Genomic DNA, 57671 nt, shown 5'->3' on the forward strand with positions numbered 1-57671 from the left:
CAAAATTTTTTAACTCCCACAACTTTTATTTCTAAAAGTTTCTGATTGTTTTTCCCGTATCTCCTAAAGTGATTTTATTAATCTTTATGCTTATCCAAAAGCTCTTCTGCGCTTACCTACTCACCTCTCGTTTTCAGTGGGGCAAAGATAGATACTTTATTATATATAATCCTAATTTACTTAACTTAAATTTCATATTCCCGTAATATTTTATCTTAACTCACTGATTAGGTACGAGAAGAATTTTTTAATAAAAAGAGCAAGCACAAGACAATCATATAATAGTCATGAAAAACAAAATACTAATATATATAGCATACATGTCCACATTTGAAAATTATTTTATACCTTCGCAGTATGAATTCTAACAACAGAGCATATTATTACAGAATTATTAACTCAATTATGGGATAAGGAATTCTTATGTATATATAATTCAAACCTCGTCCTAGACGAGGTTTTTTGATTTTAAATTAGAAGAAAATGAAAATAGGTATTATTGGCGTAGGATTAATAGGCGGTTCGATAGCTTTAAAATTAAAACAGAAAGGCCTTGCAACTTATATTTATGGAATTGATAACAATGAACAACACCTTAATGAGGGTATAGAGCTTCAAATCATCAACGAGAAGGCAAACTTAGAGGAAGGAATCAAAAATTCTGACCTTATTATTATTGCAATTCCTGTAGATGCAGCCAGAAAACTCCTTCCAAAGGTTTTGGACTTGGTTTCAGATGATCAAACTGTAATGGATTGTGGTTCTACAAAGTCAGGAATTGTAGAAATAGTTAAAAGTCATCCTAAAAGATCCAGATATGTTGCTTTTCACCCGATGTGGGGAACGGAAAACAATGGCCCAAAGTCTGCTGTAGCGGAGAGCTTTTCAGGAAAGGCCGGAGTTATTTGTAATAAAGAGGAATCTGCAGAAGATGCTTTTACATTGGTCGAGAAGATTGTTTATACTCTGGACATGCATCCTATATATATGAATGCCCAAGATCATGATATTCATACGGCTTATATTTCCCACATCTCTCATATCACATCTTATGCCTTAGCGAATACAGTTCTGGAAAAGGAACGTGAAGAGGAAACGATTTTCCAACTTGCGAGTTCCGGATTTTCGAGTACAGTACGTTTAGCAAAATCACATCCTGAAATGTGGGTTCCTATCTTTAAACAAAATAAGGAAAATGTTCTGGATGTTTTAAATGAACATATCTCACAATTAAGAAAATTCAAATCGGCTTTAGAAAAAGAAAATTACGAATATTTAGGAGAACTGATCTCCAATGCCAATAAAATAAGAGAAATACTTGATAAATAATAACTTATATTAATCACCACCTTTATAAAAACTTCCTTAACCGGAAGTTTTTTTATTTCAAATATTCAATCAATTTTTAATTTTATTAAAAAAGTATTTAACTTTATTTAAATTAATATTACATTTGTAAAAACATATTCAATGAAACTCCCCATTATTTGTCCTAGTTGCGATCATACCTTAAATGTAAGTCAGATGAAATGTCCCAACTGTACTACAGAAGTCAATGGAGACTATGAGCTTCCGGTTATATTAAAGCTGAATCGTGATGAACAGGAATTTATCCTCAATTTTTTCTTATCCAGCGGAAGTATTAAAGAAATGGCAAAACAAGCCGATCTCTCCTATCCTACTATGAGAAACAAAATGGATGATCTTATTCAAAAAATCAACTTATTAAAAAACTAAAGCAAAAAACTCATCAACATGAATTGGAAAACAGTTTTCAACCCATTTTCAAAATATAGCGAGAATCAGCTTCTTATTGCAGGAATAGTATCTCTGGGAATCACATTGGTATTATGTAATGTATTCAATTTACAGGTGGACAGTATTTTTCATTACCGGTATGCAGATGAAAAAGACTCATTTATTAAAAGTATTGGTTACAGCTTATTAAGCTATATCATTGCAATCATTATTTTTTTTATTCTCGGAAAAATATATAATAAAAGGACCAGACTTATTGATATTGTCAATACCATTTTAATTTCTCAAATTCCGGGAATTTTTATCATTCTGATCAGCGAGCTTCCTATTATTAAAAACAGTATGGAGTCTATAAGAGTAATGGCAGAAAAAAATCCGGCAAATATTTCTCCCGCAGATCTTGTTGTTATCTGTATTTTCAGCTTTTCAGCTCTTTTACTAATTGCTTACGGAATGACCCTTATCTATAATGGTTTCAAAACAGCGACCAATCTTAAGAACTGGAAACAGATCGTGATTTTTGCATTCTTAATTATCGTTACCACTATCACTTGTCAATTTATATTTTAAAAGCTATGAAAACTAAAATTTTATTTATTGTCTTTCTACTAAGTATTCAACAAATTTTCTCACAACAAATAGCCGGTTCATGGGAAGGAGATTTAGATATTGAAGGAAATAAACTTCCTTTTATTGTTCATATAGAAAAAGATAAAAATTCTTATAAAGCTTTACTTGACAGTCCCGCACAAGGAGCTGAAGGTATTCCTGCCGAAAAGGTATCATTTAGCAACAATGAATTGTTTATAGAAATTACAAGCGCAAATGCATCCTATAAAGGAAAGCTTGAAAACAATACCATATCAGGTAATTTCATTCAAAACGGGAAAAGCTTTCCTTTAGTTTTAAAACCTTTTGATAAAAAGAATAATAAAGATGAAAATCTCGAGATCCTTAAATTATCAGCTAACATTCAGGAAAGTTTGAATAAAATTGATGATTTCATCTCTTATCTAGAGAAAAACAATGCCGAAGCAGGTGAAATTTCGATTTTTAAAGGAGGAAAAGAGATCTACAAAAGAAATTTTGGAGAAACTGCTTTTTCCCAAGAGGATAAAGTAACTTTTCAGATCGGTTCTATCACAAAATCGATGACCGCCATGATGTTGTTTAAGCTTATTGAGAAAAAGCAATTGGATCTTAATGACAAACTTTCAAAGTTTTATTCTAAAATTCCAAATGCTGAAAAAATAACGATTTCACAACTGCTTCATCATTCTTCAGGACTGGGAGATTATGTTACGGGCAAGAATACCATGAAGTGGCTTACAGATAAAGTTTCTGAAGAACAGATCATGAATCACATTATTGAGCAGGGTTCTTTATTTGAGCCGGGAACTAAAGTTCAATATTCCAATTCCGGATATTATTTATTGACAAAAATCTTAGAAAAGGTCAGTAAAAAATCTTACGCAGACAATTTAAAGGAAACATTTGTACAGCCTCTACAATTAAAAAACTTTTATACGGTGAGCCAAAAGCCAACAAACGTTTTCAGTTCTTACAGCTATGCCAATGCATGGGAACCTGTGAAAGATTTTGATTTCAACAATGTAGTAGGTGTAGGTGATATTGCCACTACTCCAACGAATTTAAATATCATTATTAATGCTCTTTTTGCAGGAAAAATTATTTCCAAAGAAAGCCTTTCTGCCATGATGCCTAAAGAGGACAGATTTGGAATGGGACTCGCTTTAACATCTTTTTATTCAAAGATGTTTGTAGGACACAGCGGCGGAACGTATGGAACCAATTCATTAATGATCTATAACGGTGAGGATGATATTTCCATTTCTTATTCTTTGAACGCCGACAGAATAGGAGCCAATAATTTCACAATTGATATTTTAAGTATACTTTATAATAAAGAGTTCAGTCTGCCTAATTTTTCAACTACAAAAATTTCAGAAACTGAGTTAGAGAAATACGTTGGTGATTATTCATCTAAAGATATTCCACTTGGTATTAAAATTTTCATTAAAAACGGAGGATTATTCGGACAGGGAACAGGGCAACCTGAGTTTCCACTAGAATATGTAGAAAAAGATCAGTTTAAATTTGACAATGCCGGTCTAAAGATGACTTTCTTTCCTGAAAAAACAGAAATGCAACTGGAGCAAGGCGGCGGAAAGTTTTTATTTAACAAGAAATAATAAATAAAAAACCTCAGATTTTATATCTGAGGTTTTTTGTATCTAAATTAGAGTTACTTAACATTCCGGAACATTCACCGCAATCGCCAATCCCCCTTCCGAAGTTTCTTTAAAACGGTCACTCATAGCCAATGCTGTTTCCCACATGGTCTGAATTACCTCATCTAAAGTTACTTTTGCTTTTGTCGGATCACTTTCTAAGGCAATATTTGCTGCTGTAATCGCTTTTATCGCTCCCATTGTATTTCTTTCAATACATGGAATCTGAACCAATCCTTTGATCGGATCACATGTAAGTCCTAAGTGATGCTCCATCGCGATTTCCGCTGCCATTAAAACCTGCCCAACATTTCCACCAAGAATTTCCGTTAAACCTGCAGCCGCCATTGCTGATGAAACCCCGATTTCCGCCTGGCAACCACCCATCGCCGCAGAAATTGTCGCATTTTTCTTGAATAAAGTTCCTATTTCACCGGCTACCAATAAAAATCTTACGATATCCTCTTCACTTATAGAGTTTGTGAAAGCCTGAGAATACATTAAAACTGCCGGAATTACTCCACTTGCACCATTGGTAGGAGCCGTAATGATTCTTCCAAAGCTTGCATTTTCTTCATTTACCGCCAATGCAAAACAAGCAATCCATTTATTAATATTGGTGAAGTTTTCTTCGGCATCCACTACCTGCTGAAACCACTCATCCTTATTTTTATAAATTCTATCTCCTAATAATTTTCTATTAAGTCCGGCCGCTCTTCTTGTCACATTTAATCCCCCCGGAAGAACTCCTTCTTTATTTACTCCTTTATAAATACATTCTTTGATCTGCTGCCAGATATAAAGGGCTTCCTGTCTTGTTTCTTCCTGAGTTCTCCAGCTTTCTTCATTCATCAGGATTAGGTCTGAAATCCTGCTAAGCCCTAATTTTTCACAATATTTTACAATATCCGAAGATTTATGACAAGGATACAAAGTGCGGACACAGTGTTTTTGAATCGATTTTTTCTCCTGGCTCATGATAAATCCCCCCCCTACAGAGTAAAAATCCTGAACAAGCTCAGTTCCGTCTTCAAAAATTGCCTTAAAGATCATTCCGTTCGGATGATAGTCAAGCGACTTTTGCATATTTAAGACCAAATGATGACCGTAGATAAAAGGAATTTCCTTTTCACCTCCCAGATTGAGAATTTGATTATTTTTTACTTTTTCAATTTTTTCATCAATTTTGGTAGTATCGATTGTCTTAAAGTCTTCACCACTTAATCCCAACATTCCGGCAATATCTGTTCCATGCCCGATTCCCGTTTTTGCCAGTGAACCGAAAAACTCAACAAACACTTCCTTCACCTCATCTATTGATCTTTCTCTCTTTATAATTCTAATAAATGCAGAAGCTGCATTCCAAGGTCCCATTGTATGTGAACTAGAAGGGCCAATCCCTACTTTAATAATCTCAAAAACCGATATTGATTCCATATAGAAAATTCATCATTTTTCCTAAACACAAAGATACACGATAAATTGAAAAGCAAAAGCCGAAGATGAAATTTCACCTTCGGCTCAAAATTAAAACTATATGAACTCAAATATTATTGATGTGAATTATCTATAATGAATTGGCTCGCAGGTGAATTCTTAAATTGACTGCAAAACGAATTGACAATTCACAATTAACTTTAACACAGGCTTTCTTCATGTTGAGACATATCCAGTCCCATATTTTCCGACTCCTCAGAGACCCTTAGAGTGATGATACTGTCTGTAATCTTATACAAAAGCAGTGAGCCAAAAAATGCAAACAATGAAACAAGAACCAACGCAATCATATGATGGGCAAATACTTTAATTCCCCCATGAAGAAGACTTGCATTCTCACCATGAGCAAAGATTGCTGTTAAGATCATTCCCATAATTCCTCCCACTCCATGACAGGCGAAAACATCCAGCGTGTCATCTATTTTCTTCAATGCTTTCCAGTTAACCATTATATTAGAAACAATTGCCGAAATGAAACCGATGAAAAGACTTTCCGAAATAGAAACAAACCCACAAGCCGGAGTGATCGCAACCAAACCTACTACTGCACCGATACACGCTCCTAAAGCAGAAACTTTTCTTTTATTGATTCTGTCAAAAAAGATCCAGGTCATCATTGCAGAAGCTGAAGCAATCGTTGTAGTTCCAAAAGCTGTAGCAGCAGTTGCATTGGCACTCAAGGCAGAACCGGCATTAAAACCAAACCATCCGAACCAAAGCATTCCTGTTCCCAACATTACGTATGAGATATTGGATGGTTCATGGTGAGGATTTTTTCGGTTTCCAACAACAATGGCTCCCGCCAAAGCCGCAAAACCGGCACTCATATGAACCACTGTCCCTCCGGCAAAATCTTTTACTCCGAAATATTTATTCAAAAGTCCATCCGGATGCCACACCATATGACATAAAGGAGTATATATGAACAGGCTAAACAAAACCATGAACAACAGATAAGAAATAAATCTTACTCTTTCAGCAAACGATCCTGTGATCAAAGCTGGTGTAATGACTGCAAATTTCATTTGAAACAAAGCAAAAAGAATAAAGGGAATTGTAGAAGCCATTGCTTTATGCGGCAATACTCCTACTCTGCTGAAAAAGGGATAGCTTAAAGGATTACCGATTATTCCGTAATGTTCTCCATTAATCGTAAAGCCAATAGAATCTCCAAAAGAAAGTGAAAAACCAACTACTACCCATAAAATTGAGATCACTCCCAAAGCAATAAAGCTTTGCAGCATGGTAGAAATCACATTTTTCTTCCCAACCATTCCGCCGTAGAAGAATGATAAGCCAGGCGTCATTAATAAAACCAAACCTGCAGCTGCCAGAATCCAGGCCACATCTGCTCCAACAATTTTACTTTCATCTAGAAATTCTCCGGTATTCGGAAAATCAACAATGGGACTCCAAAACAGCCCCCCGACTGCGACTAGAGAAATGATAGTAAAAGACACTATCCATTTAAGCCCTACTTTCATAAAATTTTTAATTACCCCATCAAAAGTAGTAATAAATTTTCAAAAACAAATAATAAAAACAAAAACACCCTATTTTAAATAGGGTGTTTTTTGAAATAAAATATATTTTTAAATTAATTCATCTTGTAAAATACGGGAGACCTCCTTAAATTTTGTAGCAGGAAAAAGATGAGTCCCCCCTTTGATAATGTAATCGGGTTTTGAGTTTTTAATAGGAAAGACAATATCTCTATCACCCAGTATCTGTACGACCTTCGATGTTTCTTCAAATTTCCATTCGGAGATCTTTTCAACCGACCATTTTAAATAATAAGGATCTTTCACCCTGAAATATTGTAAAACCTTTGGGTTTTTAGGATCGAAAAACTTTCGAAGCACAGAATAAGCTCTTGTTGTTCTTTCATTGAATAGGCTTTCCGGCAGAATTTTAGGAATTCTTGTAATTTCTCCGGCTCTTATTAATCTGGATTTTTCTTTATCGGATTTTATGCTTCCCAAAATCACCACTTTTTCAGCAGGCTTCAGTTTATTAATCTCCTGCACCATAATTCCTCCAAAAGAATATCCTAAAAGGTAGAATGGCTGTGAATCATCAATCTTTTCGGCCATTCTCTTTATATATGCGGCAAAGCTTTCATTTTTCTCAGGAATCAGCCAGTCTATAAAGACAATTTCATGTTGTTTAGGAAATTCTAATTTTTCCAATACTTTAAAATCGGCTCCCAACCCGCTTATTATATAAATTTTCATACTACTAAAATAAAAAATATGGGCAACTTCTGAAAGCTGCCCATATTTAAATATTGTTAAAAAAATTATTTCTTTTTTACCGGAACTCTGTTTTCGTTATCCAGTTTTTCTGTAGAAATCTTGAACTGAATATCCATTTCATTTTTAATAAAGTAATCTTTCAATGAAGACTGGTAGAATACTTTGAAATCTCTTCTGTTCAATGAGAACTTAGCAGATTCAATGATTACTGTAAACTGAGTGATGTATACATTTGCAGGGAAAGAAATCGTCTTTCTAACACCTTTCAATGTAAAGTCTCCATATACTGTTGAATTGTATGTTCCGTTTGCTAATGGTAAAATTTTAGTTAAATGAAACTTTGCAGTCGGGAATTTTTTAACCTCAAAAAAGTTTGTGCTTTTTAAGTCGTTTGTAAGCTTAATCTGATCTTCTTCAGAAACATCTCCTGCCATTAAGCTTCTCATGTCAATAATAAACTCACCATCTATCAAAACCGTTTTATCAAAATTGAATTTTCCGCTTTTTAATTTTACAGTTCCAGAGTGTGATGTTTCCTGAGTTTTTACAACCTTATAACCCCACCATCTGATTTCAGATGAAGTCACTTTTATCACTTTATCTCCTTTCTTTTGAGCAAAAACAAATGACATGCAAACACACATCATAGCCAACAATAGTAATCTTTTCATTCTTTTTTATTTACAATTCAACAAAAATAAAAAAAAGTGTAGAACTTCTACACTTTTAACAATCTTTTTTTGTTTAAATTATTTAGCAGTCACTTTTACTGTCATGTCGATATCATCTTTCACAAAAACATCCTGCATTGTAGACTTGTAAGCAACATCAAATTTTTGTCTGTCAAAAGAGAATTTATTAGACTCAATAGTTACCGCTCCGTTAGCAACTGCAATTTTAGCAGGGAAAGAAACAGGATTTGTTTTACCTTTTACTGTAAGATTTCCTGTTACTAAGCTATTGTATACTTTATCATTGTTTTTCTTTACAGAAGTGATTTTGAAAGTTCCTGTAGGGTATTTTTCAACTTCGAAGAAATCTCCGTTTTTCAAATGCCCATTAAGTTTCTGTTGATATTCTCCTGAAAGATCAGTTGAATTAATAGAAGTCATGTCCAAAACAAAAGTACCTCCTACAACCTGGTTTCCTTTTAAAACTACGTTACCAGACTTCACCTTGATAGTTCCGTCATGAGAACTTGCTTCAGATTTTGCTACTTTATACCCCCACCAGTGTACATCAGATGCTACTACTTTTTTTGTTTGCCCGAAAGCTAATCCACCAGCTAAAACCGCTAATAAAAATATTTTTTTCATTGAATTAAGTTATTACTTGTTATTTACTGATGCAAAAATAGCTAACTTACTCAATAGATTTCATTGATGTACATCAATAAAATTAATTATTTTCATGAATAATATCATCAAAAAAAATCTCCGAATTTCTTCGGAGATCTTATTTATTCTTGATAATAAGCCGTATAGAGCGCCGCTCCGTTTAATGGCGTATTATTGTTCTTTATCAGGTAGATCGGAATGTTTTTCAGCATTTCTTCCATCTTATCACTGATTTTATATTTTTCGTAGAAGTTTTCCTTATTGATATAAGCTCTTATAGACTGAGGAATTTCTCCTGCAATCAGCAATCCTCCTGTTGCTTTAAGCTTAAGTGCAAGATTATTGGCTTCTCTCGCTAAAAATTCCAGAAAAGTATCTAATGCTATTTTACAGATAAGAACATCCTCTTCCATAGCAGCCTTAAATAATTCCTCAACAAAGTCACCTTTTGTAAGCTTCTCTCCTAGCCATTCCGGTTCTGGATGTCTTTTTACGTCTCTCAAAAATCTGTAGATATTGAATAGTCCTGTTTTTGAAAGTACATTTTCCCAACTTACAATTCCATAAATATTATTCAAGAATTGATAGAATTCCACTTCTACGTTGGTACGCGGAGAGAATTCGGAGTGACCTCCTTCCGAAGCAAAAGGTCTTAAATATTTTCCATCAAAGAAATATCCGGCTTCACCCAGTCCGTTTCCGGGTGCAATAATTGCTACATTCCCTTTTTCCAGATGGCCACTTGTATAAATAGGATCCAAATCATTATCTTCTAAAAGTGCCATACCGTATGCAGAAGCTTCAAGATCATTCAGCATATCAGCTCTTTCGAAACCGAATTTTGTGATAAATTCCTGCTGATCAAAACTCCAGCCTAATCGTATAGGATTACTTTTCCCATTCATTACAGGGCCCGGAATTGCTATTCCCAATCGTTTTACGTTTTCTAGCTGATTATCCTGAATAAATTTTTCTAAAATCTCTGAAAAAGAAGAAAATGATTTCGTAGGATAATGAGTCTGAATTTTTATATTAAGTCCCTCGTTACCGGAAACAAAATAACCTAATGTTGTCACATCTTCACTAAGGCTTGCTCCAATAATCGAAACATTGTCATTATTACCATTCTTTACTCCTGGTAGATAAAGCGGAAATTTTGGATTTAAGTTCATAATCTCAAATTTTATCAAATATAATAATACTTTTTGTAAATTCTATAAGGAAATAAAAAACCTTTTCACAAAACTGAAAAGGTTTGGTTAATAATTGTTTATAATAAAATATTATTATTTTCCTAAAGGAATATTATAAGAGAATCCTACTCCGATGTTCCCCACATTATAGTCCTGTCCGGCTAAATCTCCCTTACTTCCTGCAAATACTTTCTGATATTGCACAAAGAAATTCCAGCTTTGGTTGTGGTATCCGATTTCCGGTTTGATATAAAATCCGCCGTCTGGCCTGTCTACTGTAGAATTAGAAGCAACTTTATCATCACCTACCAGGAATCCGTATCCTAAGTCAGTTCCAAAGTAAAATCCTGTTTGTTTCGGATAAATTCTGATTAATGCTCCCACAGGAATTACCCCAACATCATTATTATTATATCCGTTATTATCTTTTCCAAAATAGTGAGTATATCCCGTTGCGATACCTAAACCAAATCCAGGTGTAATAAGATTCTGGTAAGCAACATCTACACCAGCTGACGCAGAAACATTATCGGAAGGAACTGCTAAACCAGCATTCGCTCCTACTTTAATCATATTATTCATTTTTGAGTCCTGCGCACTTAATACACCCGCTGTTAAAATTCCAGCAAATAAAATTGCTTGTTTAAACATTTTCATAACTCTTGATTTTTTAAATTTTACTAACCAGAAAGATGTAAAAATCGTGCCAAGCAAGGAAAAGCCAGTCTTTTTAACATTAATTAAAATCACAAAATAATGATTTTCAATTAATTATATTTCATTAAATTTAAATAGCTGTTTAACCATTTAAAAAAAAGAAGTACTTTATAAAATCAATTTTGCAGATCTGTCATTTTTACGAAAACAGAAGTCTGCTTCATTATCTATAGACTCGTCATTCCATTATATTGCATTAAGAATGATAATCCATTCGGTAATCTTTAAAAGCAATATTAAGAATTATTAACCCGTTATTATTTTAACCTTTTTTCAACAAATCCATCCAAAAGCAAAATACCGATATGACTCTCCCATCGCTCATCAATAACAAACACCTTCTCTGGCGTGCAGGTTTCGGAGCAGGAATCAGCCAGTTTGAGGATCTTCACAAAAAAGATATCAAAAGCTTAATCCATGATCTGTTTACAGAAGAAACCTTTCTTTTCATCAATTATGATACCCCTGATATTGTTGAAGGCGGTGATTATATGATGAACGATAAAGCTCCAGCCGAAAAGAAAAAGGAAATGCAGCGGGTTTACCGCGAACAAAACGAGGAGCTGAACCTGAATTTTCTTGACAAGATGGTGAATAGCAAAGAGCAAATGAGAGAAAAAATGGCATTTTTCTGGCACGGACATTTTGCTTCAAGAGTGGTCAACCCAAAATTCAACAGGCAAATTCTGAATGTTATTCGAAAAAATGCGCTGGGAAATTTCAAAGATCTTTTATTTGAAGTCAGCCAGGCTCCTGCTATGCTGAATTTTTTAAATAATCAGCAAAATAAAAAGGATCATCCTAATGAAAACTTTGCGCGGGAAGTGATGGAACTTTTCACGATGGGAAGAGGAAACTATACGGAAAAAGATATCAGAGAGGGAGCAAGAGCATTTACAGGATGGGGATTTGACAAGGAAGGGAATTTTGTGGAGAGAAAAAAACTTCATGATGAAGGCACAAAAACATTTCTGGGTAAAACCGGGAACTTTACAGGAACTGATGCTTTAAATATCATTCTCGAACAAAAAGCAACTTCCAAATTTATCACTACTAAAATTTATAAGTTTTTCGTGAATGAAAATGTAGATGAAACCATTGTTAATAAACTAAGCGAAAGCTTCTATCAATCTAACTACGACATCAAAAAACTAATGACAGATATTTTCTCAAGCTCATGGTTTTATGATAAGAAAAATATCGGCAACAGGATAAAATCTCCCATTGAGCTGATGGCCGGAATGATGCGAACACTTCCTATGAATATTCAAAATCCGGAGAACCTCATCGTTTATCAGAAATTACTGGGACAAATGCTGCTGTATCCACCTAATGTTGCAGGCTGGCCGAACGGAAAATCGTGGATTGACAGTTCTACACTGATGCTGAGACTTCAGATTCCTCAGATCTGGTCAGGATTAAGACCACTCGATTATCGTCCCAAAGAAGATGATGACCTGGATATGGGATTGAAAAACAATACAAACACCTTAGCAAAAAGCTTTAAAAACCCGAATATCACAATTGACTGGGCCCGTGTGGAAAAGATATTTAATGGAAAAAATGTTGAGAATTATTTAATTCAAAACAATACATCATTAGATATGAGCTCCGTGAAAAATTTCTCTGACAGTACTGTGAAAATGAATGTCATTAATCTTATGTCAACACCAGAATATCAGTTAATGTAGTTTTTAGGAAGCAGGTAGCGGATTTTAGCTTATAGTTAAAATTGATTGAATCACCTGCAACCTATCATCTTTACCCTAAAACTTAGTTGTATGTTAATTAAAAGAAGAGAATTCCTAAAAATAAGTTCATTAGCTACCGCATCTTTATTGATGCCGAACTTCCTGAAAGCAATGACATTCGATGAAGCACTGGAACCGAACGATAAGATATTGGTCGTGCTTCAGTTTACAGGTGGAAATGACGGTCTGAATACCATAATTCCTACCCGAAACGATATTTATTTCAAAGAAAGAAATACAATTGCCATTCAAAATTCATTACAGTTAACCGATGAAGCCGGTATCAACCCTGCACTTTCCTATTTTAAAGAATTATATGACAACGGTGAGCTTTCTGTGATGAATAATGTAGGTTATCCCAATCCAGACAAATCCCATTTCCGAAGTATGGATATATGGCATTCCGCAAGCAGAAGCGATCAATATCTTGAAACCGGATGGCTGGGAAGATTCCTGGATGAAGAATGTTATCGCTGTGAACATCCGACACAGGCATTAGAAGTTGATGACATGTTAAGCCTGGCCCTAAAAGGTGAAAATAACAAAGCATTTGCCTTTAAAGATCCGAAAAGATTATATCAAACCAGCCAGGAAAAATATTTCAAATCATTATATGACCACCATCATGATGACGAGACGGTTTCTTATTTGTATCAGACTTTAGGTTCAACCATCAATAATGCCGGTTATATTTTTGAAAAGAGTAAAGCTAAAAAAACGGAACAGCCCTATCCGAATTCTCAACTCGGAAAAGACTTCAAAACCGTTTCTTCACTGATAAAATCTGATATTAATACAAGAGTATATTATCTTTCAATCGGAAGTTTTGATACCCACGTCAATCAGAATGAAAGACAACAAAAATTATTCGAAGACATTAATGAAGCGGTAAAATCTTTTGTTGCGGATATGAAAAGTAACGGACTTTTCGACAATATTCTATTGATGACTTTCTCAGAATTTGGTCGCCGCGTTGCCCAAAATGCGAGTAACGGAACTGATCACGGAACGGCCAACCAGATGTTTTTCATCAGTGGAGGGCTGAAAAAGAAAGGCCTTTTGAACACACTTCCTGATTTAACGAATTTAAATGAAGGGGATTTAATTTATTCTGAAGATTTCAGAAAAGTATATGCTACGATTCTTAAAAACTGGCTGAAGGCAGATTCTTCTAAGGTATTAGGCTGGAAGAATGGAGTGTATGATTTTATCTGATTTTTGAAATGCAACATATCATATAAAAACAAAAAGAGACTGTTACAAAATCAACAGTCTCTTTTCTATAATATTAAATCTAACTACTTCTAATTTTATGCAGGAAGTTTCTTAGGCTCTGCTTCCTGTGATTTTTTATTCAGTTTCTCGGAAATTTTCTTTACTATAAACTCAATTACCAAAGGTGCTACAACCGCGAGAACAGCTTTAAATATTCTTGATTTCATACTATTTATTTTTTTATGTTTTTTAAGAGATACAATTTTTAAGCCATAAATTAAAAAACACTCAGTCTTCATCATCAATGATGAAATTTTCATAGTTTTTATGAGCCGCCATGAATTTCTCCTGCAATCTCAGTCTTAATTTTCTCGGTTTGTGAACCACCAAAGATTCCCCGAACCCCAATAAAAGTCTTTCCAATTCATAATTGAGCTGAACACAGATTTTGAAAATGGTTCCTTCATTCGTTTCACTTACAATTTCCTGGCTGGCATGAAAGGGCTTTGTTTTAACATAAGGTGCGTTGGCAGCATCTACAAAGAACACAACATTTCTAGGAACCATAGTGGGAGAAACTGTGACACCTACAATATCTTTAAAATACTCATCTCCATCCAGGTTTTTATCAATATATTCGATTTCTTCTTCAATCTGAATGCTTTCCATTCTGTCTAATGCCAGATTATAAGCATAGTCTTTATTAAAACAGATCAGAAACCAACGGTTATTAAACTCTTTTAATAATTGCGGATGTACAATATAAGAATCCGATTCTCTGGCTTTAAAGCTTTTATAGGTAATTTTTAAAACTTTTTTATTTAAAATTGCATCATACAGAATATCAATATGTTCCAAACCTTTTAGCTGCTCATTTTTATCCAGGTGGATAATTGATTTCTGACTGGTTGAATGAATAGAGTCTTCCAGTTTTTGGATCACCCCGTTCATTTCCTTAAACATCGAAAAATCCTTGAACTGCTTTAAAATCTGCACCGCATTGTTCATTGCTTTCAGGTCGCTTTCATTTACAGAAATGTTATGGATGCTGTATTCAGGATCGCTGTATCTGTAATATTTTCTTTCATAGACTTCAATTGGCGCTTCATACCCGAACTTTTCACTTCTCATATTCTGCAAATCCAACTGCACCGTACGTTTGCTTACGAAAGATTCTTTTCCTTCAAACTCAAATAATGCTTCGGAACACTCGTCGATCAGATCTTCAAGAGTATATTTTTTATACTTATTCTTTAAGCATTTATCCAGTGTTTTGTATCGGATGAGAGCATTTTTATTGGATGACATTTTGCTGAGTTTTAAATTAACGAGCAGTTAAAAATATGTAAAATGAAATTTTTCGGACATTTACTCCGAGCCTTCTCCTGTAATTATTTCATGAAAATGATCTGTTGAATACATCCTGCCTTCATATGTAAATCTTTTAGAAAACGGATGTACTTCGACTGTATAATATGGTGAGCCCTTAGGATAAATTCTAAACTCTATTTTCAAAATCCCTTCATCGACCTCCTCAATATGATCAAGATTAAAATATGAAATTACGGGAATAATTTGTTCACCTGTTATTGCATTTTCCAATCCGAAACCGTTCACCCATAATGACATTCTTAATTCATTCAGTTCTGTAATGAGCTTGAAATTTCCATTACAAAATATTTTCTCTTGTCTGTATTCCATTTTTGAACTGGAGCTTACTTTGAAATAATTTTATATAAAATTTCTATTTCCTTTGCAAAGCTTCGCCTTCAAAAGCAATTCCGTCCCAGCCAAATTCCATAAAGTTTCTGATATTCTGATGATCCGTGCCTTCAGGATTTTTCAGCACATCTTCTCTGTAAAATTCTCCGAAAAGATTCAGGGTATCTTCTTTTGATAAATTATTCAGTTTTGCATAACTGAACACTTTACACGAACCATTGTTCTGATTCTCTTCATTCACTGTATTTCCATTGGTAAATTTCGTTGGTGTAAAGTTGTAATGATCGTCAATATGAGCGATTACCTCTTTAAATTGGATAGTTTCTGGTGCATTCTTTAATTGTTCTGTCATGATATTTTTTTATGTATTTTCTGTATTTCAGCATCAAGGTTTTGCCAACAGTTCTGGCTCCATATTCTTACGTATTCTAAACCTGTATTCCGTACGATCTTTTCTTTATGCACATCTTCCAGATAACCGAGGTTTCCAGAATATTTTTCTTTACTCATTGCTTCGACAATAATAGACTTCCCATCTTCTTTTTCAATGAGAATATCAAATTCATAGCCTCCGAAATGATGGTTCTTCAGTACATTCAAATGAGGAAAGTCTTTCTGTAATCGGTTATAAATTACATCAACCAGGGTATTCGAACTATTATTCTTCTCCGAATGACTGGTATATCCAAACTGATCCAGTGTATTCAGAATTTCTACTCTTTGATTTTCATTGTTATCGCTAACCGCCTTACAATATGCCAGATACGCATACAAAACAGCTTTTCTGTTATTTGAGCCTTCCTGTTCCAGAGCTTCTTTATAATTTGAGAAAACATCTTCGGGAATCGAGTTACAGACATAAATTTTTTCCTTCGCACGGGTAATAATTACGTTAAGCAGTTTATACCCTTTTGTATGATTGATCGGACCGAAACTCTGGATAAATTTTCCGCTGGATTTTCTTCCATAAGTGGTTGAAATAATGATAATATCTCTTTCATCTCCCTGAATATTTTCAAGGTTTTTAATGAACAATCCGGCAGCTTCCAGTCCCTGGATTTTTTCCTTAAAGACTTCATTTCCGGGAATGCTGGTTTCCTGAACAATTTTTCTTTTAATATAATTTCGCTGCGAAATATTGAAGGTTGCAATTCCCACCGAAGGATAATTCCCATCTTTCAAAGGCTGAATATTCTGTAAGATTTCCAACACTTTATCCGCTTCTTCCTTATTCGTATGTTCATCAAAAATTCCGTCTACCTGAAAAAATTCAACCGGTAACGTTTCAGATTTTGTAGGAAGAGGCTTCAAACGTGAATTGTAGAACGCATGATTGGAAAAATCGATCAGATAAGGATGTTTAGAACGGTAATGGAAATCCAGATGATTTTTTTCAAACTGACTTTCTGTGGCAAAATCCAATAAAGATTCGATATTTAATAAGGAATTTTTATAGGTGATCACCTCATTTTCAGATTCAATATCGTCTTCATCTTCAATTGTTCCGTCAAAAACTTTGCTGAAATAATTGGAAGGAGGCATTTGATGCTCATCTCCTGCAATAATGATATTTCTTCCTTTCAACATGGCCGGAAGATTGTCTTCCAGTTTCAGCTGACTGGCTTCATCGAACACCACATGATCAAAGTAAAAGTTCTTCCCCTGAAAAAGATTGCTGCATGCATCAGGAGTCGTAAGAATGATCGGAAAAAAGCTGGTAAAAAGATCAATATCTTTCTGAACAATCTGTCTTAATGTTAATCTTTTATGATTTACACTACTTCTCTTGTTATAAAGATTGGCAACCGTAATGTCTTTATTTGTTTGTTCAAACTTCTTCACTGCATTTTGCTGAGCATCATTCCAGAAATACTGAATAAAATTCTGCTGGGAAGATCTGTACTGTGTTATGTTTTTCGTAATTTCCTCGTAATTCTTTTCGTTAAAATTAAGTTTTGAATCAGAATATTTATTTAACAATAACGGAAAATAGGCAGCATAGAAAGAAGCTTTCCAATTGTTAACCGAATAAAGCTTCTCCAATATCTTTTTCTGAAAAACACTTAAAGGCTGGTAAAAGTAAAACCAGTTATATTCAGTTAACAAAGGATTTTCAGGATGATTTCTATATGTTCCGTATCGGTCTAAAACAGAAATCAGATACTGATCAAAGTTTTGATAGGTATTTCCAAAGTTCAGATCTTTCACCCACTGATCATTAGAAATATTTTTCTTCAACTGCTGAATTCGCTGGGAAATCATCTCCGTTTCTCTTCCCGAAATCACAGGATCGAAAATATTTAGGAAATCAATGGTATTGAACTGTTGTTCCAGTTGAGAAGAAAATTCAGACTGAAGGTTTTGTATTTTCTGGCGGTAATTCAGAATTTCGTTTCTATTGTTCCAAAGATTTTCGGACAGCTCGATCGAAGGGAAAAATTCGTTTAAACTTATCTGTTTAACAGCCGAACTAATTTCCAGTAATCTTTTCTGATTGTTGATTTTCTTTTTCTTTGCGGAAGAAAACAATGCCATGAACTTATAGAAAAATCCGTTTGTAATTTCCGGGTGAAATTCTTCTGAATTTTGATTGAGAATAGAAGTGATCACTTCCGCTTCATTGATTAAAGATGATAATTTTTGAAGGCTCTGACTAAAATCCTGCTTTTTCTTTTCTTCATAGGCGGGTTTAAAATCAATGATCAGCGACTGAATCTCATCCCACCTCTTTTCATAATCATGGAAAGAATCATCTAAATCTTGCAGGCTGTTATGAAAATTCTCACGGATCAGCTTTTCAGGATTGATAAATGAAGATTTTTCAAAAGGTTGATATTCCTGATAAATCTCTTTTCCTTTTTCTAAAACATATTCAATTTCTTTCCCCTCCTCTTCTGAAAAAGAAAACTGAATGTCCTGAACATCCATATTTTCTTTGATTTCTTGAAACTTTAAGAGATCACCTACAATTTCCGTCCAGTTTTTACCTGAAATCAAATCTGAATTCAGGAGCTCATGAACCGTATTAATAATTGTTTTATGCTGTAAAATTTCTGTCAGCTGATCTTTCAAAGACTGAACAGAATAAGGCTGTTCCTGTTTTTTAAAGTCGGCTGGATCAATGGTATTTCGGACAGCATCTACCACTAACTTCCTGTCGGAAACACTATCCTTGATCATAATGCAATACCGCTCCAGACCGAGTTTATGAAGTGCATGATACAACACTTCCAATGCCGTTTGTTTTTCGCAGACAACAATGGTTTTTTGTTTGTTTTCCAGTGCATTGACCAAAACTGCAGTCAGCGTCTGACTTTTTCCTGTTCCCGGAGGACCCTGAATCAGAATTTTCGTCTGTGATTTTAGGGATTCTAAAATTCCCTGCTGGGAAGGATCAGTTTCTACAGAGGTTATAGATTGAAAGTCTGATGCTATTGCATTTTCAAGAGGTTTAAATTCTCTCTTTAACGATTCATAATCATTGATAATATTTTGTTTCTGAACTTCAAAAATGGAAAAAACACCGGATTTAATGATGATCGCATCGCCATTGTTCTGAAGCTGTTCTTCATAGGAAGCTTTCGTTTTGATCAATGGGATTTCTTCATAATTATTAAGAATAAAATCAAGGTTCTGGGTAATTTTAAGCTGATCCAAAAGGGTTTGGCAAATCTGTAACAGTTCCAGTTTATCTATTTTTCCGTCAGCAAGCATTTCTTCAGAAATCTGTTCCACTACAATTCCCGAATCATTTTGCAGATGATTGATCAGAACTTCATTCACATAAATCGGATCATCTTCTGTTCTGCTGATTTCCCAAGTATTGAGCTCATTGACCGGTTTTATATTGACAGACCAGATCAAGATAGGAGAAGCAGAGATCTGCCCGTCCATATCTTTCCTTATCAACATCGGAAAACCGAAGCCCAAAGAATTGATTCCTTTCTCAGACTGTATCACTTCATTTTGAAAGATCAGGTTTTCCAGACTTATGGAAAGTTTTTCCAGGATTACATTTCGTGTTTTATCTTTAACCAAAGCAACTTCTGTTGTCTCATTTTCGGTTTCCTCTTTTTCATCATCAAACAGGTAAATACTGTCTTTTTCTTCAGTTTTAGAAACCTCATCCGTAATTTTATCGTGAATGGAGAATTTAAAATTAACGTTCTTTTGCGTTAAAAGGTTAATGATAAAATGCTCGGGAAGACTTTTATGAATATCAGAAAGCCGGGCAAGATCAAATTTATATCTTGAATTTCCGGGAATAGCATTTAAATGAACACCTCTTCTATTACCTGTTTTCAGCTTGTTTTGAAATGCCTGAAATATTTCCGGATTTAAATTTTCCATCTTGTGTAAAATAATTTTGAATAAAAATATAAAATTTTTCTAATACGCAAAAACATTGCACACTTTAGTTTTTACTTTGCATCAACAAAATGAGAGAACACATGGAATTTAATGGAAATCACTTAATCGAATTAGGATATAGACCTGCAAAATGGTTCAAAGAAGCGATTGCATATATTAATGAAAATAAACTGGATGAAAATCAAATCAAGGAATATTTAGAGCAATTTAAACAACCTGAACTGATTCCTCTTCATGAAACTGCAAAAGATTTTGTGATCAACATCCGAGCGGAACATGAAAGTGAAAATGATAACGTGGAAAAAGTAATCAATACGATGAACGTACTGATGAAAACGCCGACTTTAGTTGCCGGGGCGATTATGCCCGATGCGTGTCCGACAGGTCCGGTTGGTCAGATTCCTGTAGGTGGAGTTGTTGTCGCGAAAAATGCGATTCATCCCGGATTTCATAGCGCAGATATCTGCTGTTCGGTGATGCTGACAGATTTTGGAAAAGCAGATCCTAAAGAAGTTTTGGATGCCGCTCATTCTGTAACGCATTTCGGATATGGAGGAAGACCAAGAGGTGAGCAAATGGAGATGTCTCAGGAACTGATGGATGCTTTCAGAGCCAATGATTTCCTGAATGATGAAAAACTGATAAGCATTGCCCGTTCTCATATGGGAACGCAAGGTGACGGAAACCATTTCTTATTTGTCGGAATTTCAAAAAATACCGGAAATACGATGTTGGTGACACACCACGGTTCAAGAGCTCCGGGAGCTGCTTTGTATGATAAAGGAATGAAGGTGGCAAATAGATTCAGAATGGAAAATTCTCCTGAAACGTTAAGAGAAAATGCCTGGATTCCGTATGATTCCAAAGAAGGAAAATCGTATTGGGAAGCACTTAAACTGATAAGAACATGGACAAAAGAAAATCATATTTCTATTCACGACGCGACCTTAAATAAACTGGGGATCGAGAAAGAGGACAGATATTGGAACGAACATAATTTCGTTTTCAAAGATGGAGATTTATTTTACCATGCAAAAGGCGCAACACCTTTGGATGATAAATTCATGCCGGATATTACAGGACCAAGATTGATTCCTTTAAATATGGCAGAACCTGTTTTGATCGTAAAAGGAACAACCAATGAAAGAAATCTAGGATTTGCGCCACACGGAGCGGGGAGAAATTTCAGCAGAAGTCAGCATAAAAAGTCTTTGGCGCATAAAACGACTGAAGAAATTTTTGCAGAGGAAACAAAAGGGCTTGACGTTCGTTTCTTCACCAATGAAATCGATATTTCTGAGCTTCCAACTGCTTATAAAAGTGCCAAAAACGTGAGAGCACAAATTGAGGAATACGGACTTTGCGAAGTTCTGGATGAAGTGATGCCTTACGGATGTATTATGGCGGGTGATGTTCAGAAGAATGCGCCTTGGAAGAGGAAGAAGAAATTTAGAAAGGCTTAGAAATTTCTTTTGACTTGAATCAAAAGAAACAAAAATTCAAGACTTGGAAACTTCCGCTAAAAATTAAAACTTAATCCTAAAATTCCCAAAACTAGCGCAAATTAATGATTGGTTCTTCGGTTCAAGATTTTAATCGCGCTTCGAACAGTGGGAATTTTTTAACGGATGAAATTTTAATTTTCTTAACGCTCCATTTTCCGAGGTCGGCTTATTGAGGTTAAGAATTCAAAATCGATTAACAAAAAAATAATAACCAACCTTGCAGGTATGAAAGCACGTAAGGTTCATGAAAACCTTTTATAATAAGGTAGGAACAGTAGCTCAGATGGTAGAGCAACAAGAGTACTTTTCGCTGCTGGCAAAAAAAGTTCCTATGAATTCCAGTTGTGTGTCGCAGGTTCGAGTCCTGCCTGTTCCTCAAAATAATTAAGGCAAAGAAAGTTCCTATTTATAGACATTACTTTCCGCCTTTTCAAAAACTCTAAGGCAAAGGGAGTTCCTATAATTTTGGAAAACTACTCCCCGCCTTTTATAAACTATAGGTAAAAGGAGTTCCTATATTATTCACTTAAAGAAAACTACTCCTCACTTATTTTTTAAATTAAAAACAATGAAAACATTACAATTATTCAATGCCGTATTAGCAAAAGAATCTGATGCAAAAGCATTTATTTCGGACAATGGTTTTATTATTGAGCCTAGCGCGATGTGGGCAAAAAAGGAAATTATTTCCTATTACGCCAAAGAAAAACTGAATGGAAGCGATTTAAATAAAACCTTTCATAAATCGTGGCAGAAAATAAAAGGCAGCACAAGATTTCAATTGTTAGTTGAACAGATCAACCATTATGTTTCGACGTATGGAAGCAATTTTCAGGCTGAAATATATATTCCGAATGAAGTATTGGATATTCCTGGTTTAAAGTTAAATTTTAAAGTCATTAAAGCCTATTCAAAGGGAGAAATGACGGAAAAATGCCTTGCTCTTTTGAAGTCCGGAATTGCGTTGAAAGAAGAAACTATCGATGATATCCTGAACATTCTGCATCACGAGCTGGAATACGATTTCACAGGAAAGGAAAACATCCGAAATAAAGAAGCAGTGATAAAAATTGCCGACCGATACGATATTTACCCTGAAAATCCTGTTGAGTTTTTCCGATATGTAATTTATAAAACAACGAAAGAAACACTTTTGATTAAGAACGATGATTTAATTAATGATATTAAGCAGAGTAAATTCAATCCAACTTATCTTTTTGAAAGTTTCGGACTGGAAAAAATGGCGGAAATTTTCAACCGTTTCAAACCTTTATTTTTAGCATATAAAAACAGAGCGCCAAAAACGATTAATAAAATTTCAAAGCTTTCAAAAGTTTATCATCAGCCATTAGTTTCAAACCCTTTGAATAACGCAACAAACATTTTGCTGGAAAACAGCGATTTGCATTGGCTGGAAAACGCGACTCCGTTTGCATTATTTAAAGCTTTGTCGGCTTGTTATTCAAGAATGTATGGTCAGGATACTTTTGTGTATAGAATCCGAAACGGAAAATCGTGGACAAAAAAATCCACTGCAACTTCTGTGAATGAATTGAATTATGATTTTATCTTAAATTATTTAAAATCTAAATATAATTTAACCGGAAAGAAAGTTTATTTCCCAGAAAATGTGGAATTTGGATTACCAACTTCCGAAAAAATGTTTGTTGGAAATATTCCAACCGGAACAAGATTTTATGGAGAAAGTCTTGCTGTAGGAATTTATTGGGAAAACGCATGGGGTGCTTATGATCTCGATCTTTCAGGATTGAACATTGCCGGAAAAATCGGTTGGAATGCAGCATATAACCAAAACGAAGGCCAATTGATGTACTCCAGAGATATAACTTCCGCGTCAAACGGTGCCGTAGAATATTTGTATGCTAATAAAGGCTTATCAGCTCCTACATTGGTAATGAACAACGTCTTCAGCGGGAATAGCGATTGCGGTTATAAAATCGTTATCGGAAAAGGTGATGCTATTACCTACAATTATATGATGAATCCTAATCATCTTTTTGCCGAGGCAAGATGTAATTCGGTTCAGAAACAAACGATTTTGGGGATGTTATTGCCAAAAGGCGGAAAACAATGCTTTGTATTGCTGAATTTCGGAGCCGGACATTCTCATGTTTCTGGAAATAATGAAGTCTCTGTTATGGCCACAAATGCCTTGTATCAGCAATGGTATGAAGCTGTTTCTTTCAATCAACTGGTTGAAGCGCTGGAAGCAACAATCACTTCCAATAAAGAAGAAGCAGAGTTCGATTTTTCTCTGGAAAGCTTAGAAAAAGATAGCTTTATCAAAATTTTCAAATAACTTTTTACTGTCATTTTAAGTGAATTCTTGAAATGGCAGTTTTTGTTTAAAGTCATTATTTTCTTTTGTCTTGAAACAAAAGAAACAAAAATTCAAGACTTGGAAACTTCCGCTAAAAATTAAAATTTAATCCTAAAATTTCCAACTTGCGTGAATTCCAAATAAGCTCTTCGATTCAAAATTTTGGTCACGCTTCAAACAATGGAAATTTTTTAACGAATAAAATTTTAATTTTCTTAACGCTCCATTTTCCTAGGTCAAATAATGGATTAAGAATTATGACTACCCATAAAAGATCTGCTTAATTAGCTAAATCCATGAGAGACTTATAAATTTATATTTCTAATAGAAACTAATCCGTTTTTCACATCAATCACTGTTTTCTTTCCATAATCGATCTGAATACTGAACATATTTTTCAAAGGAAACTGAAGAATAGCCTGAATAATCAATCGAATAACTCCGGCATGAGTTACAATTAAAACTTTATTGACGCTTTTTTTCGAAATCAGTTCATTCCAGAACTCAGCAACTCGACTTTGCATTTCTAACAGATTCTCTCCGTTTTTGGCTTTTATAGTAACGAAATCTTCATACCACGGATTGATTTCTTCTTCGGGAATTTCGTCCCATTTTTTCAGTTCCCAATCGCCAAAATTCATTTCTCGGATTCTTTCATCAGTTTCATGGTTTAGCTGAAAATATTTTGCTAACAACTGACAACGCTGAGACGGACTTGAAATTATCAAATCAAAATCTTGATCAATTTGAATGATCTTTAAATCTTCTTCAAAATCATTTCTTAAAGGCATTTCGGCAAATCCATAACACAAATGATCCGGATTTTCTACCGAAGTATGACGAATTAAATGAATTTCCATACGATAATAGTTCCCAGATACAATAAAACTTCACCAACCTGCTGAACCGTTCCCAAGCAGTCACCCGTATATCCTCCGATATGTTTCCTGAAATACCAACCCAAGTAGATTTTTCCTATATATGCTAATACAAAAGCTGGAATTAAACGCCAATCCGGAAGCAATGAAAAAGCAATAAGCACAGCCAGAAAACTTATCAATAAAGATTTTCCATCCAATGGTTTATTTGCCAATGGTTTAGATTTGCTTACATCAATATCCGTAACATACTGATGCGTGTAAATCATTGTTCCTGAAATAAACCGGCTTGAAGTATGGGCAAAAATAATGATAGCTGAAGTTTTTATGACATCAATACTTCCCAATTCTTTAATGCTGAAAAATTTTAAGGCAAACAACAGAATGATTCCAATTGCTCCATAAGCTCCTACCCGACTGTCCTTCATAATGGTCATGATTTTCTCTTTTCCGTAACCACCTCCGAAACTGTCACAGACATCGGTAAAACCATCTTCATGAAAAGCTCCGGTCAGCAAAACACTCGAAATCATCATTAGAACAATCGCTATTTCAAGATTAAAAAGCTGAAAGGAAAGATAGAAAATAGCAGCGTTGATGAATCCGATCAATAGTCCCACCCATGAAAAATATTTCTGGGACTGATTCATGATCTCACTTGAATACGGAATGTTGAACGGAACAGGAATTCGGGTAAAAAACATCACCGCCGTTGCGAAGTAAATCAGTTCATTCTTTACCGCTTTCATTTAGTTTTTATTTGAAACATTTGCATCTTCAAAGCTAGACATTTCGTTCAGAAAATTGACCGCACTTTGAATCAGCGGATAAGCTAATGCACAACCAGTTCCCTCTCCTACTCGCAGATTAAGATTCAGCAAAGCTTTTTGTCCTAATAATTCTAATAATTTGATATGCGCATATTCATCGCTGACATGACAGAAAATACAGTTGTCTAAAATCTCAGGATTCTTTTTAACCAGCGAAGCAGCAGCAACCGTTGCGATAAATCCATCAATTAAGATCAGCATATTCTGTCGGTATGCTTCTTCCATGGCACCAATCATCTGAGCAATTTCCAATCCGCCAAAAGTTTGTGCAATTTCGTCAGCCGTTTCAAGAGTCGGATATTTTTCTATACATTTTAAAAGAATATCAATTTTATTCTGCAATTGAGCATCATTTAAACCGGTTCCTCTTCCAACACAATCCACAATCGGAACATTGAATAGCTGGCTCATCATTAACGAGGAAGCTGAAGTATTACCGATTCCCATTTCCCCGAAACCGATAATATTACACCCTGTTTCAGAAATTTCTTTAACAACAGACCTGCCGTTTTCTAGTGCCAGTTGATATTCATCAATCGTCATTGCCGGTTCTTCCAAAATATTTCTGCTGGATTTTCGTACTTTTTTATCGACCAAATCCAAACCCTCCGGGAAATCAAAATTGACTCCCGCATCCACAATTTTTATGTCAAATCCATTCTGTCTGCAGAAAACATTAATTGCCGCTCCTCCTCCTAAAAAATTCATCACCATCTGATATGTAACTTCCTGTGGATAAGCGCTGACTCCGGCTGTTGCAATTCCGTGATCGGCTGCGAAAACAACCATATGCGGTTTGATTAATATGGGAGAAGTTGTCTGCTGAACCATTCCGATTTTATGAGCCAATTGTTCTAAAAATCCTAATGCACCTAAAGGTTTTGTCTTGAAATCGATTTTGTGTTGTAGTTCGTCTGATAACATTGATGTAATGGAAGTTTTTTCTTTTTATTAGATTAAATGATGGAGTGCAAATTACTAAATTCCGGGTATTAAACAGATATTTAATTTTCTTTTGTCTTGGAACAAAAGAGACAAAAGTTCAAGACTTGGAAACTTACGCTAAAAATTAAAACTTAATCCTAAAATTCCCAAAACTTGCGCAAGTTTAATATTTATTCTTTGATTTAATATTTGTGTCGCGCTTCGAACAGTGGGAATTTTTTAACGGATTAAGTTTTAATTTTCTTAACGCTTCAGTTTCCCAGGTCGTTTTTTCGAGCTCCACAACTCTATAACTTTCCAATCCCTGAAAACACTACAATTCTCCAACAAAAAACCTCAACGTAAAAACATTGCGCACATTCTCTTTTACTTTGCATTATAAATTAAAAACAATGACACCAAAAATATTAGAAAAATTAAAAGAAGTCGAGGAAAAACGCGGAGTAGAAATACTTCTTGCCGTAGAATCCGGAAGTCGAGCGTGGGGTTTTGCCTCTCCCGACAGCGATTATGACATACGTTTCATCTACCGACACGAAAAAGACTGGTATCTTTCGCCGTGGGATAAAGATGAAACCATAGAATTTATGACCGAAGACGATCTGGACGGTTCGGGATGGGATTTGAGGAAAACTTTTCATTTATTGTTGAAGTCGAATGCGGCTTTGCTAAGCTGGTTTTACTCTCCCATCGTTTATGTGAAAAATGAAAAATTTTACGATTTATTCAAACCTTTGGCGGATGAATGCTTTTCTCCGATAGCAGTTTCTTACCATTATCTGAGCATGAGTAAAAAATATCTGGAAGCCTGCAGAAGTGATGAAGTAAAACTGAAATCTTATTTCTACTGCCTTAGAACTGCCTTAACCGGGAAATGGATCTTGGAAAAAGGAAGTGTTCCTCCAGTTTTGTTCAGTGAATTGTTGGTTTTGGTGGATGATTTTACCAGAACAAAAATAGAAAATTTAATCACTTTAAAAGCCACAAAAGGAGAATCTTATTACCATCCGAATGACTGGGAATTGTTTGGATTTTTGGAGAAAATGGTAATTAATAATGAGGAAAGAGCGAAGAGTCTGAAAGGTGGAAATGCGGATAAGAATAAGATGGAAAAAGTTTTTAGAGAAATACTAAATTTATAACAATGAAACCAACATTAGAAACACTTATACAGGAGACTTTACAAAAAGAGAAAAGAAATCTTTTTTCATTCCTTACCGGCGCAGGAATTTCCTCGGAAAGCGGATTGCCTACGTATCGTGGAAGTGATGGAATCTGGATAAAAGGGACAAAATATCATAAGCCGGAAGAATTCGGAACATTTAAATATTTTAGTCAAAATCAGGAAGAAGTTTGGCAATACAATCTATTCTGGAAAAAGTTGATTGAAGAAGCTAAGCCTAATCAGGGACATTTTACTCTTTCTGAGATAGAAAATCTACTTAGTGAAAAGTTTCAACTAATTACTCAGAATGTTGATGGGCTTCACCAAAAAGCGGGAAGTAAAAACGTTTTTGAAATTCATGGTAATAAACAAACAGTACGTTGTGCTTCAGAATGCAGCGGTGTCATGTTGATACCATCAGAATTAAAATCTAAGGATCTCTCAGAAGATCTCTCAGAAAAAGATATAGAGCTTTTGCATTGTCAGAACTGTGAAGACTGGCTTCGTCCTAATACATTATGGTTTGATGAGTCATACAATGAAAAATTGTACTTTTTAAACTCAACATTAAAGGCTGCAAAAAATACAGGAGTTCTTTTTGTAATTGGGACTTCAGGAGCAACCACATTACCACAAATGATTGCAGAAACAGTTTTACAATATGGTGGCTTTCTGGTAGAAATCAATACAGAAGAAGACAGCTATTTCTTTGAACGTTTTTCAAGAACAAAAAAATATATATTGATCAAAGAAAAAGCAAGTGATGCTTTAATTAAGATAAAAGAAATGATAGAAAAATATAAATAACAATAATCAATCACATGAAAAATATAGTCGCCCTATCTCCTATGTACACGGAAGACAGTAACAACCTGAAAAAAGCATCAATCAATTCACCTTATGAATTGAGCCGTTTCAACGCAAAATGGAGTGTTCCCGAAGAATTCCGTGCAGATGTAATTGCGGTATATGGCGAAGATATTTATGCGGAAATTGTGGCAGAACAATGTAATTTAACTTTAACAAAACCTGATGACAACTGGCTCTCAAAGATTTCGGAAGAGTTTACCAAACGTAAAATTTCTTACGGGCAATTGAAAGATTTTGTAGACAAAGAAAATATTTTCATTAAATGTTCTGATTTTAAAAGTTTTAAAGCCGGAATTTTTGATAAAGTCACGAACATCAAAGGATTTGAAACTTTGGATTTGGAAAGTACCGTTTTCACTTCAGAAGTTGTGGAATGGGAACTTGAAGTAAGATGTTTTGTTTTAAACAATGAAATAAAAACATATTCTTCTTATTGGCGAAACGATGCTTTCGACACCAATCCGCTCTCTGAAACAGAGCACAAAGATCTATTTGAGTTTTTCAATAGTTTTATGAAACAATACGCTAAAACCCTTCCCAAAGCAATTGTTCTTGATTTTGGAATTATCAAAGAAAAAGGCTGGGCTTTGATTGAAGCGAATCCTGCTTGGTGTTCGGGTTTGTGTGATTGCGATGCGAAGAAGGCTTTGGAGGTTGTTGTGGAGAGTTGTATTAAAAATTAGAATTATGCAAATAATCATCTTCATTGGAATTCCTGCAAGCGGAAAAAGTTCCTTCTACAAGGAGCTTTTTTTCAATTCACACATCAGAATTAAGATGTAAATCATTTTCTAACTTTTTTATGTAAAACTTTTTGAGCTATATTTGAAAAAACTAATAGCAATGCTAATAAAAATACTCAAAGCAGGAAATGGAGATTCTATTCTTTTAAAATTAGATAATAATTTCAATATTCTCATTGATGGAGGAAATAACATACATGATTATAAACATAATCTTAAGCAAGAAATTCTTGAGATTCAAAAAAGAAAAGAATTTATTGATCTTATTATTATTACGCATATAGATCAAGATCATATAAAAGGAATAGAGTATTTATTGAAAGATGAGGAAATAAGTAATGATATAATTAAAAACTGTTGGTTTAATTCAGTCTCTTCATCGACTACAGTGAATAATGATATTAGTTATGATGAAGCACTGCGAGTTGAGAGTATAATTAATTCCTTAAATATACCTATTAATAGGCAAATAACATTAGAACAAACGCCAAAAATTTCATTATTTGGTATAAACTTTTCTATTCTATCGCCATATAAAAAAGATATTGAGAATTTAATTTTAAAAAACACTGATATTAGTTCTTCATCAACTGATTACAAATTATCTCTACAAGAAATTTTAGATAAAAATCCAAGAATTTTTGCTGATAAAATTGAAAATTTAGACACGTCTGTTGAAAACAAATCTAGCATAGCATTCTTACTAGAATACAAAAGCAAAAAAATTCTTTTTTTGGGAGATGCAGAGTCTACAGTATTACATCAATCATTAGAAAAAATATTAAATGAAAGAGGTATAAATGAATTAGATATTGATTATTTAAAACTTTCCCATCATGGAAGTCACAAAAGCTTAAGTATGAATTTATTTAACTATATAAAATGTAATAATTTTATAATTAGCGCAAATGGTAAAAAAGAAAATTTACCCAATAAACTGACTTTTGCTAAAATTTTAACAAGAATAAATAAGAAAGATGCTGAAGATAACTTTTATTTCAATTATTCTTCAGTTTTGAAAGATTTGAATTTTTTACAAGAAGAAAAAAAGGAGTTTAAATTTGAATGTTATTCTGAAAATTTTGAACATGGTTACAAAATAGAATTGTAGATATGAAAGGTTTATCTGAAAATCAGGAACAGCTTTTAAAGAGTATTACAATAAAACTCGAAACTAAATATAATGGAATATCAAACACTTCTTCTGGAAGTGGTATTATATACAAAACAAGTCTCAATAGTAGTTTTGATTATATTTTAACAGCTTTACATTGCGTATATGGAAAACGTACAGATACAACATATGAATATGAAGCATTAGTTGATGAAATAGAAATTATCCGAAAAAATGAAGAAAGTAATTTTGACAAAATTACAATAAAAGGTGACAAAATTATTCCCATAAAGTCTATAGATATAGCCATTTTATTAATTGAAAAAAACAAATTTAATGATGCTAGAGAAATAGTTTTGGGAGACTCAAATTTTAGGGGATGCTTAAATTCTTTTGGATATCCAAAATATGCTGATGGAGATCCTTATAATTTTGAACATGAAACAAAAATTCATTATAAAAAAGATAAAAAGTTTAAAATAGAATGTAAAAGTTCATTAGCCTCATACAATACATTAGATAAACTTTCTGGATACTCAGGATCTGGATTATTAGAAAAAAATAAACCAATCTTAATAGGCGTAATAACTGAAATAACAGATGATGAAGGCTTAACAAATGGTTTTATCGCTAAAAAACTAATTCCAGAAAAGTTAAACTCATATCTTTCAAAATATGAAGGAGAAACTTTAGAACCATTTAGATCAACAGAAGATAGTGATTCCATCGGATTAGACGACAATAATAATATCATTGATTATAAAAAAATCAATATTAATGGGATTGAAATTAATTTATGGAGAGCTATAAAGCGACTGAAACAAGACTTAAGAGACGATTGGTTTCAGGATCCTCTAGATTTTAAATTTTGGCTTCCTAAAGAGTTCATTTTCAAAAGAATAAAAAAATATTTAAATAATTCTGAAAGAAATTATAAACCTTCAATTCCTGCAAAGCATTATGTAATACCAAAATCAGGGTTTTCAACTCGCCCAAGTATTGAAACTAGTCTTATTGATCGAGTTATGTATCAGGCATATATTGACAAACTTTCGGAACATTTGGATTTTATACTAAATAATAAAATTTATTCTTTCAGGTATAACTCAGGCAAAAATAATAATAAATACATTTTTCATTATTCTATAGAGCAATGGATGAAATATGTATATCAAACTAAATTTGTTTTAAATGAAGAAAGCCCCTATTTAGTTGTTGCAGATATTACCAATTTTTATGAAAACATACACATTGGACTTTTAATAGAAAATATAAAAGAACTAATTCATGACCATTTCAGACAAAATGAAAGTCTTAGTAATGAATTAGAAAAAATAATTAATGCTCTTCAATCATTAATAACAAAATGGAATGAAAAACTAATTAATAAAGAATTTGGAATACCTCAAAATCGAGATGCTTCTTCATTCTTAGCAAATCTTTTTCTAAAAAAAATTGACAATATTATGATTAATACGAATGGCTATTCTTTCTATTATAGATACATGGATGACATTCGTATTGTTTGTAAAACAGAATCCGAAGCCCGAAAGGCTATTTGTGATTTATCTAAAGCTTTAAGGCAAAATGGGCTAAATCTAAATTCCTCTAAAACTAAAATATTATGTTTCACTAATCAACAACACAAAGAAAGTATTTTAGAACATTTGCCAGATTCGTTATTACAATTAGAACAAATTACAAGTCTTATTAAAACAAAAAGAAAAAGAGAGGTTCAAAAAGCTGTACACATGACTTATACTCTATTTCAAAAAACAATTAGTGATGATAATAATGAAGAATCATTTCTAAAAAAGAGACAAATAAGCTTCTGCATCAGCAAACTCCAGCAATTTGCAAGAATACCTGGTTTAAAGCAGTCAATAGATTACAGAACCATAATTGATTACACTTTAAATGAATTAACTAAACAGCCTTGGCTAACAGTAAGTTTTATTCAATTATTAAGAGCAATTGATAAATTTTATTTCAAAACAGAGGACTACACAAAAATTAAAGAAATTTTATTAGACCCCAATCAAAATATATACGAAGGGCAGACCTACTATTTATGGTTATTTTTAGCATATCACAGGTTTAGCAATATATCTCTAATAGACTATGCTGTAAAAAAAGTTAGATCACCTAATCAAGATAATCAAGCTGACACAGCTGGAGCCTATTTATATTTAGCATCCATAAATTGGCAAGATTATAAAGATATCATGTTAAAATCTTTAAATCATGGAGATATTGGTAAAAATTATTTTCTACAAAAAAACGTATTAATAGCATTAAGAATGGTGTCTCCTGAAAAAATAGAAAATACTCATGTTTCAAAAGATTTAAAAGGGTTTCATGAGATACTCTATGCTAGAAATAAAGAAATATTTGTAGCAGATTTACCTGATTTAAAAATATCCGACATTATCAAAGATTCTCCCACATTAATTTCATTATAAAATGGAAGTAGCTATATTAAAATATAATAGATACGAAAAAGGTACTTTGAAAACTTATTTCTTTATCAAAGAAAATGACAAAAAGCCAAGAAAAGAAAAGAATTTAGATTTTCTTCAAATTCTAGAAGTTAAAACGATAATTTCTTTTGATTTTTTAAGTTTGATTTCTGATATTAAAGATATTCATAAATATATCTTTATAGATATAGAACAGCAATTAAAGCAAATATTAGGATTGCCAAAAGAATATTTTGAGAAAACTAAAAAACAATGGTCATTTTGGTACCAGTTAAAAAATCATATAGGTGATAGAACAAAAATTAAAGAATACAAAAAAATATTTGAAAATTTAATTGACAATATTAAAGAGGAAGAAGTAGATAAAGTTCTTTTCTTGTTAGTAGAATCTTTATATAAAATTTATTTAAAAAATAAAATAGATTTACAAAACAATAATGAATCAGAAAGATTTGAAAAAATTGAAAAATCACTAAACACAATACTCTTTGAAAGAACTCAAAAAGGAATAGCCATAGATAATGAACTGGTAAAAATTTATTTAAAACAAGTCATAATAGATTTATATGAAATAAGAAATAAATTACAATTGGAATTTGGCATTTTTTCTTCAAAAGATTATGCCAAAATTAAAGCAAAAATATTGGAGATAGGATTTAGCGATAATATTGATAAAATTGGCACAGAAAAGTATTACAATTTTCTTAAATATCACCAGCACGAATATGAGCTAATAGGTCTTTTATATAAAGAAAGAAGATTAAATGACAGTAAGACTGTGCTTACCAGAGTTGGGTCATTGGAAGATAAAAGTGTTTATCCTTTTTTTGAATATTTCGGAACCGTTACAAGTAGAATTTTAGTAAAAAATCCATCTTTTCAGCAATTGAAAAGAGAATATAGAAAGATAATTACTCCAGATATAGGAAAAGAATTAATATACATAGATTATTGTCAATTTGAAGCGGGAATTTTAGCAGATGTAATGCAAGACGAAGAACTTATCAAAATGTATAATTCTGGAGATATTTATTCAGAAATGGAAAAATTATTAAAAAAGCCGGAGTTTAATAGAGATAAATGTAAAAGTCTTTTCTTTCTATATAGTTATGGTGCATCCAAAGATCAAATCCAAAAGAAATACACATTGGCAGATTTAGAAATATTTTTTGGAAAATTTACAAAATTTCAACCTTTTAGAAAAGAACTAGAAAAAGAGTTTATAGAAAAAAAAATGATCAGTACATTACTAGGTAACCATAGATATATAACTCCTGAGACTGAACTTGAGGAAAATATAAGCTGGTTAGTTAGCCAAAAAATACAAGGAACTGCATCTTTAATTTTAAAAAAGTCAATTAAAGAAATATATGATTTAGATAAAGAAATTGAGTTTTTATTACCTATGCATGATGCTATTTTATATCAAGTTCCATCATCAAAGACTGAAGAAAAAAAAGAATTAATCAAAAAAGTTTTCGAAGGAAAAATGAAAGAAGTTTGTTCAAGCTTAATTCCAAAAATTAGTTTTAAAAATTTTACGGAATGACCATTCAAGACTTAAAAAACAAAAGCCTCATCCTCTTCCAAGCCATCTCCGGAAGCCGATCTTTCGGATTGGCAACAGAAAGCTCAGATACAGATATTCGCGGAGTCTATTATTTACCCAAAGAAGATTTTTTTGGTTTAAATTATATTCCGCAAATTTCCAATGAGACAAATGATATCACGTATTATGAAATCGGGAGGCTTGTTGAATTATTACAGAAAAACAATCCGAATATGTTAGAAATTCTGGCAAGTCCGGAAGACTGTATTCAGCATAAAAACCCTTTGATGGATTTGCTGAAACCTGAAGATTTTCTTTCTAAACTATGCAAAGACACCTTTGCGGGTTACGCGATTTCACAAATTAAAAAAGCAAAAGGGCTCAACAAAAAGATCCTGAATCCGATTGCTCAAGAAAGAAAATCCATTCTCGATTTCTGTTACGTTTTACAGAATCAAGGCTCGATTCCATTAAAAAAATGGCTTAAAGAATTCTCCTCCACCGGAGGGGTGTCCGAAGGACGGGGTGGTTTAATTCAGGAAAAATGCGGTTTGGTAAGCATAGACAATACCAAGGGAATGTTTGCTCTTTTCTACAACGAATCAGGAGATTTAAATTACAAAGGAATTATCCAGCATGAAGAAGCCAATCAGGTTTCCGTTTCATCGGTTCCGAAAGGTGAAAAAGTATTGGCTTATCTTTTCTGTAACCTCGATGCCTATTCGACTTATTGCAAAGATTATCGTGAATACTGGAAGTGGGTTTCGGAGCGAAATGAAGACCGTTATAATGTTAATCAGAATCACGGACAAAATTATGACAGTAAGAATATGATGCATACCATTCGTTTACTGCAGTCGTGTGAACAGATCTTTAAAACTAATTCATTAAATATTCGTGTGGAAAACCGAGATGAATTATTAGATATCAAAGCAGGAAACCGGTCGTATGAAGCGGTAATGGAAAAAGCAGAAAGTCTTATTAAATCTATTGAATATTATCATTCGATCTCTACGCTTCCCGATTTTCCGGATTTGGAAAAAACAACAAAAATCTTAATTGAAATAAGAGAACAATTATACAGCTAAATATTTTCCAGCCAATTCTTAATGCTTTGTTGTTAAGAATTGGTTGAAATCTAAGGAGATTCAATGGATTATTTTTTCTTCGAATCCTTTGAAACTTTAGCTATAGGATTATAATCCAGACATATTTTTATCCAATATTCAAAATCTTCAGGCTTTTGAAAACCTTCAGGTTCTACATAACAATATCCTTTAAGCTGTTTCCCTTTCATGATCATTGGCAGAAATCCCTTTCTTTCTGCAACTTCATCTTCCAGATCGGGATCATAACGACACATCAGGTTATCGTGGCTCACATTGATGCACATTTTCCCATTCACCAGGAAAGATAATCCGCTGAACATTTTTTTCTCAACAATTTCGAGATCGGGAATTTCGGAAAGCCGTTCACGAACTCTGTCTGCGATTTTAATATTATATGCCATGATCAAAAATTGATATTTCTAAATTAATTAAAAACTGCCATATACTAAGGCTTTCCGTATTCCATTCTTAATCCTAAAACGCATGAAATAAAATTTTAGTTAAAATAATTATTGTTTTACGATAATTAATTATACATTTGCATTATCTATTAATTATCAAGTCATGAATCAGACAAAAATTATTTCACAGATTCTCTACTACATTTGCTTTATACTGGCAATCGGCTATTTGCTGACTGCAGTGTATTCAATTCTTTGTCTCGTAACCGGATTTAGCATAACGCCGTATAAAGAAAATGCATACTTTCATATCAATTACCCTTTTACCGAAAAGCCTTTTTTGAATATTGAGAACAATTATCCGTATATCCTATTCTCTTTTTTATTGGTTTTAATCACATACGGGGTATTCTTTTGGTTTTCAGCCAAAGTTTTTAAGGTTTTCTTTCAGTCAAAATTATTTACGAAGGATAACATTACACACCTGAAAAGGTTTTACCTCTATAATATCTTTTTTCCATTGCCTATAGTTGTGATCGCGAGCTTCTTCGTGGAAGTGGAAAGTATAATATGGGGATTGGTTTTTATTCATTTCATGCTGGGAATTTTCTGCTTATTTCTTGCGAATATTTTTAAACAGGGATTACATTTGCAAAACGAACAAGATTTAATTATATAAAATGCCAATTATAGTCAACTTAGATGTAATGCTTGCCAAACGTAAAATGCAAAGTAAAGAATTGGCAGAAAAACTGGGAATTACTCCCGTTAATCTCTCCATCCTGAAAACAGGAAAAGCCAAAGGAGTCCGTTTCGACACGCTGGAAGCGATCTGTAAAATACTGGAATGTCAGCCGGGAGATATTTTAGAATATAAAGATGAATAAATGATCGACGATTATTTGAAATCTTGATTTTAATCTTATTGAACTTTTTAAAATTTTAAATTTAAATTTTAAATTTTAGCCTTTCAACAATAGCTTTTGTGACTTTTGCGGTTACATTAGGCCCTTCAGTATAAAATCTTACACATATTATCTTAAGAAGCAATGGAAACATTGCCAGTCCTTCTATTATCCAAACCCAACAATATGAATACTTTATCTATCAACAACCTCAACCTCACCTATAAAAATGGCTTTCAGGCTATTCAAAACATTTCGCTGGAAATCGGAAACGGAATGTTTGGACTTTTAGGTCCTAACGGAGCCGGAAAATCTTCTTTAATGAAAACCATTGTAGGACTTCAGAAACCCACTTCGGGAAATATAATCTTCAATGGAGTTGATATTGCTAAAGACCCTAATTACATAAAACAAAATTTAGGTTTTCTCCCACAGGATTTTGGGGTATATCCTAAAATTTCCGCTTATGATCTATTAGAACATATTGCGATTTTAAAAGGAATTAAAAACAGTACCGAACGCAAAAATCAGATCATAAGCCTGCTTGAAAAAGTAAATCTTTCTGATTTCAGAAACAAAGAAGTCCATACTTTTTCCGGAGGAATGAGGCAGCGGTTCGGAGTTGCACAGGCTCTATTAGGGAATCCGAAAATTATTATCGTTGATGAACCTACTGCAGGTCTTGATCCCGAAGAACGCAACCGTTTCAATTCTTTGCTGAATGATATCAGTAAAGAAGTTATTGTCATTCTTTCCACCCACCTCGTGGAAGATGTCCGGAATCTGTGTTCACAAATGGCCATTATAAACAAAGGAAAGCTTTTGAAGAAAGGAAAGCCCAATGATCTGATCGCCGAACTGAATCAGAAAATATGGTCAAAATCCATTAATAAAACTGAGCTGGATCATTATCATTCAACCTATCAGATCATCAGTCAGCAATTAATTGAAAGGGAATTATACATTACTACATTCTCCAACGAAAAGCCTAAAGATTTCATTCCTGTAAATCCTTTACTGGAGCACGTTTACTTCCATTCTCTCACTCAAAAAATCTAATCATGAACGCTTTATTTTTATTCGAAGTCCAGCGCACTACCAAGCATTGGCTTACTTACCTTATTACCTTGATCCTGATCGGAATTGGAATATTTTGTGGAAATAATTTCAACCTGAGTGCCGGAGAAGGTATTTATCTGAATTCTCCCTATACCATTGGTTTTATGACCGGAATGCTAAGCTTATCCGTGATATTCTTTGCCACTATTTTTGCCAGTCAGCAACTTTTTAAAGACCAGGATTCAAGATTCGACAGTATTTTGTTTTCTCTTCCGCTTTCAAAAAGGGTTTACATAAGCGGAAGATTTTTTTCTTTCTTTTTACAGACATTCTTAAGCTTTATTTTTTTGATGACCGGGTTTATAATCGGACAGAATATGCGTACGGGAAGCGAGATGCAGCCTTATTTTAATCTTTGGTATTATCTATTTCCGCTGTTAATCTTCGGGTTTATCAATTGTCTTTTAGTCTGTAGCTTTTTGTTTCTCATTTCATTGACTACGAAGAAGAAACTACTGGTTGTGATTGGCGGATTACTGCTTTATGTCCTATATATGGTTGTTCTGCTGTTTTCAAATTCACCCTTTATGGCCGGAAGTATTCCTCAGTCAGTGGAATCACAGCAGATATCTGCATTCACAGACCCTTTTGGCTTATCTGCTTATTTTTTTGAGGGAAGAAACCTTTCCGCTATCGAAAAAAATGAATTGGCCATTCCCTTTTCTTCATATTTATTGGTGAACAGGACTGTTTTCCTTTTCATTTCTGTGATGTTTTTACTGCTCTCCTACCGTCTTTTTTCATTTTCAGGATTTTCCGGTAAAAAGAAAAGAAAAACTGAGATCAATACTACATTTTCGAAGATCAACCCGAAAGCATATTCTGTTGTCAGCTCTGATTTCGGAATAGTTTCATCTCTGCAATCCGTCTTATCCTTTACCAAAATTGATCTCATTTATCTTTTTAAAGGAATTGTCATGGTTGCTGTTTCCGTTCTGTTGTTATTTTTTGTCGGGATGGAAATGTATGCTGAAATTGAAAAAGGAATCCGGCTTCCGCAGAAATATGCAAGTTCCGGCTTGATGGCAACTACGATTTCCGAAAATTTTCATTTACTAGGCTTGCTTATTGTTGCCTATTTCATCAATGATCTGTATTGGCGAAGCCATGCTTCGGGATTTTCCCTGATTGAAAAAAGCACTTATTTTCACAAAAAAAAATTAACCGGTCATTTCTTATCCATCAGTGTCTTATTATTCTTTTTTACCGGAATATTGATTTTGGAAGGATTAGTTTTTCAGTTAAGTTACGGCTATTTCCATATTGACTGGAGCGCATATTCAGGAACAGTCCTTTTTAATACTTTTCCGCTTATTCTTTTTTCAGGGTTTTTTCTACTCATTAACGATCAAATCAAAAACAGGTTCGTTGCTTTAGGCATTTCCGTTGTATTACTGATGATCATGGCGACTCCCATTACTAAAAAGATCATCTCTTATCCGTTACTGAGGATATTTTCAGATTTCAAAGGAACTTACAGTGATTTTAACGGGTATGGAATTTATTCCATTGCTTTTGCGGAAAGACTTTTATTCGGATCAGGAATCATTTTTCTTTTATGGATGATGAATGAATCGTTTAAAACTAAGAAATGGAACCTAAAAAAAGCTTTCTTCACTGTTTTACTATTGATCATCGGTTGTTGGGCAGGAAATCATTTGATGCAAGGATATTCACCTAAAAATGATGAAAAGCTTCTTTTAAATGCAATTCATTATGAAAAGCAATTCCGACGGTACGAAAATCTGCCACAACCTGTCATTACCGATGTTAATACGCAAATTGACCTGTATCCATCTCAAAGATCTTATGAAATTAAAGGAAAATATACTTTGACCAATCAAACTGATAAAGCTATTGATAAGATTCTCATTAATTTTCATCCGGATTTGAAGATACAATCCGCAGTCCTTCAAACTGCATTTGAAACAAAGGAAATTGATCAAACCATCACTGAAATTCATTTAAAACAGCCATTACAGCCTCATGAGACCGCTCATCTTGATTTCAGAATATCCTATCAATGGTTTGCCGTAAACGGTCATGAATCTTTTAATGCGATTGTTGAAAACGGTTCTTTCATGAGGATCAGCAGATATTATCCCACGATTGGCTACCAAAAAGATGATGAAATTGAAGATCAGAAAAAAAGGGATGAATTTAGGCTTGGAAAAGCACGGGCTGTAAAAAAATTAGAAGCGCCGGAAGTTTTTAATAAAGATTTCATCACTTTAAATATGATCATTTCTACCGAAAAAGATCAAACAGCCATTGGAACAGGAGATCTTATGGCTCAGTCAATAAGAGGAGAAAGACGCTTCTTTCATTATCAATCAAAGAACATTCCTTTCCGTTTTGCTCTTTCTTCGGCAAAATATAAGCAGAAAATAATCAATTATAAAGGCATCGCAATTAATGTATTCTATCATCAAAAGCATAAGGAAAATGTAGACCACTTCATCAACAATGCCAAAATCACCCTGGATTATTGTAATAAAAATTTTGGAAAGTATCCTTTCAAAACCATCAATTTTGCTGAAATTTCCTCATTTACCAGAGGTTTTGCGGCTACAGCTTATCCTTCTGCTATTTTTATGCCTGAAGATATGGTTTTCCATGCGAATATTCATGCAGATAAGCAACAGGATGTCATTAACGAACTTGCAGGACACGAACTTTCTCATCTTTGGTGGGGAAACAGCCAGATCGATCCTGATGACCGGGAAGGTTCTCCTATGCTCACGGAAACGCTTGCCATGTACACGGAAATGATGTTTTACAAAAAAATGCACGGCAAAGAAAAAATGATGGAACGAATACAGGTTCATCAGCAAATCTATGATAATGAAAAAGGATTATCTGAAAACGAACCGATCTATAAAGTAACCGGAAATAATACGCATATTTCTTATTCCAAAGGCGCCATTGCTATGGTACAGCTCAGTGAAATGATTGGGGAAGAAAAAGTTAATACAGCCCTGAAAAATTTTCTTCAAAATAATAGGTATCCTAAAAAACCGACTACTCTTGATCTTCTCAAAGAGTTTTATAAAGTTGCTCCTAATGAGCAGATCAAAAAGAAAATCAATGGATTATTTACCACTATATAATTTAAGACCACCGTATATACGGTGGTTTTTTAATTAATTTAAAAATTTATTTCCTCGTTGTAACAAAATAAAATTTCATGCAACAAATTAGTTGATATATCAATAATTGATTAATCATTATTATTTAATTAAAATATTTACATGGAAAAATTAGATTCAATCATATTTTACAACATCGATAAAGCGATCAGATCCTATAGAAATTATGCTCAAAGACAATTAAAAGCAAATGGATTCAGCATAACGATCGATCAGTGGCTGATTATTAAAGCGATATTGGAAAATCCGGGAATTACTCAAAATGAAATTGGTGATCTTGTCTTTAAAGACAATGCTTCCATCACAAGAATCATTGAATTGCTGGTGAAATCAAAATACATCATTAGAAATCCTAATCCCGACGACCGCAGAAAAACCAACCTTGAAGTTACAGAATCCGGAAAGGAAATCATACAAAAAGTACAAAACCTTGTAGAAAAAAACCGACAGGTCGCTTTGGGAGGTGTTTCCCAAGAAGAACTGGAAATCATGAACAATACATTACTCAAAATATCTAAAAACTGTCTTAACCTTAAAAAATAAAACATAATGGTCAGAATATTTATCTTCATTTTTGTTTGGCTTATTACCGTATTCAGTTCGTTAAAAGCACAAACAACACAGAATTTTTCTTTGTCAGGAAAAATAGATTCGGATAAGGCGAATCAGATGGAAATCAACCTATTTAATACTGAAAATAAATTAGTAAAAACAGAAATTGCAGACACAAAAGGAAATTTCAGTTTCAATGATCTTGCTTCCGGAAGTTATACTTTAAAAATCAATAAAAACGGAACTGAGGCTTATCAATCTGAAAAGATTACCATAACAGGAAATACTACCCTCCCTTCCATTCAATTGAAGGAAAAACTGATTGAAGGAATAACGATCACTAAAGCTAAACCCTATATTGAAAGACAGGACGGCAAAATGATCCTCAATGTTGAAAACAGTATCGCCGCTACCGGAAATTCAGCATTTGAAGTCCTGGAAAAAGCTCCGGGTGTAAAGGTCGATAACAACGATAATATCAGTCTTCGCGGAAAAGGAAATCTTTTGGTACAGATCGACGGAAAAAATACGCCAATGACAGGAACAGATCTTGCCAATTATCTTCGCGGAATTCCGTCTTCAAGTGTTGAAAAAGTGGAGTTTATTACCAATCCGTCATCAAAATACGATGCAGCGGGAACTTCAATCATTAATATTAAGCTTAAAAAAGATCAGAGAAAAGGAACGAACGGAAGCATTTCAACAGCTTGGGGAACGGGAAAATATATTAAAAACAACAACAGTTTCAATATTAATCACAGAAATAAAAAAGTAAACCTTTTTGCGAACTATAGCTTTGCGTACCGGGAGTTTTACAACAAATTGCTTCTCGACAGAAGTTTTTACGATAACGGAAATTTCACGCAAGGTTATATTCAGGATAATTTTCTGAAAATGAACTTTAGAAATCATATTGCCAAAACCGGAATGGATTATTATATGAATGATAAAAATGTTCTCGGCTTTTCAGTAGGATTTGTCAGCAACAGGTTTGATCCGACGAGCAATAATGAAACTTTAATTTTAGATAGCAATCATCAACCTTCAGGAACATCCAATACCAAAAGTAACAACCGGGATCACTGGAAAAATGTATCTTTTAATCTTAATCATAAACTTACGATTGATTCTCTGGGTTCTGAGCTTACGACGGACTTGGATTACATCAACTATTCCAACACTTCTTTACAGAATTTTATTACCAATAATTATGATGCTAACGGAAATCTGTTTCCGTCAACTCCGCTTAATCCCAATCCGTATAACCTGAAAGGAGATTTAGGTGGAAATCTTAATATTTATTCCCTTAAATCCGATCTCACAAAGGTGTTTAAAAAGAACTGGAAACTCGAAACCGGAATCAAAACAAGTTTTGTAAAAGCGGATAATGATCTCCAGTTCTTTAATGCAAGTTCAGGAAACCTGGTTCTTGATGATTCAAAAACCAATCATTTTATTTATGAAGAAAACATCAATGCGGCGTATGGAAATGTGATTAAAAACTGGGAAAAATTTAAAGTAAATTTTGGGTTGAGAGTAGAAAATACCAATATTACAGGAAACCAGATTACGACGAATCAGATCAATAAAAAGAACTATACCCAATTATTTCCAAGTGCTGTTTTTTCTTATGATTTGAATGATAAAAATACAGTTGAGCTTAATTTCAGCAGGAGAATTACAAGACCAACTTATAAACAGTTGAATCCATTTAAATTCTATCTGGATCTTACCACTTACCAGGCAGGAAATCCTGATCTGAATCCGCAAACAACAATGAATTATGAATTTACCTATAGTTTCAGCAATAAGTATTTTGCAACATTAAGCTACAGCAAAACCAAAAATAATATTACCGACGTACTGAAACCAACGATAGAAAACGGAAAAACGGTGGTAGTTCAGGCCAATGAAAACCTGAGTTCGGCTTCTTATTACGGACTGAATCTGATTGCTCCTGTAAAAGTGGCAAAGTGGTGGGACATGAACAATAATGCAAACTTCTACTACGGAAGCTATACGGGAAATATTGCTGATACCTATATTAAAAATCAAGGGAATTTTACTTTTGATCTCAACAGCATCAATTCATTTAAACTAGGAAACGGATTTACCGCAGAGCTAACCGGAAATTATAAAGCAAAAGAAGTCTATGCTTATATGTTCCTTAAACCGATGTGGTCTGTAAATATCGGTGCTCAAAAGAAATTTAAAAACAACAGTACCCTGAAATTTTCTTTCAATGATATTTTCCTGACCAGCAACCCGGAAGCAAGAAATGTTTATACCAGCTATGTAGAAAACTTTATTGTGAGACGTGATACTAGAGTGGCAACACTTTCATATACGTATAATTTTGGATCAGGGAAATCCGGCCAGCCAAGAAAGACAGGTGGTGCAGATGATCTGAAGCAGAGAGTCGGAAATGGATAATTAAGATTATTTCGTTCCTCGTAATGAATGATATAAAAAACCTCCAGAATCTGGAGGTTTTGTTTTATTTATTCTTCTTTAAAATGTAATAAATCGCTTTATCTTTATCATCATTCATCGTATAGGCAAACTGAAAGGAATACCCGTTTGCAGACATAAAATTAAGCGCATCCATCATAGAATTGAACTTCATATTCCGCCCTCTTTCGTCTTTGATGCTTGTTCCGTTTTTGAAGGAAATCGATTTGGTTTCCTGCCCGAAATCAATTTCCACATTTACCTTTGTACTTAAGGATCTTCCGGTGCCGATAATCTGTACATAATAAACATCAATATCTCTTATGGGAACATCATTTACCGTTTGAGCGAAGGAAACAGAGGCAAAACCAATAAGGAAAAGAAGCAATAGTTTTTTCATAAGTTTTTGTTTAAAGATAAATAAAATTCTCTCATTATTAAACAGACAAAATCCCTCAAAAAATGGGGGATTCTACTATATCTGAGAAATTAATCTGAGGTTGGGATTAATTATTTTACCAGTCTGATCTCCGTTGCAGAAAATCCTTTTGGAGATTTTTCTTTTTCAAAAGAAACTTTATTTCCTTTTTTAATCGGATCTATACAATTATTATTATGGAAGAAGATGTTTTCTTTTGTTTTATCTTCCGTAATGAAACCGTATCCTTTTTCACTTAAAAAGGTCACGATACCAGTTTTTAAAGCTTCTTCAGCTTCGATTGGAGCCGCTCCCAGCTGGATGTTATCAAGATCAATTTCTTGTTTTGCATCCTGATCCGGAGGTGTAGATGTCAGTTGTCCGTTTGCATCTACATACATAAACATTTCGTCAAGGCTTTTACCTTTATCATTGTTTTCCTTACGCTCTTCACGACGTAGAGCTTTTTCTTTTTGTTTTTGCTGTTTCTTTTTGAAATTTTCTTTTTTAGAGAAAGAATCCGCCATATATCTTTTTAAATTTAATTGTTACTGAGTACTGTTTTAAGTTTAAACATCGTATAATATTCAAACTATACAATATTAACCTCTTCCAAAAGAGATGTAATATGTTTTCCGGCTGTCTTTATTTGAACAGATTGTTCTGAGAACAATTAATAGATGAAAAAAGAAAAATGACATTTCAAATAATCACAACACCTGAAAGCAGAGAACCTGTCTTTAAGATAATATACAAATATACAGAAAATAAAGACATAAAACAACTTGAATCTGATTTAAATAATTGAGTTTCAATTCACTTAATTGCTCCTTTGAACATTAAATCAAGTATATACAAACAAAAAACCACCGAAAAATCGATGGTTTCTATTTTTATTAAGCCTGATCTGCAGGTTTTTCACCTTGCGGTTTAGCTTGATGTTGTCCTTCCGGTCTTGGTTTCCCTTCTGGTCTATCCTGTCTAGGTTTTCCTTCCGGTTTTGGAGGTCTTGGCAACAAAACTTTTCTCGAAAGCTTCATTTTCTTACGATCGTCGTAACCCATGAACTTCACTTCTACCTCATCACCTTCTGCATACGGAACCTTGTCAAGACGAGCCCACTCAATTTCAGAAATGTGAAGAAGTCCTTCCGTTCCTTTAGCAATCGCTACAAATGCTCCGAAATCCATTACTTTCACTACTTTACCTTTGTAAACTTCACCTACAACCGGTACGAAAGTAATCTCATTGATCTTAGCAATAGCAGCATTGATTTTCTCTCTGTCTGTTCCTGCAATTTCGATACGCCCGATTTCTCCGATTTCCTCAATTGCAATAACAGTATCTGTATCTTTCTGTAGCTGCTGAATAATTTTTCCACCAGGCCCGATTACAGCACCAATGAAGTCTTTCGGAATCTCCATTACTACCATTTTCGGAGCGTGAGGCTTCACGTCTGGTCTTGGCTGAGAAATAGTTTCCGTGATTTTATTTAAAATATGTAATCTTCCGTCTTTAGCCTGCATCAATGCTTTTTCCATAATGTCCATAGAAAGCCCCTGGATTTTAATATCCATCTGGCAAGCCGTGATACCGTCTGCAGTACCTGTTACTTTAAAGTCCATATCTCCAAGGTGATCTTCATCTCCTAAGATATCGGAAAGCACTGTAAATTTACCAGACTTTTTATCAGTGATAAGCCCCATTGCAATTCCTGAAACAGGTTTTGTAATTTGAACCCCCGCATCCATTAATGCTAATGTTCCTGCACAAACTGTCGCCATAGAAGAAGAACCGTTAGATTCAAGAATATCAGAAACGATTCTGATTGTATATGGATTTTCTGCAGGAATCACTGCAGTTAATGCTCTCTGAGCCAAGTTTCCGTGTCCTACTTCTCTTCTTGAAGTACCTCTTAAAGGTCTTGCTTCACCTGTAGAGAACGGAGGGAAGTTGTAATGTAAGAAGAATCTTTCGTCATGCTGTGTGATAACGCTGTCGATCATATTGGCATCTTTTACAGATCCAAGAGTTACTGCTGTCAAAGACTGAGTTTCTCCTCTTGTAAATACTGCAGAACCGTGCGCTCCGGGAAGGTAATCAATTTCAGACCAGATCGGACGGATCGTCTGAGGATCACGTCCATCAAGACGGATATTGTCTTCAAGGATCATCTGACGCATTGCCTCTTTCTCCACATCATGATAATATACTTTTACGAAAGGAGTTACTCTTTCCAGTTCTTCTGCATTATCTACATATTGAGCAAGGAATTCTTCACGTACTGCTTTGAATTTCTCTGCTCTTTCTTCTTTGCTTGATGGAGTTTTTGCTACTTCATATACTTTGTCATAGCATTCTTTCCATACTTTTTCACGAATATCTTCATCATGAACTTCGTGAGAATATTCTCTTTTCGGGAAAGATTTACCTACTTTTGCTGCTAATCTTTCCTGAGCTTCGATTTGTTTTTTAATTTCAACGTGGGCAAAGTTGATCGCTTCAATCATTTCCTGCTCCGTGATTTCTTTCATTTCCCCTTCTACCATTACGATCGAGTCTTTTGTAGCTCCTACCATAATGTCGATATCAGCTTTCAATAAGTTTTCGTAACTAGGGTTTACGGATAACTGTCCGTCTATTCTTACTACTCTCGCTTCAGACATCGGTCCGTCGAAAGGAATATCTGTGATTGCAATAGCGGCAGAAGCGGCAAGACCTGCCAAAGCTTCAGGCATTACAGCTTTATCATAAGAAATCAATGAGATCATTACCTGTACTTCCGCATGGAAATCTTCAGGAAATAACGGACGCAATACTCTGTCCACCAATCTCATTGTTAAAACTTCATCATCAGAAGGCTTAGCTTCTCTACGGAAAAAGTTCCCCGGGATTCTTCCTCCTGCATAAAATTTCTCTCTGTAATCTACCGTTAATGGTAAAAAATCCACACCCGGATTTGCTTCTTTGTTGGCTACAACTGTTGCTAAAAGCATTGTTCCGCCACACTTTACAACTACAGATCCATCAGCCTGCTTAGCCAATTTCCCTGTTTCAATAATGATCTCCCTGCCATCAGCAAGAGTCACCGTTTCTGTAAACGCTTGAGGTATACTCATAAATTTGTCTTCTTTGTACTCCGTATTGAGTACGATTATTATTTAAACTCTTTAAATTTTCGTTTGCAAATTTAATGTATTATTTGGATAAAACCTGTTTTTTAAGTGAAATTGCATTTCCGCCAAGCCTTTAATTTGTCAAAAAAACATCTTATTATTCACCATTTAATACATTACAATTTATTTTCGGGCTTTTTTTGAAAAAGTGTATCCCAATTTCCACTCAAGATAATTGGCGACATGAAAATCGTAAGCATTAATTCCGAAGGAGGCAAACAAGCGGTCTGTAATCTGATATTGCAGACCTATCCTTTGAAAGAAAGGTGTTTTATCATATTTCCATGTTTTCTTGAAAAGATAATATCCGGCTCCGATATTCACATATAATTTTCCCATAATCAAACGATAACTGGGAATAATACTTGCCAAAACCTGATTTTTAGAAAACCGTTTTTTATCATATACAAAACCATTTTCAAGATACATGGTATGATTATATTCATCATCCTGGGTAATCCCCACTCCCAGTCCGTATGCTGATTTTTCAGAATACTGACGGAAATAGAAGGCTTCCGCTCCATAAATATTGTAAATATATCCCTGATAATAATTACTGGGATCACGGTCTGTTCCTTTATAAAAAGCACTTTTTCGGGCTGCGAATACAGAAAATTCCACCGTATTATATTTATCATGAACTATTCTAACAGTATCTGATTTTTGAGGAGTTGCTCGTTCAGGATAGTATACTAAGCTCAGTTGCGGAGCAACACTGTTCAGCCCTCTGTTCGGTGTTTTTAAAGAACCATTGGAAAGATGATTGAATCTAAGATTCAGTCCTAAATCAAAATGTTTACCTATTTCATAATACAATCCAGTCCCCAAGCTGATGAACATATTTGTTTTTGAACCGATAGAACTGTTAAGATATCCCAGATCGGAATTATAAGGAGTCGAATTGAAAGAGATTCCAAAATTAATGCTATGGTACCATTTAAGTTTATCCCACTGCTTTATTTTCGCATTATATATTCCATAGATAGAATAAGGGCTTCCCAATTGTTTATTAGTAAGATAATCAACAGCAATAACACCAACTCCAATTTGTGGATAATTATATAAGGATTCCCAATCTCTATTTCCGTTGGTCTGCTTTAGAAATTCAAAAGAATATGCTGCAAAAGCTTTGTGCGGATAGCTCTTTAAATGAATATTGGTCGGTAAAACCATTCCATATTCGGTATTTGCACTGGCGGTCCAAAGTTTTGGTTTTAAAGAATCCGCTTCTTGTGCCTTGCAGAAAACGGAAAATAAAACCAAAAAATAAATATAAAAACTCTTCAAAATCAATCTTAATTAAAAAAAGAAACAAATTTAAATATTCATGTAAGAAAAACGAGAAAAAACATTTAAAATCAGTTATTCGTTATATATTTCACAAAAATCCATAAAAAAAGCAACTCCTGTCGAAGTTGCTCTTGTGAAAATCTTTATAGATTATTTTCTTAAACCTAGTTCAGCAATAATTGCTCTATATCTTGCGATATCTTTGTTTTTAAGGTAATCTAGTAAACTCTTTCTCTTACCTACCAATTTCACTAGAGATCTCTCTGTATTGAAATCGTGACGGTTAGCCTTTAGGTGCTGAGATAAGTGATTGATTCTGAAAGTGAAAAGTGCAATTTGTCCTTCAGCACTTCCTGTGTCTTGTGCAGATTTTCCGTGTTTTGCGAAAATTTCCTGCTTTTTTTCTGTTGTTAAGTACATTCCAATATTGTTTAATGATTATTATGTAACGGGTGCAAAATTACGACTTTATTTTGATTCTACAAACATTATTGATTTCATGTATGGAAATTGATAGAAAAAAATGTTAAAAATTTCTTAAAAAAATTATGTCATCCCACTAAAAGACAGTAATTTTGCAATCGAAATTACAAATGGGAAGACTTTTATTTTTTTTAGCTATTACTTCTTTTTTACTGATCGGAACTGCTTCAATAAAAGCACAAAAAAACACCGACGACAAGATAAAGAAAGTCCTTTACTTCAATCCTGAAGTAGAACCTGATATTGAGGAAATAAAAGAACCTACCAATAATGCATTTTTCAGCGCCGTTTCTGATAACACCAGCAATATGAAGAAAAACAAAATGCTGAGAGCCGAAGTGCAGATTCCTTATGACAGCATCGACAAACAGACCATCATAGATTATTGCAGCAACAATGCAACTGATTTTGCTATCGTTCCTAAAGTAAAGTATTTTAAAGTAGGCTTAGGAAAATATGTATTTTCCAATCAGGTTGTCATCAGTATGAAGCTTTTTGATGCAGCAGGAAACCTTCTTACGGAAACAGATTACGACACCTACCGTAAAAATATGCGACTATTAGGATCTACCGAAAACTCTATAAAGATCGGGACCAACGGTGCTATAAAAGGTATTCTAAAGAAATTAAAGAAGATCAGACCTACAGCAGAAGCCGGATTCTAGGCTTTAAATATTCCTTAAATTTAATACATTATTCCCGTTTCTTGAAAATTTAAATTATTTTTGCATATCCAAAAATTTCACGTTTTGAATTCCAGAGACGAACTTATCTTTAACCCTGCCGATATTGCCGAAACTCTTAGTGGACTTCCCGCTGATGAGAGGCTTTTAGCATTTTTAAAGGTTCCGAAAGAATACAAAGCTGACGTTTTTTCGCATCTTGATCCTGACTTCCAGGAAGAGACCATCAGAAGTATCGGAAGTGATGAAGTTTCCGAGATCCTGAATGCTATGACGCCGGATGACAGGACTGCCTTATTTGAGGACTTTCCGGATGAACTGATCAAATATTCCATCAACCACCTTAATCCGCAGGAAAGAAGAATTGCCCTGAAACTTTTGGGCTATAATTCTGATTCTATTGCCCGTTTGATGACTCCTTATTACATCCAGATCCGCAAGGAATGGACCGTAAAAAAATGCCTGCAGCAAATAAAAAAAGTGGGCAAAAAGGTGGAAACCATGAACCATTTATATGTAGTAGATGAAAGAAACCGCCTGATTGATGATATTGCATTAGGAAGTTTATTATTGGCGGAAGAAGATACTTTAATATCTGAGATTACCGACAATCACTTTGTTGCGATCACCACTACTACTTCAAAAGAAGATGCTGTGCCGTATTTTGAAAAGTATGACCGGGCAGCACTTCCGATCATTACAGAAGCCGGAGTTCTGGTAGGAATTGTTACTATTGACGACATCCTTGATCAAATTGAGCAGCAAAACACCGAAGATATTCAGAAGTTCGGGGGACTTGAAGCCCTGGATGTTCCTTATACCCAAACCTCTTTGATCGAAATGGTAAAAAAGAGAGGAATGTGGCTGATCATTTTATTCTTTTCTGAAATGCTGACCGCTTCAGCTATGGGTTATTTTGAAGATGAAATTCAGAAAGCTGTTGTTCTGGCTTTATTTGTCCCGTTAATTATTTCGAGTGGAGGAAATTCCGGTTCTCAGGCTGCAACACTGATCATCAGAGCGATGGCTCTTCAGGAAATTGGCTTAAAGGATTGGTGGTATGTCATGAAAAAAGAAATCTTCACCGGTTTATTCCTGGGAAGTATCTTGGGAGCCATCGGCTTCTTACGGATCATGATCTGGCATGAAGCAGGATTCTTCAATTATGGAACGTACTGGCCTTTTGTAGGACTCAGTGTCGGAGTTTCTTTAATTATGATCGTACTTTGGGGTACTCTTTCAGGATCTATGGTTCCCTTTATTCTAAAAAAATTAAAACTGGATCCTGCAACCTCTTCTGCTCCGTTTGTAGCAACACTGGTAGATGTAACAGGACTTATCATTTATTTTTCTGTGGCTGGACTTTTCTTAACCGGTAAACTTTTGTAATTTTAGACAAATCTAAAATAGTAGTATGAAAGTTGTTTCTCTTGTTCCCTCTATTACTGAGGCGTTATTTGATTTGGGTTTAACTGAAAACGAAGTTGTAGGAAGAACAAAATTCTGTATTCATCCTGGAGAAAAAGTAAAAAATGTAGCTGTTATCGGCGGGACAAAAAACATTAATATGGATAAAATCAAAGCTCTGCAGCCCGATTTAATTCTTGCCAACAAAGAAGAGAATGTAAAAGAGCAGGTAGAAGCTTTGATGGATGATTTTAAAGTTATTGTTACCAATATAGAAACTATTGAAGACAATTATTATTTGCTTAAAAACCTGGGTAAGACTTTTCATAAAGAAGATAAAGCGCAACTTTTTAATCTTAAAATTTATGAGGTTTTAGATCAGGCGAAAACTAATTCCAATATAAAAGTCGCTTATCTTATCTGGAAAAATCCTTATATGACGATAGGTTCAGATACCTTCATCCATAAAATTCTGACTGAAATCGGATTTGAAAATATTTTTAAGGACAGAATCCGTTACCCGGAAATTCAGACCAAAGATTTAGCAGAAGCTGAAATTATTATGCTTTCTTCCGAACCCTTTCCTTTTAAAGAAAAACATATTGAAGAGTTTAGAGAACTTTACCCTGACAAAAAGATTATGATTGTAGATGGGGAAGCTTTTTCGTGGTACGGAACCCATATTGCAAAATGCGAAAACTATTTTAAAGAATTGCTTCAGGAAATTGATGCATTTCAAAATTCTTAATGATCAAAACTCTTTTACATCAATTCATCATATGAAAACAAAAACCTCCGGCTCTTCGAGCCGGAGTCTATATTTTAACTTTACAATTAGTAATTACAGAATCTTTGAAACTTCATTGCAAAGCCATTCCAACAATTCTCTGTCTTCAGCTGTAAACGGATCAATGGTATGCGAATCAATATCGATTTGACCAATGTTCTTACCGTCTTTGAATATAGGAACTACAATTTCAGCTTTAGTATCAATTGAGCAGCTTAAATAGTTGCTTTCTTCATTCACGTCCGGAACAACAAAAGTTTCATTGGAAACAGCAACTTGCCCACAAATCCCTTTTCCGTAAGGAATAATGGTATGATCTGTAGGTGCTCCAACATAAGGACCTAATTTCAGCTCGTCTTTATCCCCATTTTTAAAATAAAAACCCGTCCAGTTGAAATAAGAAATTTCCTGATCCAAAAGGTGGCAAACTTTTTCAAGCTTCTCCTCCGTATTATGTTTAGGACTTTCCAGAATAGAGGAAAGTCTTTTCTTTAATTCTGACATTATTATATTATTTTTAAGAGAATTGTTTTAAAGAAAAATCTTCTTTAAATCCAAACATTCCTCGTTCTTTAATCATTTCTGCAACACCTTCCGGAACCTGGGTTTCCCAGCCTTTGATATTACATCCAATTTTTTTCAAAATATCTCTTGAATAAATCTCCAAAAACTCAGGGTTGTAGTTGGTAATATCTACAATACGTTCATTGAGTTTGAAATATTTATACAATTCTTTCAGATTCTCTCCTACTTTAAGGGTTTCAGAGTCCAAAAGCTCGTGCGTCTCCGGATCTTTATAAGGATACAGATACACTCTCATTCCGTTTCTGAAGAATTTTCCGAAGGCTTCAAGAATACCTCCTGACAAATCTTTATAATACTTCTCATCAAATACCATCAATAGGTTATTCACTCCCATTGCAACTCCGATATTCCCATTGGTGTAAGAAGCAAAATAATCAATCAGACGATAATATTCCGAGAAGTTTGAGACAATTACAGTATATCCAAGTTTCCCAAGAACATCTACTCTGTCCAAGAAATCTCTTTCATCTATATCTCCGTCTGCACGAAGGTTTGAAATAGTAATTTCTATTAAGACTTCCGTTTCATCATGAGTACATGCAGCATCTTTCATGAACATGCTCAATCCATTCTGAAGCATATCAATATTCACCTTGGTTACAGGCCTGAAACTTCCTCTTACTGCAAAAATATTCTTCTTGTATAAAATGTCTGCAGGAAGCATGTTATTCCCCTGTGAATTGAAGATCACGGCATCTGTCATTCCGTTTTTCACTAGCTGCAGAGACATCAATCTGTTGTCAACATAAGCAAAAGCCGGCCCGTTAAAATCGATCATATCAATTTCAAGGTTGTCTTTGGCTACATCATCATACAGAGATTCTACCAAAGTCCTTGGATTGTCATAATAATTGAAAGCTCCGAAAATAAGGTTTACTCCAAGATTTCCTAAAGTTTCCTGCTGTAAAGTGGCATCATTTTCTTTAAACTTTACGTGAATTACGATTTCGTTATAATCTTCATTTTCTTTTACCTGAAAACGGATTCCTACCCAACCGTGACCTTTAACAGTTTTATCAAAATTAATTGTAGTTACCGTATTGGCGTAAGAAAAGAACTTTCTGTTGGGGTTGTTTTCTCTGGAAATCCTTTCTTCAATCAATGCCACTTCATAGCGTAACATTTTTCGAAGCCTGTTTTGGGTAACATATCTGTTTTTTACCTCTTTTCCATAGATTGCATCACTAAAATCTTTGTCATAAGCAGACATTGCCTTAGCGATTGTACCCGAAGCTCCTCCTGCTCTAAAAAAGTGTCGAACAGTCTCCTGCCCTGCTCCAATTTCCGCGAAAGTACCATAAATAGTAGGATCTAGATTAATTGTTAATGCTTTTTGTTTAGGAGTTAATTTCTGATACATTAGGACATTAAATTTTTCGTAAATTTACCAAAATTAAACCAACCTCAAAAGAAAATGAAGTTGAAATTTTTAGGAACGGGAACTTCCCAAGGCGTACCCGTTATTGGCTGCACTTGCGAAGTGTGTACTTCAGAAAACCCCAAAGACAGTCGACTCCGTTCTTCTGTAATGGTAACTACAGACGAAAACAAAAAAATACTTATCGATTGCGGTCCCGATTTCAGACAGCAAATGCTTTCAAACCACGAGACACACGTTGACATCACCTTACTTACCCACGAACATAACGACCATGTAATCGGGCTTGATGATATGCGTCCGCTGATTTTTAAAAGCGGAAAAAATATTCCCCTTTATTGTTATCAAAGAGTAGGAAATGAAGTTAAAAACCGATTTCCTTACGCTTTTGCAGATGTTAGATATCCCGGAGCTCCTGCGTTTGACCTTCATGATATTGAAAACAAACCTTTCCATGTTTTAGATATAGAAATTACTCCGGTTGAAGTGATCCACTTTAAAATTACCGTTTTCGGATATAAATTTAAAAACCTTGCCTACATCACTGATGCAGGTTTTATTTCAGATACTGAAAAAGAAAAATTAAAGAATCTTGATGTCTTAATTTTAAACTGTATCAGAAAGTTTGATCCTCATCCTGCCCACTTTATTCTTCCGGACGTTATAAAACTATTTGAAGAGCTGAAACCTAAAAAATTATTTTTAACTCACATCAGTCATCATTTGGGCTTGCATGATATTGAAGACAAGCAACTTCCGCCCGGAATGCACCTTGCCTACGATGGTTTGGAGATTAATTTCTGAAAAATTTTATTTAAAAAACTTTGGAGTATTAAGAAAAGTTTCTATATTTGCACACCGATTCAAAACAAGGTAACACACTTGCCCAGGTGGCGGAATTGGTAGACGCGCTGGTCTCAAACACCAGTTCTTAGGAGTACCGGTTCGATCCCGGTCCTGGGTACACAAGCTAAATAGCGCCAACTAAAGACAGTTGGCGCCATTTATTTTTTGGTAATAACATACTTATGTACCTTAGATTTGGTTGCATAGACAAGATAGATTAATTAAAAGTATTTGCTTAACCAATCTTTAAAATTCAATTATTTAAAATAAATTTTGTACACTAAAGTATATAAGGTCCTTATTAATTGCTGTTAAGTAAACCTGCTATTTTCTTGCTGATTTCAACTGCTACAGGACGATGACCTGCTTCCAGGGCCACAACTGCTATGGAAGCGTTTAACTGAGGGATATAAACGGCATCTGTTCCTAATCCGCCTCCATGATTGTAACCTAAAAGGCCTGCATACTTAATTTTACGAATACCAAGACAATAGTTGATTTCCAAATTTGGCGGTACATCAGTTGTCATCTGAGCGAGAACATTTCTGTTTTTAATAATCCTACCACTAAAAAGTTTCTGAAAGAAAACAGCCATTTCCTTTACATTGGTTACAATTCCACCGCCGCCATACAAATCCCACGATGGATCCAGATTGCATGTATCCCATCCAAATTGATCCCAATACTGATGCGCCTGTGGAGCTGTATTTTGAGATACATTTTCAAACTTTGCAAATCGGGTCACTTTCAGACCTCGTTTTTTGTAGCCCAGCAGTTTTCTCATCGTTTTATAATACGGCTGGTGTGTCACGCTCTCTATAACTTCTGTCAATAATACAAAGTTGATATCGGCATAGTGAAAACCTTCGCCAGGATTTGACAGTGGTTTACCTAGTCCAGCTGCTCTTGCAATCTGCTCATCACGTGTCCATGCATGTTGCGGATGTTCTCCGATAAATTTAAAATATCCTTCATCCACATAGTCTCTTATACCTGATGTATGGGATAAAAGATGTTTTAAGGTAATGTTGTTCGTATTATAACCGGCAGCTGATAATACCTTATCAGATTTTGGAGTAAGATATTTTTTTAGCGGTTGGTTGATATCCAATCTTCCTTTTTCAACCAATCGCAATATGGATGCCGCCACATAGGGCTTGGTGGTACTGGCAATCAGTATGGGTTGATCTGCTGTCAGCTTTTGCTTTTTTTCCCTATCTGAATATCCAACCGCATAGTTAAAGGAAAGATATTGATCCGGAGCTTCCACATATAATGCAAAACCTACAGCTTTTGGATCGGCAGCGTAAGTGGAATCAACAATATTCTTTATTTTTTGCTGTATATCTTGTGCGTACGAATACGAATGTGAAGTTGCAAGGATGATCAGAAATATGACCTTAAGGTTTTTAATGATGTTCATTATATTATTTTACTTTTTTGGGACAGAGTTATTTAAAATAGCAGAAAATAAAATCTGATTGACTATTTATTTCCTGCATTATGTAGAGTGTTTTACGGTTGATGTTGATCCTAATTAAGCTGTTCCCTAAACTGCAGTGGTGTCAACCCGGTTTTATTTTTGAAAAGTTTATTAAATGATTGCGGATACTCAAACCCCAGCTCATAGGCAATTTCGGCAGCAGTAAGTTCCGATGTCGACAGCTTTTGTTTAGCAACTTCGATCAGTTTAGCATGGATGTGCTGCTGCGTATTCATCCCGGTCATATTTCTTAGAAGATCACCCAAATAACCATATGATACATTCAAATGGGCCGAAAAATAGCTAACTGATGGAATACCTTTCTGTGTTGATTCCTCATCTCCATAGTAATTGTTGAGCAGCATTTCAAACCGCTCTATCAAAGGGCTGTTTATTGCCTTTCTCGTGATAAACTGCCGTTTATAATAGCGGTTGCTGTAATTAAGCAAAACTTCAAGGTATGAAATGATTAGTTCCTGACTGGTATCATCTATTACCGTTTCGATTTCTTCCTTGATATCATCAAAAATATGAAGAACTTTATTCCTTTCTTTTTCTGAAAGATGAAGGGCTTCATTTATATTGTAACCGAAAAATCCGAATTTTGTTATTAACCTGGCAAGTGGATGCCCGGCAAAAAAACCGGGTGGATGAAAAGGCTGCGTCCACTACAATTGTCATTATCAGCGACCGCAAGAGCCTGTCCCGGAGCTACAAATATTAATCCTCCTTCATCAAAGTCATAGTATCCCTGTCCATATTTCAATTTGCCCTTCAAGTTACTTTTATAGGATACCATATAAAAGTCGTGAACAAGATACTTTACTTCCGATTCCGTAGAAATATCAGTGTGATTGACAGATACGATAAGGGGATGTAAAGGGCTGGCAACTCCCAGCCCTCTGCATAAATCACTAATTGACTTAAAATAATGCAGTTCCTTTTTTTTAACTGATTTATC

51 protein-coding genes and 2 tRNA genes (1 of these 53 running past the window's edge) are annotated in these 57671 nt (G+C 34.3%); 27 read left to right on the forward strand and 26 right to left on the reverse strand.

Annotated features, from left to right (window positions below):
- The first annotated feature begins 483 nt into the window (after positions 1-483).
- The 4 genes from CLV73_RS15955 to CLV73_RS15970 all read left to right on the forward strand — a co-directional run bounded on the left by CLV73_RS15955 (position 484) and on the right by CLV73_RS15970 (position 3971).
- Positions 484-1329 (forward strand): prephenate dehydrogenase, encoded by an 846-nt coding sequence (locus CLV73_RS15955; RefSeq protein ID WP_100377897.1) that lies wholly within the window; start codon positions 484-486, stop codon positions 1327-1329.
- Between the two features lie 141 nt (positions 1330-1470).
- On the forward strand, positions 1471-1737 hold the full coding sequence (locus CLV73_RS15960; protein ID WP_100377898.1) for a DUF2089 family protein: 267 nt from the start codon (positions 1471-1473) through the stop codon (positions 1735-1737).
- Between the two features lie 18 nt (positions 1738-1755).
- Positions 1756-2328 carry a YIP1 family protein gene (locus CLV73_RS15965; RefSeq protein ID WP_100377899.1) on the forward strand — a complete coding sequence of 191 codons (573 nt, stop codon included), beginning with the start codon at positions 1756-1758 and terminating at the stop codon, positions 2326-2328.
- Between the two features lie 5 nt (positions 2329-2333).
- On the forward strand, positions 2334-3971 hold the full coding sequence (locus CLV73_RS15970; RefSeq protein WP_157798812.1) for a serine hydrolase domain-containing protein: 1638 nt from the start codon (positions 2334-2336) through the stop codon (positions 3969-3971).
- Positions 3972-4028: 57 nt separating this feature from the next.
- On the opposite strand, the gene CLV73_RS15975 is transcribed toward CLV73_RS15970, so the two are convergent.
- From CLV73_RS15975 to CLV73_RS16005, 7 genes are all read right to left on the reverse strand, one after another.
- Positions 4029-5447 carry an L-serine ammonia-lyase gene (locus CLV73_RS15975; protein WP_100377901.1) on the reverse strand — a complete coding sequence of 473 codons (1419 nt, stop codon included), beginning with the start codon at positions 5445-5447 and terminating at the stop codon, positions 4029-4031.
- Positions 5448-5647: 200 nt separating this feature from the next.
- Entirely contained in the window at positions 5648-6991 is a 1344-nt protein-coding gene (locus tag CLV73_RS15980; protein ID WP_100377902.1) for an ammonium transporter, read from the reverse strand.
- A 108-nt stretch (positions 6992-7099) separates the two neighbouring features.
- Positions 7100-7741, reverse strand: a complete 642-nt coding sequence (locus CLV73_RS15985; RefSeq protein ID WP_100377903.1) for an alpha/beta hydrolase family protein — start codon at positions 7739-7741, stop codon at positions 7100-7102.
- A gap of 65 nt (positions 7742-7806) precedes the next feature.
- The gene (locus CLV73_RS15990) at positions 7807-8433 is read right to left on the reverse strand and encodes a YceI family protein (protein ID WP_039372854.1); all 627 of its coding nucleotides are present in this window, start codon (positions 8431-8433) and stop codon (positions 7807-7809) included.
- 78 nt (positions 8434-8511) lie between these two features.
- Entirely contained in the window at positions 8512-9078 is a 567-nt protein-coding gene (locus CLV73_RS15995) for a YceI family protein (protein ID WP_100377904.1), read from the reverse strand.
- Positions 9079-9221: 143 nt separating this feature from the next.
- Positions 9222-10271, reverse strand: a complete 1050-nt coding sequence (locus CLV73_RS16000) for a glucokinase (RefSeq protein ID WP_100377905.1) — start codon at positions 10269-10271, stop codon at positions 9222-9224.
- A gap of 114 nt (positions 10272-10385) precedes the next feature.
- Positions 10386-10949: a hypothetical protein gene (locus CLV73_RS16005; protein ID WP_100378222.1), complete on the reverse strand. Its 564-nt coding sequence runs from the start codon at positions 10947-10949 to the stop codon at positions 10386-10388.
- Positions 10950-11314: 365 nt separating this feature from the next.
- On the opposite strand from CLV73_RS16005, the gene CLV73_RS16010 reads away from it, so the two are divergent.
- Positions 11315-12700: a DUF1800 domain-containing protein gene (locus CLV73_RS16010; RefSeq protein WP_100377906.1), complete on the forward strand. Its 1386-nt coding sequence runs from the start codon at positions 11315-11317 to the stop codon at positions 12698-12700.
- A 90-nt stretch (positions 12701-12790) separates the two neighbouring features.
- A complete protein-coding gene (locus CLV73_RS16015; RefSeq protein ID WP_100377907.1) occupies positions 12791-13975 on the forward strand; it encodes a DUF1501 domain-containing protein in 1185 nt (394 codons plus the stop codon).
- 95 nt (positions 13976-14070) lie between these two features.
- Here CLV73_RS16015 and CLV73_RS19170 read toward each other — a convergent pair whose 3' ends face one another.
- From CLV73_RS19170 to CLV73_RS16040, 5 genes are all read right to left on the reverse strand, one after another.
- Positions 14071-14202 (reverse strand): hypothetical protein, encoded by a 132-nt coding sequence (locus tag CLV73_RS19170; protein ID WP_262496338.1) that lies wholly within the window; start codon positions 14200-14202, stop codon positions 14071-14073.
- Between the two features lie 61 nt (positions 14203-14263).
- Complete coding sequence (locus tag CLV73_RS16025; protein WP_100377909.1) at positions 14264-15283, reverse strand: helix-turn-helix transcriptional regulator; 1020 nt, start codon at positions 15281-15283, stop codon at positions 14264-14266.
- 60 nt (positions 15284-15343) lie between these two features.
- Positions 15344-15676: a hypothetical protein gene (locus CLV73_RS16030; RefSeq protein WP_100377910.1), complete on the reverse strand. Its 333-nt coding sequence runs from the start codon at positions 15674-15676 to the stop codon at positions 15344-15346.
- Between the two features lie 43 nt (positions 15677-15719).
- Positions 15720-16052 (reverse strand): HopJ type III effector protein, encoded by a 333-nt coding sequence (locus CLV73_RS16035; RefSeq protein ID WP_100377911.1) that lies wholly within the window; start codon positions 16050-16052, stop codon positions 15720-15722.
- Positions 16046-20047, reverse strand: coding sequence for a DEAD/DEAH box helicase (locus CLV73_RS16040; protein WP_100377912.1), 4002 nt, complete (start codon positions 20045-20047; stop codon positions 16046-16048). Before CLV73_RS16040 ends, CLV73_RS16035 begins: the two co-directional genes overlap by 7 nt.
- Positions 20048-20148: 101 nt before the next feature.
- Here CLV73_RS16040 and CLV73_RS16045 point away from each other — a divergent pair, with 101 nt between their 5' ends.
- The 3 genes from CLV73_RS16045 to CLV73_RS16050 all read left to right on the forward strand — a co-directional run bounded on the left by CLV73_RS16045 (position 20149) and on the right by CLV73_RS16050 (position 23893).
- On the forward strand, positions 20149-21531 hold the full coding sequence (locus CLV73_RS16045; protein ID WP_100378223.1) for an RtcB family protein: 1383 nt from the start codon (positions 20149-20151) through the stop codon (positions 21529-21531).
- A gap of 310 nt (positions 21532-21841) precedes the next feature.
- A tRNA-OTHER gene (locus CLV73_RS18955) sits at positions 21842-21949 on the forward strand.
- 192 nt (positions 21950-22141) lie between these two features.
- The gene (locus CLV73_RS16050) at positions 22142-23893 is read left to right on the forward strand and encodes a hypothetical protein (protein ID WP_100377913.1); all 1752 of its coding nucleotides are present in this window, start codon (positions 22142-22144) and stop codon (positions 23891-23893) included.
- A 326-nt stretch (positions 23894-24219) separates the two neighbouring features.
- Here CLV73_RS16050 and cobC read toward each other — a convergent pair whose 3' ends face one another.
- Genes cobC through cobT form a run of 3 tightly spaced genes read right to left on the reverse strand, consistent with a single transcriptional unit; the run spans position 24220 to position 26546 of the window.
- Entirely contained in the window at positions 24220-24774 is a 555-nt protein-coding gene (cobC, locus tag CLV73_RS16055) for an alpha-ribazole phosphatase (RefSeq protein ID WP_100377914.1), read from the reverse strand.
- On the reverse strand, positions 24759-25541 hold the full coding sequence (locus CLV73_RS16060; protein ID WP_100377915.1) for an adenosylcobinamide-GDP ribazoletransferase: 783 nt from the start codon (positions 25539-25541) through the stop codon (positions 24759-24761). The genes cobC and CLV73_RS16060 overlap by 16 nt, the downstream gene beginning before the upstream one ends.
- Positions 25542-26546 carry a nicotinate-nucleotide--dimethylbenzimidazole phosphoribosyltransferase gene (gene cobT, locus CLV73_RS16065; RefSeq protein ID WP_100377916.1) on the reverse strand — a complete coding sequence of 335 codons (1005 nt, stop codon included), beginning with the start codon at positions 26544-26546 and terminating at the stop codon, positions 25542-25544. It lies immediately after the preceding gene.
- Positions 26547-26959: 413 nt separating this feature from the next.
- Between cobT and CLV73_RS16070 the strand changes: the two genes are divergently transcribed.
- From CLV73_RS16070 to CLV73_RS16105, 7 genes are all read left to right on the forward strand, one after another.
- Positions 26960-27709 carry a nucleotidyltransferase domain-containing protein gene (locus CLV73_RS16070; RefSeq protein WP_100377917.1) on the forward strand — a complete coding sequence of 250 codons (750 nt, stop codon included), beginning with the start codon at positions 26960-26962 and terminating at the stop codon, positions 27707-27709.
- A 2-nt stretch (positions 27710-27711) separates the two neighbouring features.
- Positions 27712-28539 carry an SIR2 family NAD-dependent protein deacylase gene (locus tag CLV73_RS16075; RefSeq protein WP_100377918.1) on the forward strand — a complete coding sequence of 276 codons (828 nt, stop codon included), beginning with the start codon at positions 27712-27714 and terminating at the stop codon, positions 28537-28539.
- Positions 28540-28553: 14 nt separating this feature from the next.
- Complete coding sequence (locus tag CLV73_RS16080) at positions 28554-29285, forward strand: ATP-grasp domain-containing protein (RefSeq protein WP_100377919.1); 732 nt, start codon at positions 28554-28556, stop codon at positions 29283-29285.
- A gap of 142 nt (positions 29286-29427) precedes the next feature.
- On the forward strand, positions 29428-30456 hold the full coding sequence (locus CLV73_RS16090) for a ComEC/Rec2 family competence protein (protein WP_157798813.1): 1029 nt from the start codon (positions 29428-29430) through the stop codon (positions 30454-30456).
- 2 nt (positions 30457-30458) lie between these two features.
- Positions 30459-32921 (forward strand): RNA-directed DNA polymerase, encoded by a 2463-nt coding sequence (locus CLV73_RS16095; protein ID WP_100377921.1) that lies wholly within the window; start codon positions 30459-30461, stop codon positions 32919-32921.
- A 1-nt stretch (position 32922) separates the two neighbouring features.
- Positions 32923-34488, forward strand: a complete 1566-nt coding sequence (locus CLV73_RS16100; protein WP_100377922.1) for a DNA polymerase — start codon at positions 32923-32925, stop codon at positions 34486-34488.
- Complete coding sequence (locus tag CLV73_RS16105) at positions 34485-35576, forward strand: nucleotidyltransferase domain-containing protein (RefSeq protein WP_100377923.1); 1092 nt, start codon at positions 34485-34487, stop codon at positions 35574-35576. Before CLV73_RS16100 ends, CLV73_RS16105 begins: the two co-directional genes overlap by 4 nt.
- A gap of 68 nt (positions 35577-35644) precedes the next feature.
- Here the strand turns inward: CLV73_RS16105 and CLV73_RS16110 are convergent, their stop codons facing one another.
- A complete protein-coding gene (locus CLV73_RS16110; RefSeq protein WP_100377924.1) occupies positions 35645-35998 on the reverse strand; it encodes a TfoX/Sxy family protein in 354 nt (117 codons plus the stop codon).
- A 163-nt stretch (positions 35999-36161) separates the two neighbouring features.
- On the opposite strand from CLV73_RS16110, the gene CLV73_RS16115 reads away from it, so the two are divergent.
- From CLV73_RS16115 to CLV73_RS16140, 6 genes are all read left to right on the forward strand, one after another.
- A complete protein-coding gene (locus tag CLV73_RS16115; RefSeq protein ID WP_100377925.1) occupies positions 36162-36677 on the forward strand; it encodes a DUF2975 domain-containing protein in 516 nt (171 codons plus the stop codon).
- A 1-nt stretch (position 36678) separates the two neighbouring features.
- Positions 36679-36885 (forward strand): helix-turn-helix domain-containing protein, encoded by a 207-nt coding sequence (locus CLV73_RS16120; RefSeq protein WP_100377926.1) that lies wholly within the window; start codon positions 36679-36681, stop codon positions 36883-36885.
- A 204-nt stretch (positions 36886-37089) separates the two neighbouring features.
- Positions 37090-37962, forward strand: coding sequence for an ABC transporter ATP-binding protein (locus CLV73_RS16125; protein WP_100377927.1), 873 nt, complete (start codon positions 37090-37092; stop codon positions 37960-37962).
- 2 nt (positions 37963-37964) lie between these two features.
- Positions 37965-41132: a M1 family aminopeptidase gene (locus tag CLV73_RS16130; RefSeq protein WP_100377928.1), complete on the forward strand. Its 3168-nt coding sequence runs from the start codon at positions 37965-37967 to the stop codon at positions 41130-41132.
- 141 nt (positions 41133-41273) lie between these two features.
- Positions 41274-41714, forward strand: a complete 441-nt coding sequence (locus tag CLV73_RS16135; protein ID WP_100377929.1) for a MarR family winged helix-turn-helix transcriptional regulator — start codon at positions 41274-41276, stop codon at positions 41712-41714.
- A gap of 6 nt (positions 41715-41720) precedes the next feature.
- Complete coding sequence (locus tag CLV73_RS16140; protein ID WP_100377930.1) at positions 41721-44156, forward strand: TonB-dependent receptor; 2436 nt, start codon at positions 41721-41723, stop codon at positions 44154-44156.
- A gap of 64 nt (positions 44157-44220) precedes the next feature.
- On the opposite strand, the gene CLV73_RS16145 is transcribed toward CLV73_RS16140, so the two are convergent.
- From CLV73_RS16145 to rpsO, 5 genes are all read right to left on the reverse strand, one after another.
- Positions 44221-44574, reverse strand: a complete 354-nt coding sequence (locus CLV73_RS16145; RefSeq protein ID WP_100377931.1) for a hypothetical protein — start codon at positions 44572-44574, stop codon at positions 44221-44223.
- A gap of 110 nt (positions 44575-44684) precedes the next feature.
- The gene (locus tag CLV73_RS16150; RefSeq protein WP_100377932.1) at positions 44685-45119 is read right to left on the reverse strand and encodes a cold shock domain-containing protein; all 435 of its coding nucleotides are present in this window, start codon (positions 45117-45119) and stop codon (positions 44685-44687) included.
- A 369-nt stretch (positions 45120-45488) separates the two neighbouring features.
- Positions 45489-47711 carry a polyribonucleotide nucleotidyltransferase gene (locus CLV73_RS16155; protein WP_100377933.1) on the reverse strand — a complete coding sequence of 741 codons (2223 nt, stop codon included), beginning with the start codon at positions 47709-47711 and terminating at the stop codon, positions 45489-45491.
- Positions 47712-47891: 180 nt separating this feature from the next.
- Entirely contained in the window at positions 47892-49055 is a 1164-nt protein-coding gene (locus CLV73_RS16160) for an acyloxyacyl hydrolase (RefSeq protein WP_169925776.1), read from the reverse strand.
- Positions 49056-49208: 153 nt separating this feature from the next.
- Positions 49209-49478, reverse strand: a complete 270-nt coding sequence (gene rpsO / locus CLV73_RS16165) for a 30S ribosomal protein S15 (protein WP_100377935.1) — start codon at positions 49476-49478, stop codon at positions 49209-49211.
- 155 nt (positions 49479-49633) lie between these two features.
- Between rpsO and CLV73_RS16170 the strand changes: the two genes are divergently transcribed.
- The 3 genes from CLV73_RS16170 to CLV73_RS16180 all read left to right on the forward strand — a co-directional run bounded on the left by CLV73_RS16170 (position 49634) and on the right by CLV73_RS16180 (position 52379).
- A complete protein-coding gene (locus CLV73_RS16170; protein WP_228424400.1) occupies positions 49634-50206 on the forward strand; it encodes a pyruvate decarboxylase in 573 nt (190 codons plus the stop codon).
- Between the two features lie 84 nt (positions 50207-50290).
- Complete coding sequence (gene mgtE, locus CLV73_RS16175; RefSeq protein ID WP_100377937.1) at positions 50291-51613, forward strand: magnesium transporter; 1323 nt, start codon at positions 50291-50293, stop codon at positions 51611-51613.
- A gap of 25 nt (positions 51614-51638) precedes the next feature.
- Positions 51639-52379, forward strand: coding sequence for an ABC transporter substrate-binding protein (locus CLV73_RS16180; protein ID WP_100377938.1), 741 nt, complete (start codon positions 51639-51641; stop codon positions 52377-52379).
- 93 nt (positions 52380-52472) lie between these two features.
- Here the strand turns inward: CLV73_RS16180 and CLV73_RS16185 are convergent, their stop codons facing one another.
- Both CLV73_RS16185 and CLV73_RS16190 read right to left on the reverse strand, forming a co-directional pair.
- Positions 52473-52922, reverse strand: a complete 450-nt coding sequence (locus CLV73_RS16185; RefSeq protein WP_100377939.1) for a GAF domain-containing protein — start codon at positions 52920-52922, stop codon at positions 52473-52475.
- Positions 52923-52935: 13 nt separating this feature from the next.
- Positions 52936-54363 (reverse strand): nicotinate-nucleotide adenylyltransferase, encoded by a 1428-nt coding sequence (locus tag CLV73_RS16190; RefSeq protein ID WP_100377940.1) that lies wholly within the window; start codon positions 54361-54363, stop codon positions 52936-52938.
- Between the two features lie 54 nt (positions 54364-54417).
- Here CLV73_RS16190 and CLV73_RS16195 point away from each other — a divergent pair, with 54 nt between their 5' ends.
- Complete coding sequence (locus tag CLV73_RS16195) at positions 54418-55185, forward strand: MBL fold metallo-hydrolase (protein ID WP_100377941.1); 768 nt, start codon at positions 54418-54420, stop codon at positions 55183-55185.
- Between the two features lie 80 nt (positions 55186-55265).
- Positions 55266-55345, forward strand: a tRNA-Leu gene (locus CLV73_RS16200).
- A 183-nt stretch (positions 55346-55528) separates the two neighbouring features.
- Here CLV73_RS16200 and CLV73_RS16205 read toward each other — a convergent pair.
- The 3 genes from CLV73_RS16205 to CLV73_RS19225 all read right to left on the reverse strand — a co-directional run.
- Positions 55529-56650, reverse strand: coding sequence for a serine hydrolase domain-containing protein (locus CLV73_RS16205; RefSeq protein WP_100377942.1), 1122 nt, complete (start codon positions 56648-56650; stop codon positions 55529-55531).
- Between the two features lie 110 nt (positions 56651-56760).
- Positions 56761-57093, reverse strand: coding sequence for a helix-turn-helix domain-containing protein (locus CLV73_RS19220; protein ID WP_317044631.1), 333 nt, complete (start codon positions 57091-57093; stop codon positions 56761-56763).
- A 227-nt stretch (positions 57094-57320) separates the two neighbouring features.
- Positions 57321-57671: the 3' portion of a hypothetical protein gene (locus tag CLV73_RS19225; RefSeq protein WP_317044632.1), read on the reverse strand. Its footprint extends 6 nt past the window's final position; the window shows 351 of its 357 coding nt (coding positions 7-357); its start codon lies off the right edge, out of view; its stop codon occupies positions 57321-57323.

The sequence above is a fragment of the Chryseobacterium geocarposphaerae genome (assembly GCF_002797535.1).
GTDB classification, from domain to species: Bacteria; Bacteroidota; Bacteroidia; order Flavobacteriales; family Weeksellaceae; genus Chryseobacterium; species Chryseobacterium geocarposphaerae.

Excerpts from the sequence above, each read along its gene's own strand:
- CLV73_RS15955 (WP_100377897.1), top strand. The coding sequence starts at position 484 with ATGAAAATAGGTATTATTGGCGTAGGATTAATAGGCGGTTCGATAGCT.
- CLV73_RS15960 (WP_100377898.1), top strand. The coding sequence starts at position 1,471 with ATGAAACTCCCCATTATTTGTCCTAGTTGCGATCATACCTTAAATGTA.
- CLV73_RS15965 (WP_100377899.1), top strand. The coding sequence starts at position 1,756 with ATGAATTGGAAAACAGTTTTCAACCCATTTTCAAAATATAGCGAGAAT.
- CLV73_RS15970 (WP_157798812.1), top strand. The coding sequence starts at position 2,334 with ATGAAAACTAAAATTTTATTTATTGTCTTTCTACTAAGTATTCAACAA.
- CLV73_RS15975 (WP_100377901.1), bottom strand. The coding sequence starts at position 5,447 with ATGGAATCAATATCGGTTTTTGAGATTATTAAAGTAGGGATTGGCCCT.
- CLV73_RS15980 (WP_100377902.1), bottom strand. The coding sequence starts at position 6,991 with ATGAAAGTAGGGCTTAAATGGATAGTGTCTTTTACTATCATTTCTCTA.
- CLV73_RS15985 (WP_100377903.1), bottom strand. The coding sequence starts at position 7,741 with ATGAAAATTTATATAATAAGCGGGTTGGGAGCCGATTTTAAAGTATTG.
- CLV73_RS15990 (WP_039372854.1), bottom strand. The coding sequence starts at position 8,433 with ATGAAAAGATTACTATTGTTGGCTATGATGTGTGTTTGCATGTCATTT.
- CLV73_RS15995 (WP_100377904.1), bottom strand. The coding sequence starts at position 9,078 with ATGAAAAAAATATTTTTATTAGCGGTTTTAGCTGGTGGATTAGCTTTC.
- CLV73_RS16000 (WP_100377905.1), bottom strand. The coding sequence starts at position 10,271 with ATGAACTTAAATCCAAAATTTCCGCTTTATCTACCAGGAGTAAAGAAT.
- CLV73_RS16005 (WP_100378222.1), bottom strand. The coding sequence starts at position 10,949 with ATGAAAATGTTTAAACAAGCAATTTTATTTGCTGGAATTTTAACAGCG.
- CLV73_RS16010 (WP_100377906.1), top strand. The coding sequence starts at position 11,315 with ATGACTCTCCCATCGCTCATCAATAACAAACACCTTCTCTGGCGTGCA.
- CLV73_RS16015 (WP_100377907.1), top strand. The coding sequence starts at position 12,791 with ATGTTAATTAAAAGAAGAGAATTCCTAAAAATAAGTTCATTAGCTACC.
- CLV73_RS19170 (WP_262496338.1), bottom strand. The coding sequence starts at position 14,202 with ATGAAATCAAGAATATTTAAAGCTGTTCTCGCGGTTGTAGCACCTTTG.
- CLV73_RS16025 (WP_100377909.1), bottom strand. The coding sequence starts at position 15,283 with ATGTCATCCAATAAAAATGCTCTCATCCGATACAAAACACTGGATAAA.
- CLV73_RS16030 (WP_100377910.1), bottom strand. The coding sequence starts at position 15,676 with ATGGAATACAGACAAGAGAAAATATTTTGTAATGGAAATTTCAAGCTC.
- CLV73_RS16040 (WP_100377912.1), bottom strand. The coding sequence starts at position 20,047 with ATGGAAAATTTAAATCCGGAAATATTTCAGGCATTTCAAAACAAGCTG.
- CLV73_RS16045 (WP_100378223.1), top strand. The coding sequence starts at position 20,149 with ATGGAATTTAATGGAAATCACTTAATCGAATTAGGATATAGACCTGCA.
- CLV73_RS16050 (WP_100377913.1), top strand. The coding sequence starts at position 22,142 with ATGAAAACATTACAATTATTCAATGCCGTATTAGCAAAAGAATCTGAT.
- cobC (WP_100377914.1), bottom strand. The coding sequence starts at position 24,774 with ATGGAAATTCATTTAATTCGTCATACTTCGGTAGAAAATCCGGATCAT.
- CLV73_RS16060 (WP_100377915.1), bottom strand. The coding sequence starts at position 25,541 with ATGAAAGCGGTAAAGAATGAACTGATTTACTTCGCAACGGCGGTGATG.
- cobT (WP_100377916.1), bottom strand. The coding sequence starts at position 26,546 with ATGTTATCAGACGAACTACAACACAAAATCGATTTCAAGACAAAACCT.
- CLV73_RS16070 (WP_100377917.1), top strand. The coding sequence starts at position 26,960 with ATGACACCAAAAATATTAGAAAAATTAAAAGAAGTCGAGGAAAAACGC.
- CLV73_RS16075 (WP_100377918.1), top strand. The coding sequence starts at position 27,712 with ATGAAACCAACATTAGAAACACTTATACAGGAGACTTTACAAAAAGAG.
- CLV73_RS16080 (WP_100377919.1), top strand. The coding sequence starts at position 28,554 with ATGAAAAATATAGTCGCCCTATCTCCTATGTACACGGAAGACAGTAAC.
- CLV73_RS16095 (WP_100377921.1), top strand. The coding sequence starts at position 30,459 with ATGAAAGGTTTATCTGAAAATCAGGAACAGCTTTTAAAGAGTATTACA.
- CLV73_RS16100 (WP_100377922.1), top strand. The coding sequence starts at position 32,923 with ATGGAAGTAGCTATATTAAAATATAATAGATACGAAAAAGGTACTTTG.
- CLV73_RS16105 (WP_100377923.1), top strand. The coding sequence starts at position 34,485 with ATGACCATTCAAGACTTAAAAAACAAAAGCCTCATCCTCTTCCAAGCC.
- CLV73_RS16110 (WP_100377924.1), bottom strand. The coding sequence starts at position 35,998 with ATGGCATATAATATTAAAATCGCAGACAGAGTTCGTGAACGGCTTTCC.
- CLV73_RS16115 (WP_100377925.1), top strand. The coding sequence starts at position 36,162 with ATGAATCAGACAAAAATTATTTCACAGATTCTCTACTACATTTGCTTT.
- CLV73_RS16120 (WP_100377926.1), top strand. The coding sequence starts at position 36,679 with ATGCCAATTATAGTCAACTTAGATGTAATGCTTGCCAAACGTAAAATG.
- CLV73_RS16125 (WP_100377927.1), top strand. The coding sequence starts at position 37,090 with ATGAATACTTTATCTATCAACAACCTCAACCTCACCTATAAAAATGGC.
- CLV73_RS16130 (WP_100377928.1), top strand. The coding sequence starts at position 37,965 with ATGAACGCTTTATTTTTATTCGAAGTCCAGCGCACTACCAAGCATTGG.
- CLV73_RS16135 (WP_100377929.1), top strand. The coding sequence starts at position 41,274 with ATGGAAAAATTAGATTCAATCATATTTTACAACATCGATAAAGCGATC.
- CLV73_RS16140 (WP_100377930.1), top strand. The coding sequence starts at position 41,721 with ATGGTCAGAATATTTATCTTCATTTTTGTTTGGCTTATTACCGTATTC.
- CLV73_RS16145 (WP_100377931.1), bottom strand. The coding sequence starts at position 44,574 with ATGAAAAAACTATTGCTTCTTTTCCTTATTGGTTTTGCCTCTGTTTCC.
- CLV73_RS16150 (WP_100377932.1), bottom strand. The coding sequence starts at position 45,119 with ATGGCGGATTCTTTCTCTAAAAAAGAAAATTTCAAAAAGAAACAGCAA.
- CLV73_RS16155 (WP_100377933.1), bottom strand. The coding sequence starts at position 47,711 with ATGAGTATACCTCAAGCGTTTACAGAAACGGTGACTCTTGCTGATGGC.
- rpsO (WP_100377935.1), bottom strand. The coding sequence starts at position 49,478 with ATGTACTTAACAACAGAAAAAAAGCAGGAAATTTTCGCAAAACACGGA.
- CLV73_RS16180 (WP_100377938.1), top strand. The coding sequence starts at position 51,639 with ATGAAAGTTGTTTCTCTTGTTCCCTCTATTACTGAGGCGTTATTTGAT.
- CLV73_RS16185 (WP_100377939.1), bottom strand. The coding sequence starts at position 52,922 with ATGTCAGAATTAAAGAAAAGACTTTCCTCTATTCTGGAAAGTCCTAAA.
- CLV73_RS16190 (WP_100377940.1), bottom strand. The coding sequence starts at position 54,363 with ATGTATCAGAAATTAACTCCTAAACAAAAAGCATTAACAATTAATCTA.
- CLV73_RS16195 (WP_100377941.1), top strand. The coding sequence starts at position 54,418 with ATGAAGTTGAAATTTTTAGGAACGGGAACTTCCCAAGGCGTACCCGTT.
- CLV73_RS16205 (WP_100377942.1), bottom strand. The coding sequence starts at position 56,650 with ATGAACATCATTAAAAACCTTAAGGTCATATTTCTGATCATCCTTGCA.